The following is a 57,671-nucleotide window of genomic DNA, read 5'->3' on the forward strand; positions in this document are numbered from 1 at the left end:
GCATTGTCATAGACATCTATTCTGTATATCGCCATAGAGCCAACTCTGTTGTGATTTGCTGAAAAATTAGTATCTTTGCATTGTCATAGACATCTCGAATTAGTTATCTTGCAGATAATGAGATAGTTGCAAAGAAAATTAGAAAACAAAAAATGTCTATGAGAGAAGGGAGATTTTTGTTATAGTTGCAAAATTCTCCTTTTCTGTTTTTAGGCTCTTTTTATTGTAAGAAAGGATGCCGCCAGCTTAAATAAATATAAGCAGAGTTAAATTATTAAAACAATTCGAGTTGCTGACCAGGTGCATTGGGTTGTTGAGGCTTGGTACCAAAGAATATTTCGATATTACCAAATTGTTTGTCTGTAATGCACATGATGCCTACTTTTCCAAATTCTGGTAGAATTGCTTTTACACGTTTTCTGTGCACTTCTGCGTTTTCCATGCTTGCGCAATGTCGTACATAAATAGAAAATTGAAACATAGTGAAGCCATCCTGAATCAGGCGTTTACGAAACTTTGTATACGCCTTGATGTCTTTCTTCGTCTCTGTGGGTAGGTCGAATAATACTAAGAGCCACATAACTCTATATTCGCTAAATCTTCTTGATTTCATGTTATCTCAGGATAAGCTATTTTCCTAAGTTCACCACTAAAACATTTATAAAGAGAAGCTGTGGTTTGCGATGCCGCAACCATCAACGGACTGCGCTTGCCAGCTATAACAACGTCGAGAGTGGGGATAGAAAGCAACTCCGACTTGATATCTTTCGACAATTCGATGTCTTCGCCATATTGTTCTACAATATCATAAATGAGCTGATCAACGTACGGACGATATGGCTCCATGATATCATCTGCCAAGCAATATGCATTATATTTGTTGTGATGGTGAATTCCAAGGGTAGGTAGTAGTCCGCTTGCTACTAATGAACGAGCAATGACCGCTCTAAGTATGGCATAGCCATAGTTTAGTAGATTATTTGGTGTTACACCTTCTCTGTCTCGGATAAATCCAGGTATGTTACCAAACAGATTTTTCCAATAAAATACTGCAGCGCGAGCTTCCAGATTATCAGGATCACCACTTCGAACCTCGTTGGCCCATACTTGCATGCATTTAGTTTCTGCCTCTGTACACTGTGCGAGTATGGCTGCTTGGTTACGTATCTTGTATTGTATGGTTTGTTGCCATAGTTGTTTGCGTAGCATTCAACTGGTCTCTGAACCGCTCGTTCTGAGTGGTGTTACCAACTAATGGTAAAAGCAATCCAACTGGCATCGACTTGGAGTCGCAGGTGATGACTGCGCAATTATTCTCCAAAAGTGCTTCGAGAGCGCCAGATGTTATAGTTATCTGTGCATGGCTTAGTACCAGAACGCCAATATCTTCGATAGGGCGAGTAACCTCAGTGGACTTTTTGAAGTCGTCCGTGAGGTTGCTCGCTTTTTCTATTTCTGGTAATTTTATTACTAACTGATTATCTCTCAGTGAGAGATAGGCAGGATTGTTAAAACATAGGGTTTTCTTTATCATAGGCTAGTACTCTCCGATGTTAACAATGTTTCCAAGGTGATTGATTCTTACTTTTATAACACCTTCAAGCCCCTTAACACTTGTTATTCTTTTCCACGTAGTCTCTTTTAGTTCGTTGGATTCGTCTACATTTGTTTCCAGATGATGTCTGAAGACATAGAATGAACTCGAGAACTTCTGAACTCGATATAGATTGGGACTAATAAGAGGATAGTTCTTTGGATCCATAAGGTCGATTTCGGATGGTATGAAACCTGTTTTTTCATTTGGGAAAACGAAATATTCATTCTGTTTCATTGAAAATAAGAAATTCCATCCCTCTTCACTTTTATAGTACTTATCAACGATAGGGTGCCCCAATCGCGCATTAACTGTTGCCTCGAAGAACGATACAACATGTTCGTGCCAGTTTCCATCTTCGTCAACGAAAATGGCAACATGATGATTGCTGGCTGTATTTACATAATCGGTAGGTAGTGCGATTCCTTTGGCATCCTTTAACATATTGCCAAACAAGTCTTTTTTGATATGGAGTGGTACAGAGGTGTCAGATGAGACTTTAGCTCTAATCTTTACCCTCTTGATAGCAATACCTTTCTCTTTGTTCAGCCAAATAGGATTGTCGTCAAGATTAGAGAACGCTTTGGCGGCATCACCGCCAAATTCATCAAGTCGCTGTTGTAATATAGCACGCACCTTGAGGTCTATAACCTTATCTAACTTCAGGTCTTTGTCTACAGCTTTCTTGATAGTAAATACATCTACTATCTTGAAAAGCTTTACCTTTAAAGGTACGGCATAAGAATGTTCAGCATTAAGCCAGATAGGATTCTTTTCCAAACTGTTCTTTCCTGTAAACGCTTTCTTGGGGTCGTTATCAAACTCTGCTAAGCGTTTCAGTAAGGCTTCACGACATTTCTGATTAGAAACACGAAGGATGACGTCTTCGGTAAACTTGCCATCAACCTTTCTGTATTCGGCCTCATAGTTTTGAATCTTACCATATACAGTTTCATTATGTAAGGCACCTCGAGGTGTAAGTTGCACTTTGTTCTGATGCCCATCTTTAGTCTTGGCCTTATTAATATTCTTGGTAACAACCTTATTCTTGGCTTTGATAGATACCAGAATGCTTTCAAGTTGTTTTCTTGCTTCGGCACGGAATTCGTTCAGAGGCATTGGTGCATTAAACACAAGTTTGTGATCCTTTTCGTCGCGATGCAATTCCTTCTGTTCAATACCATAAATGCTGCTTGATTTATCGCTGCGGGCATTAATGTTGCTGAGATACTGAACAAAGCTTCGTTTAGTAAAAGCAATAGTTAGTGCGTCCATCGCGTGATGACGGTGGTCGTTACGCTTAGTCCAGTCCTTGATGCGTTTAACGATGTTTCCATTCTTATCGGTATATCGCTCAGTTAACCCTAAGGCATCGTATTTGTCCCAATTAAGTTCCTGCATGAGGTTTACTAATTGCCAGTCTTCGCGTAACCTGCTTGTTACGGCACCTGTGGTTGTTACTACAAATGGTACCAAGTCTTCAAGTATTTCGCGGGCTTTCTTTGCAATATATTGCGAGTCACGTAAATCGCGTGCCAAGAAATCTGATGGGATATCTTCTTCCTTCATCAACAGATTGTTGCGTTTGGTTCTCGAAATAACCTTTTGTTCAAACAGATCTTCTATTCTGCTTTCATAATCTGCTAAATATTTCTCGTCGTATTTGCCGGCTACATAGTCGTATGCAGTCATGTTGCCTTTCTCGATATTGATATCGCGAGCTTCAAGTGTCTTGTTTGAGAAAGAATCGTCAAAAAGTCTTGATTGAGGAATGATATGCTCTATATCGAAACGTTTACTGAATAGTTCTTCTCTTGGGATGTATGTATTGGAATACAGAGTCTTATACCCATTTATCTTCAACTCATTATAGAGTTTGTAACGTAGGATGTCGTTTCTCGTAACGTGTTGTATTCCAAATTCTTTTTCGAGCTCCTTACGTAGTTGCTCGCTCTCAGCAGTATTTTTCCTGATGGCAGCATCCAGCAGTTCTCGCTCTTCCTGGCTCTTCTTTAACTCACGGGCCATCTCAATGCGTATCTCATCTGGCTTGCCGTAGGTCTTTATGATTTCGTTGACGACATTAATCATCTGATTCAAAATCTTCTCGACAACAGGATTCCTGAGGCTGTTGCGCTTGATTTCATCCAAGCGATTCTTGTAATCCTTATTAGCCAACTCGTCTTTTGTAAGTGAGCGAACAGAATGGTTATAGCCAGCCATTTTGCATGCCTCGCTATATTCGTATCCCTTCATCATGTGGGGAAGAATCTTTCGGATAGCCTTAGCGCTTAAACTACCATAATCGAGGGCGAATGATGCATTTGATAGAATGGTTGCATACTCTTTCTCAAATCCACAAATATCTTGAATTTTCTGCAGTAAAGCCTCGTTGCCTGTAGCAGAGTTGTCGCCAGTATACGAATATAGCAGATGCCACAAGCGGTATGCAGGCTGTTGCTCGAGTGCCTTACCATCGAGTAGGGGATTGAATGTCAGGAAGTCTGTTTTGTAACCAAGACCTGTGAAGATTTCCTTTACTAAGGGCAGAACCTCTTCTGCAGGCATCTTTGAGAAGTCATATTCGCCGTTGCCAGATAAACTGATGATATCCTGATAAGCCTTAAAGAGTGTAGCCATCGTTCTGTTGCCTTCTACCTCTTTATAATTAAGGTCGAGATTCTTAGGATTGTCGAACAATATTTTGAGAACATCTTTCTTGCTCAATTTATCTTTGATAGATAGTTCATTATAGAGGATGTCTTTTTCCTCTTGCGTCAGAAATCGGTTCAGCGCACCTGTTTCGGCATCATTAAATAATGAAAGCTGAGTTTTATCTTTCTTTATCCTCTTTCTTTGTGTTCCAACAACAGATACCTGGAGATTATTCAGTATCTGCCAGATCTTGAAGTCCTGGAAAAGGAGAGATGATTTGGGGCATACCTTACATCCTGTAAGAATGACTTTCTTTTTGCCGTCAATAATTATTTCTCTTTCCGTATGTTCTAACTCACAATAGCTGACAAGATTCTTGCAGCTCTTCAGGTCGCGTTGATAGAATATAATAATGTCGCGTATCTCCTTCTTGAGTTCTTTGGTGAGCTCAGGGTGGTATTGAGCTTGTTTTTCCCAGATCGTTTCAAACTCATCCATATAATCCTGACGATAGAAAATGATATTGGTGAGACTGTTGTTGGGATTCTCATCTAATCTCTTCATCAGGTATTGGCCAATTGTCTGATGGCTGAAATATAGTTCCTTACTTCTGTCGCTAATCATTGCAAGTCGTTTGCTGGAGTTGTTGATAGCTCCATTAATGTCGGCTAAAGCATAGGCAACTTCCTCAATATCCAGCTGGTGTTTTAAGGCTTCTGTTCGCCATAGGAGTGACTGAGCATATCCTTCCTTTCCGCTATTCTTGGCTGTATATATCTGATGTACACCATAAAAGGCGCCGGATGTCTGAGTCTTGTTAAAACCATGAATTGAGTCTTTGAAGTCATTCGTCAGGATGTTTGGATAGTACTTTGCCTGTACCTCCCATATCTTGTCAAACTCAGCTTGTAAGTCGGAACGATAGAATGTAGGTCTGTTTCTTTTACCTTTATTATATAGGTCTAATAGAAGTTGTCCAGGTGTAAGGTTCTCTTCATAAAGGCGCTTTGCAATCTCCATGCCGTCGATCAATTCGCCTTCTTCGCCATCTTTCACCTTACGACTACTCTTATAACCACGCTTTTTGTTAATCATCAACAAAACACGGGCAAAATCCTCTAAGGATATTTCTTCGGTTGCTGCTTTTGCTCTGGCTCTGTATGTTTTAAAGGTGGTGTTATTGCCTTGTTCAAATAAAGGTGTATCTTCGGTAATAATATGATGTTCAAGAAGACATGCAATAAGATTCTTCCTGCGTAACTTATAGCGCTGGAGATTACGATGCATACTGCGCTTTAAACGTCTGTCTGCATTTGTGGTAATCGATTTTCCCTTTTCGAAGTTTGTCTTTTCGTCTACTGTCAGGGGATTAACTCTTACGCCTAAACGTATGATTTCCGATTTCTCGTTATCATTCTCTTTTTCATTGACAAGTGCCCATCCTATACTGGTGGTTCCCAAGTCAAGACCTAATATTTTCTTCATAATTCTTAGCGTTTTTAATTATTTCTGCCACAAAAGTACATATTTCTTTTGAAAAGTTTGGTACTTAATAAGAAAATCTTTATTTTTGCAGCACTAATTTTTAGCAAATCACAATAAGGATTATTCCGTTGTGAAAACATTAGGTCCCGATCCATCGTCCTTCAACGGTGGATTTTTTTTTGCATTAGCCAAAATATCTACATGTTTGAATAACTTCCAAAAAGAAGAGCCTGTCGTGATGACAGGCTTTTCTGTTTTTAAATGTCAATGTTTAAACGAGTTTAAAGAATTGGCAGCAATGTTTATCATGGTTTAAATTTAGTGCCATCCTGTCCACATATATACGACAAATTGACACTGGGCACGTATATTGCACTTTGGTAGGTGAGCGCTGGAGCTAAAAAGCAAAGGCACTCATAACATTGTTGAACTAAAAGTATAATTAGGAGGTATTGATTATGTTACCAGTAATGTTTAAAAACAGTTGGTTCCCAACAGTATTTGACGATTTCCTGAACACTGATTTTATGCCTCGTGCCAACAGTACAGCACCCGCAGTCAATGTCAAGGAGAGTGAGAAGGCCTACACCATGGAACTTGCAGCTCCAGGCATAAAGAAAGAATATTGCCGTGTAGCCATCAACGACGAGGGCAACCTCACCATCGCCATTGAGAATAAGGCCGAACACAAACATGAGGACAAACACCATCATTATCTGCGCCGCGAGTTCAGCTACTCGAACTACGAGCAGAACTACACGCTGCCAGATGATGTGGTAAAGGATAAGATTTCTGCTAAGGTTGAGGACGGCATCCTAACGATTACGATGCCAAAGACCGAACCTAAGGAGAAAGTTACGAAAGCTATCGAGGTTTCATAAAGTGATTACGTGGCATCTTAAACTATTGGGAGCAACATCCATCAGCGGTGTTGCTCCCTTTTAAGTTGTTGATCATTTTCTATATACCTAACATCCTCGTCCATCGAGGCTACAAGCAGCACCTTCGTCCTGGGGACGTGGCTCCAAACCGACATCCTTCGAGTAGAGCGTTACTGTGCCATCCTCCAGTACGTAGCAGGGAATACCTAAGTCACCCACGGCCTTCGCTTCATCAAAAGCCGGATGTGTATCACGAAGCTTGATAAACTGCTTCAGGTTTCTGACATGCTTACCGATGTCGATCACTTCAAAATTATGGTTTCCTTCTACTTGCTTCTCGACATAAGCACAGTCGGGACAAGTCTCCATTACATACATCTTAATCATAGCTTATCGTTTTTGAATGTTTGTTATTTGGGTACAAAATTACGAATTTCTTTCCAATTCCAAGAATTATTGGCTAAAATGTTTATATTTCATTTATTCTTTATACCTTTGCCGGCAGTATTATATTTTAATAACTAATAAAACCAATATCATTATGCAAACTAAAATTATTACTAATGAGTTCGAAAGAGCTCAACTTTGGGGTGCCCTGAATGGTGGCGACATGGCTGCCCCGGAATATCTTAAAGAACTAAAGGGTATGATAAGCGACATCAGAACCATAGCCAACGAATTAAATCAGATGACACTCTATCTCGAATTTTCGCAGATGACGTTTGTGCGCTTCTTTATGGAACTGATAGAGAAAGTAAACGTGAAACTCTCGGGGTATAATGCTGACTTGAAACAGGGGCGTAGGATGGAGATGTGCTGCTTGTTGTCGAAACTACGGAATGACGCCGAATTCTGGTTGCGTTGCGGTAATATTGTTAGTAAGGTAGAGAAGGATGAAATTCGGAATGAGTTGAATGATGCCATCCTAAACTTAAAATCTCAGCTTGAAGATACTAGGGCAATTATGAGGGAATTTGATCACAACACCTTCGAACAGTTTTTCTTTAATGAGAAAAAGAAATTCTGTGAATGTGGTGTGGTGGGCAGATTTAATGATTGGCTATACGAGCATAGCTCGCCTACATTAAAAGAACTGCGAGAACTGCAGGCCCTGGAGGTGGCAATGATGCTAAAAACTAATGTGCTGTACCTTGCACCTACGCCCTCGCAAGACGAGATTAATGCAGTGAGGGTTGATTACTTGAAGGGATTCCTGCCCTATAATTTTGAGATGAATGAGAAGTTTATCATTTCGTGTGCCAAATGGAGGCATTATTTCCATTGGGATGGCACGCTACTTATTATCAACTATGCCAAATATGGTAAATATATACAGGACCATTATTGCGACCTAAGTTTTAACCAGAAGAAGGCTATCTACGAACTTGATATGATGTTGCATCTGATTAATAAGGAGATGGAACAGCTCGGCCAGGAAGAGGACGATGAACCTGAGGATATTGTAAACAACGAGCTGGTAGAAAAACTAATGCCTATCTTTTATAATAATATGGAAGAGGTACTGCGATTCCTGAATGAGATTGACGGAATGAAGTCGAGTGGCGTTACCGAAGTGGTTAACAGATGGGTAAAAGAGAAACGCATATCGGATTATGGGAATAGCCGAAAAGGGGAACTATGGGAGATACTGAATCATGCGGGGCTATATACTAAAAGCCGACAAAATTGGAATAGGAGAGTGGTTTAACTCTCCTTTTTTCATGCTTATTAGCGTCGAAAGATTCAGGTTTGTGTTTTTATAAGTTTTTATTGGTTTCTAAAGGTTTCCGGTCTGTGAGAAACCTTTGTTTTCCGTTCTTTTTTGTTTTCATTATCTATAATTTTGCACTCGGAATTAAGGACGAGGCGACAAGGAAAATGTAAAAATGGAAAAATTTAAAAATTAAAGATTAAACATTAATTATGGAAGCAACAGTAAGAATTTTGAATCAGAGCGGATTGAACACCCGCGAGTACACCGACAAGAAAACGGGTGAGCAGAAGGTGATCAACACAGTTGTGCTGAAGTTGACCGATGGTACCGACACTTTCCTGGGTGAGATTACCGGCGAGAGAGCGGTGAACTGTCCTAAGTTCGACCCTCAGCGTCAGTACAAGGTGCAATGCTCGATGGTGGTTCGTGAGTGGAACTCGCAGCAGACGGGTGATGCCATGCAGGCAACAACAATCTATGTGGATAAAATCGGCTTGATGTAAAATGGAAGACGTAAAGAAACGTAAGTGCATCAGAAGTTTCAAATCGAACACCCGAGTGTTTGATGATGATTCGATTGAGGTAACACCACAGGAGAAGGGAGCACCGGCTCAGAAGGATGTGAAGAAGGTGGGGAAGTCGAAGCGCTATCAGACTTCGGGTAAGAACCCGCTGACTTGTATTGAACTGAAATGTCCTGAAGAAGTAGTTGATAAGGCTGCTTATTTCCGCAAGGAGTTAGCTAAGCTGACCAAGGACATCGAGATCGAGGAACCTACCTTGCCGAAAGGCGAGTATCTGGTAAACAACGACAACCTGAAGGTTTGTTTTGTTAAAGGTGAGCATCCACAGATAATGGCTTGGCTCACATTCGAGGTTGAAGGAGTATTGGATGTAAGGAAGCAGTTGTACCAACTAACAAGTGAAATTGCGAAATGTTTTGCTATCAACGAAGCTTTGGTTTACCAACCGAAATAGTAACAGCCGAACAGTTCAGGGCGCTCATCAGGGCGCCCCGAACGCAGGCTCTCGTAAAAGAGGCCCGCGAGGCGCTGGCTCGAGGCGATAAGAATACCTACGACAAGAAAAAGAAAGCTTTGCCGTTTGTGATATTCGTTGCCACGTACGACGAGTCGACAAAGATATTTGAAAGTAAACTCACTGGCGAGCAAACTGCTAAAATGGGCATGTGGAGAAAGCAGGAGAAATGCCGACTGAATGGCTTGTGCGTCATTGACTTTGACCATATCGAGGGCGATGTGCGCCAGGTTTGGGAGGAAGCTTATGCCAAGCTCAGCGACGAGGATAAGGCAAGGATCCTGTTTGTGTATGTTACACCATCGGGGCATGGATTGAAGGTTGTGTTTATGGCAGATGTAAACATAGGTAACCTGATAGACAACCAGATCGTGTTCTCTAAAAAGCTGGGACTGAACCCTGATGAGGCCTGCAAGGATGCCTCAAGGGGTGCGTTCCTGACTACAAATGATGATATTATTTTTATTAACGAAGAAAAACTGATTACGTATGAAAACGAAGAATTTGGTAAAAGATATAATGATGAGTATCATGCTGGTCATAGCCAGCCTACTATTAAGCCCACCCCTCAACCTGCTTTATCAGCTGGCGATGGAGACTACCTGCGGATTGCTGAGCTTCTGACGTACAATGGCATGCCGTTACTCTCGATAATCGCAGCATGGTGGAAAAAACGATTTACCAGCAGCGATGAGGTTTCGAGGCATGAGGCCAGCGTGGTGCTGGCTCGCGATTTGTATATTATGACCGACCGCGACAAGGCTAAGACATTGGCCCTGCTGATGGTGCAGCCTTGGGTACAGGATATGATAGCAGAGCGCGGCGAGGATGTGAAGCGTACCGTGGATAATGCTGCCGACTACGTAACGGCACAGGAGAACGATAATGCCAAGAAGGGCAAGGCCTGGCTGCCAAAAATCTCAAAGGAGATGAAGGCGGTCTTAGAGCCTTCGGAACCAACTGTAAATTCTCCCGACGGGAGTGATGATGTTTATGCGCAATTGCCGCTGGATAAGTGGGCTGAGGAATTGCAGGAGATGGCCGATGTTTACCCTTGTATGAAGGAGCTGTTTGTGAATGTGCATCCCTATAAACTGCCTGCGGTATTGTTCTCGTCGGCGGCACTTTTCGGAACGCTGATGACTCGAGCCTGGTACCACTTCTGGTTTGCACCCAAGATTGTGCGTCGCCTGAATTACTGCATTTTTATTATCGGCGATCCAGGTGCTGGAAAGCACATGATTGAGGAGTTTTACAAGCAGATAGCCGACCCGATGATTCAAGCCGACAGCTGCCTGATAGATGCCGTGAACCGCTATAAGGAGGGACGTACGGAACGCACCACCAGCACCAAAGCGCAAAAGGGCGAGGCATTGAAACGTCCTGCTGTAGGCATCCGCGTACACCCGGCACGTACGGCTACCGGTGAATTTATCCGCCACATGAATGCCGCCATCGAAACGATTGATGGCAAACCGCTGAACCTGCACATGTTCTCGTTCGACTCGGAACTTGACAACGTTACTAAAAATAACAAAGGTGGCGATTGGAAAGACCGTGAGATACTGGAACTGAAAGCCTTCCACAACGAGGAGGACGGACAGATGTACGCTAATCAGGAGAGTGTTACGGGTATGTTCAACGTGTATTGGAACTTTATCTATACCGGCACGCCTTATGCCCTGCATCGCAAGGTGAACCAGCGTAACTTTGGTTCAGGTATGAGTACCCGACTGGCTGTGATTCCTCTGCCCGATAAAGGCAAGGTGGAGCGTTACCAACAGGTGATTGAGGGTAGCGAAGAAACGTTGAAGAAGTGGGCCTACCGATTGGATAAGGTGGCTGGTGAGATTCCCATTGAACCGCTGAACGACGAAACTTATGAGTGGCAGACCGATAAGATGGAGATAGCCGAGTTTAACGGCGACAAGGCCGACCGCATGCTGCTAAAGCGTATCCCGTACTACGGCATCGGCATCTCGTTGCCCTTTATCCTGATGCGCCATTGGGACGAGTGGCAGGAGCACCACACGCTATCCATGGATGAGACAGATAAGCGTTTCTGTCGTGTGGTGATGGACATTCAGTATCAGTCTCAGAAATTCTTCTTTGGCGAGATGGCATTCAACTACTTCGCCGATCAGAACAAGGAGTTTGTACAGCGTCGCCGCACTACCCGTTATGAGGAATGTTTCCGCCAGTTGCCTGAGGAGTTTAATACGCAGCAGTTTAAGGACAGTTTTGGCACGAGTGATTCTGCCACATCGCGTGCTCTAAAGCGCTTGAAAGAGGATGGCGTAATCAAGAAAGTAAGTTATGGCGTGTATCGTAAAATTATAAAAGAACTACCGTAAAATGACAACACCAAGAGGAATTCGTAATAACAATCCACTGAACATCCGTAAGAGCAAGGATAAGTGGAAGGGCTTGCGAGCCCAGCAGCAGGACGCAGCGTTCTGTCAGTTCGAGAACATGGAGTGGGGGTGGCGTGCCGCCTTCTGGTTGCTTACGCGTACCTATTATCATACGTACCGTTTGTTTACCATCCGCACCATCATACAAAAATGGGCACCACCGCACGAGAACAATACAGCATCGTACATTGCCAATGTATCAAAGATGACCGGCATTGGAGCCGACGAACCCATCGGTATTCCCAGCGATCAACCAGCCCGATGGATGATGCTTGGTGCCGCCATGGCCATCCAGGAGAATGGCGCCAATAGCATCGACTATTTTGCCATGCTACGCGGCTGGGAACTCTGTAGGAACGACTGTAGATAGTGGCTTAAAGGTGTGTAATCGTGTAAAAACAGCACGAAAAATAACAATTTGTGGCAGAAATCGCAAAATTTCTGCCATTTTATTTGTTTATTTCGCAAAAATACTATACTTTTGCAGCCGTAAACAAATAAACGAGAGAATTATGTCAATGTTGAATGCGTGGTTTTACGGTTATTATTTTTACTTTGCAGGACACTGTGAAGCGGGAAGTTGCGTGTAAAGTTCAACTTATGACAATGGAAGATAAAAACAACAAGGTCCCGCTTCACAAACAAGTGATAGCGGGACTTGTTTTTTAGAATGTAAAAATGAGAAAATTAAAGAATTAAAAGAAGATAATGAAGAGAATTGCAATACAAGGATTAATCGGGTCGTTCCACGATATCGCGGCACACCTTTATTTCGAGGGAGAACAGATACAGCTGATTTGCTGCTCAACCTTCGAACAGGTGTTCCAGGAGATGCAGAAGGATCCTACCGCCATAGGTATGCTGGCTATCGAGAATACGATTGCTGGTAGTCTGCTGCACAACTACGAGTTGCTGCGTGATAGCGGTACTGCCATCGTAGGCGAGCATAAGTTGCACATCACCCACAGTATCTGCTGTTTGCCCGAGGACGATTGGGACACCATCACCGAGGTACATTCGCACCCCGTGGCCCTGATGCAGTGCCGCAACTTTCTTGCACAGCACCCACAGCTTAAGAATGTGGAGGCCGAGGATACTGCCGGTAGTGCCAAGATGATAGCCGAGGGCAAGAAGCGCGGATGGGCTGCCATCTGTCATGCCGAGGCTGCCAAGCTGTACGGACTGAAGGTGCTTGAGGATCATATCGAGGACAACAAGCATAACTTTACCCGTTTCCTGGTAGTGAGCAATCCCAACAAGGCCGATATGATGCGTCCGCTGACTGAGACCAACAAGAGCAGTATCGTGTTCTCGCTGCCTCACGAGCAGGGCTCGCTGGCACACGTACTGGCCATCCTTTCGTTCTATCACATCAATCTTACCAAAATCCAGAGTCTGCCCATTATCGGCAAGGAGTGGGAGTACCTGTTCTACGTAGATGTGATGTACGACGATCTTACACGATACCGTCAGGCGGTGGATGCCATCATCCCACTGACAAAAGCATTAAAAATATTAGGAGAATATAAAGACGGCAAACAAACGAATTGAGCATTATGATACAACCAGCAGATAGATTAAGTTTGGTACAGGAGTACTACTTTAGCAGGAAACTGAAGGAGGTGGCGCAGATGAACGCCGAAGGTAAGGATATTATCTCATTGGCTATCGGTAGTCCCGACATGCCACCATCGGAGCGAACCATCGAAAAGCTGTGCGAGGTGGCTAAGCTGCCCGATGCACACGGCTACCAGATAACAGTGGGTACTCCCGAACTGCGCGAGGCCATGGCTAACTTCTACAAGCGTTGGTACAACGTAGAGCTCGACTGGAAGACCGAGGTGCTGCCACTGATTGGTTCGAAAGAGGGTATTCTGCACGTAACCTTGGCCTTTGTAAACCCTGGCGACGAGGTGCTGGTGCCTAATCCCGGCTATCCCACCTACACATCGCTCAGCAAGATTCTGAGTGCCAAAATCGTAAACTACAATCTGCGTGAGGACAACGGCTGGCAGCCTGATTTCGACGAGCTGGAGAAGATGGATCTCTCGAAAGTGAAGCTGATGTGGACCAACTATCCCAATATGCCTACAGGCGGACGTGCCCGTATGGAAACCTACGAGCGACTGGTGAAATTTGCCCAGGATCACAATATTGTGGTGGTGAACGATAACCCTTACTCGTTTATCCTGAGCGAGGAGCACTTGAGCATTATGCAGGTGCCAGGCGCCAAGGACTGCTGTATTGAGTTCAACTCAATGTCGAAGAGTCATAACATGCCCGGTTGGCGTGTAGGTATGTGCTTGTCGAACCCACAGTTTATCCAGTGGATACTGAAGGTACAGAGTAACATTGAGAGTGGTACCTTCCGTGGCATTCAGTTGGCTGCTGCCGAGGCGTTGAACAACAACGACGAGGCTTGGCATCGCGAGTTCAACATCGATAACTACAAGCGTCGCCGCCAGTGGGCCGAGAAGATTATGGATGTGCTGGGTTGTACCTATGACAAGAATCAGGTGGGTATGTTCCTGTGGGGAAAGATTCCCGCTGACATCCAGAATGTAGAGGACCTGACAGAGCGTGTGCTGCACGAGGCCCGCGTGTTTATCACCCCAGGCTTTATCTTCGGTAGCAACGGCGAGCGCTACATCCGCATCTCGCTCTGTGCCAAAGAAGAAAAGATCAAGCAAGCATTAGAAAGAATCGAAAAAATACTATAAGATATGGAATTAGAATTATCACCATTGAATTTACCAAGTGACAACGAACGTCCCTTTGTGATTGCAGGCCCTTGTAGTGCTGAAACCGAGGAACAAGTGATGACAACCGCTAAGCAGCTGGCTATGAAGGGCTGCCATAACTTCCGCGCTGGTGTGTGGAAGCCCCGTACCAAGCCCGGTGGCTTTGAGGGTCATGGCGAGCCCGCTCTGGTATGGCTGGAGCAGGTGAAGAAGGAAACCAAGATGCTGGTTTCTACCGAGGTGGCTACTCCCGAGCACGTAGAGCTGTGCCTGAAGCACGGCGTAGATATCCTGTGGATTGGTGCCCGTACATCGGCTAACCCCTTTGCCATGCAGGCCATTGCCGACTCGCTGAAGGGTGTGGATATCCCCGTGTTTGTGAAGAACCCCGTGAACCCCGATCTGGAGTTGTGGATTGGTGCTTTGGAGCGTATCAATCAGGCTGGTATCAAGCGTCTTGGTGCTATCCATCGTGGCTTCTCAAGCTACGAACAAAAGATTTATCGTAATGCACCTATGTGGCAGATTCCCATCGAGTTACGTCGTCGTATTCCTGAGTTGCCTATCATCAGCGACCCCTCGCATATCGGTGGACGTCGTGAGCTGGTTGCCCCCCTGTGTCAGCAGGCTATGGACCTTGGTTTCGACGGTCTGATTGTGGAGAGCCACTGCGATCCTGACAAGGCCTGGAGCGATGCCAAGCAGCAGGTAACACCTGATGTACTCGACTACATCCTGAGCTTGTTGGTAATCCGCGACGAGAAGACCACTACCGAGGGTATCACCCAGCTGCGTAAGCAGATTGACGAGCTGGACAACCAGCTGATGGATCTGTTGGCTAAGCGCATGCGTGTGTGCCGTGAGATCGGTCAGTACAAGAAGGAGCACAACATGACAGTACTGCAGGCTAACCGCTACAACGAAATCCTGAACAAGCGTGGTGCCCAGGGCTCACTTTGTGGCATGGACCCAGAGTTCGTTGCACACGTGTTTGAGAATATCCACGAAGAGAGCGTTCGCCAGCAGATTGAGATTATTAACAAGTAATTTTTACATTGTTACATTTTCTAATTTTTACATTCTAAATGAAAATTCTAGTAATGGGCGCAGGAAAGATGGGATCGTTCTTCATCGACCTGCTGAGTTTCGACCACGAAGTGGCTGTGTTTGAGAGAGATGCCAAACGCATGCGATTTACATACAACTGTCAGCGTTTCACCACCTACGACGAGATTAAGGCCTTTGAGCCCGAACTGCTCATCAATGCGGTAACGCTGAAATATACCATCCCCGTGTTTAAAGAGGTGATACCTTACCTGCCTAAGGAGTGCATTATCAGCGATATCGCCAGCGTAAAGACCGATCTGAAGGACTTCTATGAGCAGACCGGTATGCGCTTTGTATCTACGCACCCTATGTTTGGTCCTACCTTCGCCAACCTGCAACAGTTGAGCGAGGAGAATGCCATCATTATCCAGGAGGGCGACTGCATGGGTCGTTGCTTCTTTAAGGAGCTGTATCGCAAGCTAGGTTTGAACATCTACGAGTACACCTTCGAGGAGCACGATAAAACGGTGGCTTACTCGCTGAGTATCCCATTCGTTTCTACGTTTGTGTTTGCCGCTGTGATGAAGCATCAGGATGCACCAGGTACCACCTTTAAGCGCCACATGCGTATTGCCAAGGGTGTGCTGAACGAGGACGACTACCTGCTGCAGGAAATCCTGTTCAACCCCTACACGCACGACCAGGTGGCACAGATTCGTACCGAGCTGAAGGAACTGCTGGAGATTATCGACCAGAAGGATGCCGCCGGTATGAAAGGCTATCTCACGAAGATTCGCAACAACGTGAAGAACGACATAGAGATTAAACGCTAACTAGATATTTACATGTACAAAACGCTAACTATTTTCACCATTCTGCTGAGCAGCCTGTGCCTACAGGGAAATGCTCAGACTCGCGATGGCTATGTGGACTTCCTTTACCAGTTTATGCCACAGCCTGATAAGACAGATTATAGTCGCGAGTTCTACCAGCAGAACGTTGCCCTGTCGCTCAAAGCTCGTGCTGAGATGCCATGGGGCAAAACCATTCCAGAGCGCGAGTTCCGCCACTTTGTGGTGCCCGTGCGAGTTAACAACGAGAATCTCGACAACAGTCGCGAGGTGTTCTACAAGGCCCTCAAGCCCCGTGTTGAGAAACTGAGTATGCAAGAGGCTATCCTCGAGGTGAACCACTGGTGCCACGAGCATGTGACGTACCGTCCGTCGGATGGCAGAACCAGCAGTCCGCTGGCAACGCTCCGTACGGCTTATGGACGTTGTGGCGAGCAGAGCACTTTTACGGTGGCAGCCCTGCGTGCCGTGGGTATTCCTGCCCGTCAGGTGTATACCCCGCGTTGGGCGCATACCGACGATAACCATGCGTGGGTAGAGGCCTGGGCCGATGGCAAGTGGTACTTCTTGGGTGCCTGCGAGCCTGAGCCCGTGCTGAACCTGGGCTGGTTTAACGAGAGTGCCTCGCGTGGTATGCTGATGCACACCAAGGCTTTTGGCAACTACGACGGACCCGAGGAGGTGATGAGTGTAACGCCTTGTTACACCGAGATTAACGTGATTGATAACTATGCGCCAACTGCCCAGATTAACGTGCAGGTGGTTAACGCCAAAGGTAAGCCCGTTTCAGGTGCCCGCGTAGAGTTTAAGCTGTATAACTATGCCGAGTTCTACACCGTGGCTAACAAGACTACCGACAAGCTGGGTCATGCCTCGCTGACAGCCGGTAAGGGCGATATGCTACTGTGGGTATCGAAAGGTGGCTTGGTGGCTACCCGTAAGGTATCGTTCGGTAAGGACAAGCAGGTGAAAATCGTGCTGAACAGCAAGGAATTGCCTGATTTGGTGGATCTCGATATCGTGCCACCACCCGTAAGTGCACAGCTGCCTTTGGTAACACCTGAGCAGCGTGCCGAGAACAACCGCCGTTCGGCTTACGAGGACAGTATCCGTCATGCCTACGAGGCTACCATGCCGGTAGAGGACTGGCGCGGTAACCACCGTACCATCCAGCAGTTCCTGGACGAGGCTCCCAACAAGCTGATGGCTGAGAAACTGCTCGGCGTATTGGCTAAGAAGGACCTGCGTGATATCGAACTGGCTGTGCTGAAGGATAACCAGGTGGCTGCCGTGGATACATCGGATATCTACTTGAAGTATGTGCTGTGCCCCCGTGTAGAGCTGGAGTGGCTTACACCTTACAAGGCTTTCTTCCGTAAGCACATGGCTGATATCAAGAATCCTTCCCAGCTGGAGGCCTGGTGCAACAAGAACATCCGCATCGACAACGATCACAACCCACAGGGTCTGCGTATGCAGCCTATGAGTGTGTATCGCGAAAAGCTGACCGACGATCTGGGTCGTAACATCTTCTTTGTATCGGTGGCTCGCAGCTTAGACATGCCAGCCCGTATCAACGAGGTGAACGGCAAGCCCCAGTATTATGCCGATGGACGTTGGGTCGATGTGTTTGCCAAGGCCCAGAATGCCAAGCAGGCTAACACCGCCAAGCTGAAGCTGGATTACAAGCTGTCGGCTCACAACGATAATCCAAAGTATTACATCCACTTTACGCTGAGCAAGGTGGTGGATGGACAGCTGCAGTTGCAGACCTTCCCTGAGGAGGCTACCCAACAGGACTTTGTGAATGGACAGGAGTTGGATAAGGGCGAGTATATCCTTACTACTGGTGTACGTATGGCCAGCGGTAAGGTGCTGGCTCGTATGCAGCGCTTTACTCTCAACGGCGATACTACCATCAGCTACGCCCTGCGCGAGAATCAGGAGGATGTGCAGGTGATTGGGTCGCTAAATGCCGAGGATATCTATCACGACAAAGCTACCGATAGCGATAAGAGTCTGCTTTCAACTACCGGTCGCGGGTATTATGTGTTGGCTATTGTGGCACCTAACCAGGAGCCTACCAACCACGCTATGCGCGATATCTCTGTTTACAAGCAGCAGTTTGAGGAGTGGGGTAGAAAGATGATTTTCCTGTTCCAGAACGACGACGAGGCACAGCGCTTTAACTTTGCCGAGTTCGACAAGCTGCCTAACACCGTGGTTTGGGGAACCGATGTAGAGGGTAAAATAAAACAGGAAGTGTGGCAGCAGATGAAACTGACTACGCCTTCACTCCCTGTGTTCCTGATTTGCGATTCGTTTAACCGCGTGGTATTTGTTCAGCAGGGCTACACCATCAACTTAGGTGAGCAGCTGATCAAGGTTATTCGCCAATTGTAGAAAGCACGTATTTCACGTCGTCGGCACTGGTAACACCACTGCCTGCCGAGAATGAACCGTGAATTTCCATACAGCCCGTCTGGTCGATGATCAGGCGGGCATTTTTTGTGGTAACGCCGCCGCCTGGCATGATGATGATACGACCGGCTGCCTGTTCTACGAGTTTACGCAACAGGGGAATACCCTGTTCGGCTGATGGCTCATGACCTGAGGTGAGGATGCGGGCACAACCGGCAGCGATAATCTGCTCGAGGGCCTCCTCGGGTTCACGACAGCGGTCGAAAGCACGGTGGAAAGTAAAAGGCTTCCCGTTCGAAGCCTCAACCATCAGCTTCAATGCCTCTACGTCGATATCGCCATCGGCAGTGAGGGCGCCGCACACGATACCATCGCAGTAAGGCAACGACAAACGGATATCCTCCAACATCGCCTCTAAATCAGTTTTGTTATACACAAAATCGCCTTCGCGTGAGCGGATGAGTACCTGAATCTTGAGTTCGGGATACTGCTGACGAATCCATTTCATCATACCTATGGTGGGGGTTACACCGCCTAATGCCAAAGCTGTACACAGTTCGATGCGCTCGGCACCGCCCTCTGCAGCTGCAATCACACTGGCCATATTGCCAGTACATACTTCTAATGTTCGTTTCATATAAAATTTAATGTTTAATCTACCAATTCGCTATGCGAGATGCGATATTTCTTGAGGGGTTTGGAGCCATCGATGATGATGTCGCCCTTAGGGTAATAACGCTTGTCGAGATGCAGCGTTACCTTGTCGAATACCGGTTTGGTAAGTGCATAGCTGGGTGTGCCAGGACAATCGGGATACAAGCCCATCATCGAGAAGATGAGCCATGTTGACATGGTGCCGCAATCATCGTTGCCTGGAATGCCGTTGGGCTTATCGCTAAAGAACTTGTTAATCAGGCTGGTAACAATCTTCTCGGTGCGCCATTCCTCGCCCTTGAAATAGGTAAACAGGTAAGGGTAGGCAATGTCGGGTTCGTTGGCTGGGTCGTACAATCCCTCATCGAACACGCGCTGCAGCTTCTGCACAAACTTCTTGTCGCCACCCATCAGGCGTGCCAGTCCCTTGATGTCGTGAGGCACGTAGAAGGTGTAGTTCCAGGCGCTGCCCTCGTGGAATCCGGGCGCATTCGAGAAGTCGGCACCATCCTTGGGATCGAAAGGTGTGAGGAACGTGCCATCCTGATTGATGGGACGCAGCGTACCCGACTCCTTGGAATAGTAATAACGGTAGCCCAGACTCTGTTGGCGGAATCGCTTGGCATCCTGTTTCTTACCCAGCGCCTCGGCTAAGTTTGCCAGCGAGGCATCGGCAATATAGTACTCCAAGGCGTGCGATACCGAGTTGTCGCCCGACATATCGGCGGCATATTCGCCCATAGGCACGTAACCGCGCTTGTAGTAGTTGTCAACATCGGGGCGCATCTTGTTATCCTTGCCAGGCAGGGTGGCCGACTTATAGAAAGCCTCGTAGGCGGTGTTGATATCGAAATCGCGCAGACCCTTCAACCAGGTGTCGGCAATAAAGGGGATGGCAGGATCGCCCTCCATCGTCCAGGTTTCGCGACTGTACAGTTCCCACTTTGGCATCCAGCCCCATTCCTTGTACATGCCAATCATAGAGCGTACCATATCTAACTGCTTGTCGGGGTAGAGTAGTGTCATCAGCTGACCCACGTTGCGGTAGGTGTCCCAGAGTGAGAAAACGGTGTAGCGGTTGGTACTAGTGGTGCCAATCTTAAAACTCTCCATTTCGGGGTACTGGCCGTTAACATCCTGCAGGATGTTGGGGTGAATCTGGGTGTGATACAGTGCGGTGTAGAACATGCGGCGCTGGGCCTCGGTGCCACCTTCGACGGTAACACGGTTCAGCGTTTCGGCCCACAGCTGACGGGCCTGCTTTCGGGTGTTGTCGAAAGCAAACTGGGGCTGTTCGGTGTTCAGGTTCTGGCGGGCATTCTCGATGGATACAAACGATACGCCCATCTGCACCTCAATCTGTTCGCCTTCGGCACAATCGTAGTTAAAATAGTAGCCCACATCATCGCCTGCCAACTCCTTGCCGTAGGTGGTGTAGAGCTTGTATTTGCCCTGGTCGGGATCCCAGTCCTTCTCGGGACCGTCCATCGGTGGCTGCTTTTTCCAGTAGCCTGCCGAGGCGGGCTTTTTGTTTACTCGCATCACAAAGTAGATAGGGAATACGGCCTGCGGATTGTAGCAGAAGGTGCCCACCAGGCGATAGCCCTCAATCTCGGTATCGCTGACACGGCGTACCATACCACCCACCTCGTTGGTAAGTCCGTTACCCAGGTTCAGCAGGATATGGCCTTCGCCTTGAGGAAATGTGAAGCGCTCAGCTGAACTGCGGGTGGTGGCACTTACCTCGCAACGGATGCCGTACTTTTTCAGACTTACGGCATAGTAGCCAGGGGTGGCCTGCTCGTTGCTGTATTCCGAGCCGTAGTGGCGGTAATCTACATCCAGCTTGCCGGTGGTAGGCATGGTGAGCAGCGTGCCCAGTTCGGGACAGCCCACACCACTCAGCGTTACATGGGCAAAGCCGGTGAAATACTTGTTGTTATACTCGTAAGGCGCCGACCACCAGCGCTTATCCTTATCGTATATGTTCAGGTCGCTACCCATCACGTTAAAGGGTACCACACTCATCATGCCATTTGGGCATACGGCACCTGGATTGCACACGCTGTAGTTGGTGGTTCCGATAAAGGGATCGACATAATCCACGGGCTGCTGCGCGCTGATAGACAGAGAGCCTAAAATGTAACAATTTAAAAATGTAAAAATGAGCTTTTTCATTTAATTCTGGGTAAATGTGGCTTTAAGAATAATGTTATCTGAGCTGGGACCTATCATTACGGTAAAGTCACCAGTCTCAACTACATGGTTCATCTCTTGATCTACAATCTCCAGGTCCTCGGCTTCGAGGGTGAACGATACCTGCTTGGTTTCGCCCTTGGGGATGAAGATACGACTGAACTTCTTGAGCTGCATCATAGGCTGGGCGGTAGAGGCAAACTCGTCGTGCAGATACAGCTGCACCACCTCGTCGCCATCCATATCACCGGTGTTGGTAACGGTAAAGGTTACCTTAAACTGGGTGTCGCCAGTCTCCTCTACATTCAGATTGTCGTATTTGAAGGTGGTGTACGACAGACCGTAGCCAAAGGCATACAGCGGACGGGCACTCATCTCTACATAATCGTGTGGCAGAGGTGGTTTCTTGTTGTAGTAAACAGGAATCTGACCTACGTTGGCGGGTACCGATACAGGCAGGCGTCCGGCAGGGTTGTAATCGCCAAACAGCACGTCGGCAATAGCGGTTCCACCTTCCTGTCCGGGATAGTAAGCCGTGAGCAGGGCATCGGCATGCTGGGCGGCCCAACTCTTATCCATGGGACGACCTTCGATATACACCACTACCAGTGGCTTACCAGTGGCCTTGAGGGCCTTGAGCAGCTGCATCTGGTGACCCAGTGGGGTGAGGGTGGCACGGTCGAATCCTTCGCCACAGTCCATATCGCTGATGGTCTTGCTGTCTGTCACAGCAGCACCGGTCTCCTTATAACTGGTCTTGAAGTCGCGGGCACTCGAACCGCCTACAGCTACCACAATCACATCGGCCTCCTTAGCAGCTGCTACTGCCTCGTCAATATTCGATGCGGTGGTGTCGCGTACAGCACAACCTTTGACGTAGGTTACCTGACTAGTAGGCAGTTTGCTGCGGATACCGGCTAGGATGGTTTTTACGTTGCCATCTTCCTGTGGTGCGGTATAGTCGCCCAGCATGTTATACACATTGTCAGCATTAGGTCCGCACACCAGCACTTTTTTGTTTTTGCTGAGTGGCAGCACGTGGTTCTGGTTCTTGAGCAAGGTGATAACCTCGCGAGCCACCTGCAGGGCAACAGCCTTGTTGTTATCGCTGCGAACCAGCTGCTTGGCCTGAGCCACATCTACGTAAGGATGCTCGAACAAACCCATCTCGAACTTCATCTTCAGGATGCGCTTAACGGCTACATCAATCTCAGCCTCAGTTACCATGCCTTTCTGTACGGCATCTTCCAATCTGCCGAAAGCCAAGGCACCAAGGTCGGCATCAACACCTGCCTGCAGCGCCATTACACCTGCCTCCTGCTTGGTCTGGGCCACACGGTGTGTGCCCTGGATACCGTCGATGCTATACAGGTCGCTCACTACAAATCCGTTGAATCCCCACTGGGTGCGCAACAGATCGGTTAGCAGTGCCTTGCTGCAGGTGCTGGGGATACCATCCAGCGAGTTATAGCTGGTCATCACCGACAGAGCGCCGGCATTGATGGCTTTCTTGAATGGGGGCAGGAAACTCTCCTGCAATTCGCGTGGACCGGCAATGGTGATACCGCCGTTCTGTCCGGCTTCGGTGGTGCCGTAGCCGATAAAATGCTTCAGTGTGGCAATGGTGCTATAGGGCTTCGACAAGTTGCCGCCACCCAATCCTTTTACCATCGCTGCACCTAACTCACCAGCCAGTACAGGGTCTTCACCCATCGTCTCCTCGACACGCGACCAACGGGGCTCGCGGGCCAGATCCAATACAGGTCCGTAGCTGATATGGCCACCCTGCAGTCGGATTTCCTGACCTATCACCTCGCCAGTTTTCTCTATCAGGGCAGGGTTCCATGTAGCAGCCATACCGAATCCGGTGGGGAATACGGTCGTGCCGATAGCCATGTGTCCGTGGGGGGCCTCCTCGGCTAAGAACAGGGGGATGCCCAGTCGGGTGTGCTCCATTACGTATTTCTGCAGGGCATTACCAGTCTTGGCAGCCAGTTCGGGGGTGAGCCCGTTCTCGAGCGACTTCTGTGTCCAGGGGTCGGCACGATAGGTTCCCCAGAGCATACCTATCTGTCCCTCGGCAATATCTTTCTTGAACAGCTCTGAGGGTTCTACATTCTTTCCTTTGATGGTGTAGTAGTTCCAGGCCAAGGTGCAGCGCAGCTGTCCCACTTTCTCCTGGAGTGTCATACGACTAACCAAGTCGTTTACACGCTGTTCTACCGAGAGTTTCGGGTTCTGGTAGGGCAGTACCTCCTTGACTTTCTTTTTGGCGGCTGACAGGCTCAGGGCCATGCAGCAAGCCATTGTTGATATCAGTATTCGTTTCATATCTTAAAGAATAATGAGTTTGTCGTAAGCAGCTTTTTCAGTCTCGTTCACCAGGCGCACGGCTTTCAGCTGTACATAACGGCAGTCGGCGGGTGCGAAATACACGTCCTGCATAATCGGATTGTTGCGGATGTTAGAGAATTCGCCGGCGGCAATACGCTTCATGGTGTCGGGGGTATTGCCAGCCCATATCTCGTAATGCGAAATCATACCTGTGGTGGTGGGCTTGTAATGCAGCGAACGGATCTGACGCGTGCGACCCAGGTCGAGGGTGATGCTGTTGGTATCCTGCTGCTGGATGGTGTAATCAAAGCCTTTCAGATTCTGTTCCTGCTGCTGGTAGCTCTCCAAAGCCTTGGGGGCATAGTAGGCACCGATGCCGTTGATGCAGAGCGGACCACGAGCCTCATCGAAGCATACACGCAGCTTCTTGGCGGTAATGGTCTGGAAGCGCAGCAGGCGTTTGAAACCGATAGTGGTAGTGGCCTCCTTGATGCTGATGGGTTGCCATTTGCCGCCATTAAAGTACTCTAAGTGGAACTTGCTAACACGTTGGCCCAGAGGAATATACTCCTGTAGCATGATGCGGTTGATACGTTGTGTGCCCTTGAGTGCAATCTCGAGTGTAGCGGTGGTAACACCGTCCTCGGTAGCCCAGTAGGTATCGTAGTTGCCATCGGTTAGGTTGGCTGTTCCGTACAGTTTCTTATCACGAACATTCGAAGCTTTGATGCTGACTTTACGGAGTAGATTGTTACTCAGTTCGGCAGCTACCTGCTGATGGTAATTCACGGCATTAGCCGAGTCGATGGGATGGATGAGTCCTTCCTTATCCACGGGGAAATTGAGCAGGAATGTACCGTTATGACCCACGCTGCGGTAGTACAGGTCGGTGAGTTGTGGGATGCTTTTCACACGTGCGTCCTCGCTCTCGTGATAGAACCAGCCCGGACGGATACTAGTGTTGCACTCCGAGGGTACCCAGGTATCGCCATCGGCATGTCCGCTGGTCAACTCGTAGTACTTATCGTAACCAGGATAAACCTCGTTGATTCGCAGGAACGACCAGTTGGTGGCATCGGCATAGCCCTCCTCGTTGCCAACCCAACGGCAACCGGGGCCGCCATCGCTAAAGATGATGGCCTGTGGCTGATGCTTGTACACCAGTTTGTGGGCACGGGGAAAATCGTAATAGGTACGGCGATCAATCTTGCGCTGCTCCTTGGCACCGCCATACCAGCCATCACCACCGTTGGCACCATCAAACCACACCTCGAAAAGCTCGCCATACTGGGTGAGCAACTCCTCGAGCTGGGCATAGAAATACTCCACGTAGAGTGGGGTACTGTAGAATGCCTGATGGCGATCCCATGGCGAGAGGTACAGACCCAGTTTCAGACCGTACTTTTTACAAGCGGCTGCCAGCTCGCCTACAATATCACCCTTACCATCCTTGTAAGGCGTATTGCGAACGCTGTAGTCGGTGTACTTGGTGGGCCACAAACAAAAACCGTCGTGGTGCTTGGCTGTGAGTATCACGCCTTTCATACCGGCAGCCTTGATGGTGCGGGCCCATTGCTCGGTATCAAGCTTGGTGGGGTTGAAATCACTCAATGGCGCATCGCCATAACCCCACTCACGATCGCCAAAGGTGTTGGGTCCGAAGTGGATAAAAGCATAAGTCTCTAACTTCTGCCAGGCCACCTGATGGGCTGTGGGCAGGGGCGCAACTGGTGCGGGGGCCTGCTTCTGGGCAAAGGTAGGGAGTAGTAGAAAGTTAAAACTGAATAGTAAAAGTAATTGTTTCATATTTGTGTTATTATTGTTGGTTTTTCGAAAACGAATAGGGAGCATCTTCGGATGCGATACCACGCTGTTTGTTGGGCTTGGTGTCCATATTAAAATGGATGATAGCGCCCTGCATCAGCTGGTTGTGATTCAGGTAGTTATGCTGGTAGTCGGCACCATTCAGCGTCATCTGCTGGATATAGCAGCCTTCGCCCTCGGCACCGATAGATAGTGTGTTGCCGTTCTCCAGGTGTACGGTGGCCTGCTTGAAGTACGGTGTGCCAATCACATACTGATTGCTGCCGGGACAAACGGGATAGAAGCCCAGAGCCGAGAACACATACCAGGCCGAAGTCTGTCCGTTGTCCTCATCGCCGCAATAGCCATCGGGGTTGGCATTGTACATGCGGTTCATCGTCTGGTTAATCCAGTACTGAGTTTTCCAAGGCTCGCCGCTGTAGCCATACAGGTAAATCATGTGCTGTATGGGTTGGTTGCCGTGGGCATAGTTACCCATATTCATAATCTGCATCTCACGGATTTCGTGGATAGTAAAACCGTAATAGCTGTCGTCGAAAACGGGAGGCAGGGCAAATACCGAGTCGAGCATCTGATTGAACGCTGCCTTACCACCCATCAGGTTGATGAGTCCCTGAGGGTCGTGGAATACCGACCAGGTGTAATGCCATGAATTACCCTCGGTAAAGGCGTCGCCCCATTTCAAGGGGTTGAAGGGCTTCATAAACTCGCCGTTCTTCAGGCGACCTCGCATCAGCTTGGTCTCGGCATCAAACAGGTTCTTATAGTTCATGGCGCGCTTGGCAAACACGTCAATCTCCTTTTTCTTTTTTCCTAAGGCTTTGCCTAACTGGTAGATACACCAGTCGTCGTAGGCATACTCCAAGGTGCGGGCGGCATTCTCATTAATCTTTACATCGTAGGGCACATAACCCAGTTTGTTGTAGTACTCGTAGCCCAATCGGCCTGTGCTGCTCACCTCGGGGTGTACAGCCTGGGTGCCGTGCACCACAGCTTCCCAAAGCTTGTTGATATCATAGCCACGCAGCCCCTTCAGGTAGGCATCGGCTACAATCGAGGCAGAGTTGTTGCCTACCATACAGCCGCGGTGTCCGGGACTGGCCCACTCGGGTAGGAAACCGCTTTCCAGATAGGCATTCACCAGTCCATCCTGCATCTTCGTGTTCATCGAGGGATAAACCAGATTAAGCAACGGGAACAGGCAGCGGAAGGTATCCCAGAAACCTGTATCGGTAAACATATAACCCTTACGGACCTCGCCGTTGTAAGGACTGTAGTGGATGGGCTCGCCCTGGGCGTTCACCTCGTAGAAACTACGTGGGAAGAGCACGGAGCGGTACAAGCAGCTATAGAACGTACGCAGGTGGTCGATATTGTTATCCTCGATCTCGATACGTCCCAACACCTCGTTCCAGCGTTGACAGCCGGCAGCTTTTACTTGTTCCAATGAACGCTTGCCAATCTCATTCAGGTTTTGCTCAGCCTGCGCCAGACTGATGAATGATGATGCCACACGGGCACATACCTTCTCGCCTCTACGGGTTTTGAACGATACGATGGCACCGGCGTGATTGGCTGTCATCTCCAACTGATTGGTAAAAACGCTATCCTGCACCGTTACGCTGCTGGCAAATGGCTTATCGAACACTATCACAAACCAGTTTTTGAAGTTCTCGGGTACACCACCACTGTTTTTTGTGGTGTAACCTATCACTTTATTCTCGGATGGGATGATTTTTACGTACGAACCTTTATCAAAAGCATCAATCACCACGTTGGCCTCATCGGTCTCGGGAAAGGTGAATTGCAGCACAGCTGCTCTGTCGGTAGGAGTCACCTCGGCGGTGACATCGTAATCGGCCAGATACACGCTGTAATAATAGGGTGTGGCTACCTCGGCCTTATGCGAGAACCAGCTGGCACGCTTGTTTTCGTTGAACAGCTTCGGACCTACCGTTGGCATCAGCGAGAACTGTCCGTAGTCGTTAATCCACGGACTGGGCTGGTGGGTTTGCTTCAAGCCGCGAATCTTGTTGGCGGTGTAGGTGTACTGCCATCCATCGCCATTTTTGCCGGTCTGTGCCACCCAGAAGTTCATGCCCCAAGGCATGGCAACGGCAGGGTAGGTGTTACCTGTTGAGAGGTTGTAGTTCGACTCAGTACCTACCAAGGTACTCACGTAATCAACCGGCTGCAACTTTGCAAAAACCGACTGGCACGCTAAAAGCAACAAGGCTACGAAGACCTTTTGGATGCAACGTATCTTCATAAGTTCAGAGTTTGGTTCAGACTGCATTATTCGATTTCAAAAGCAACCGACTGCTGCGTCAGCTGCTTGGGCAGATAAACGGTAACCTGGTTGCCCTGCAGCTTGTATTTCACACGTTTGCCGTTGCTTACCAATCGGATGGCTTTCTTGGGCAGATTCTGGCTCCAGGTGATGCTAGTGGGCAGCTTCTCGCCATCGTTTAAACGGTAGATGGCGTAATAGCGACTGCCGTCCTTGGCCTTGGTGAACCATACGTTACCCTCGTTATAATAGGGGGTGATGGTGGTGTTGTAGATGGCTTTGCCGTTCTGTTTGAGCCAGGCACCGATAGCATTCAGGCGTTTTACACTCTCGGGCTCAATCAGTCCTTCCGGAGTAGGACCAACGCCTAACACCAGGTTACCACCCTTGGCTACAATCTCGATGAGAGTACCAATCACCTTCTCGGGACTCTTGAAACGTGGACGTGGCACCCAGCCCCAGTCGTCGCTCAGGGGGATACAGCTCTCCCAAGGGAAATCCAACTGTGTTTCGGGGATGGTGCGCTCGGGTGTCTGGTAGTTCTCGTAAGGACCATGGATGGTACGGTCAACGATGATGATGCCAGGCTGATTCTTACGGGCGATACGTGCCACCTCTGGCATGTCCAGATCCTGACCGCGGTTCTCCTTAGCTACCCAGCCGCCATCGAGCCACAGGATATCTACCTTACCGTAACGCGACAGAATTTCGTTCATCTGATTGTGGGTGAACTTCTTGAACTGCTGCCAGCGCCAGGGGTGCTGGTCAACGGGATAGTTCACGTTGCGACCTTTCTTGGCATACACATCCCACCAGTAGTACTGCGAGTGCCAGTCGGGCTTCGAAAAGTAGGTACCGATGGTGAACTGCTTCTGGCGGAAGGCATCCAGCACATGCTTCAGTACATCGCGACGTGGATCGTCCTTAAAGGCGTGCTTGGCAATGGTAAAATCGGTTTCATGTGAATCCCACATACAGAAACCATCGTGGTGCTTGGTGGTGAAAATCATATATTTCATACCCGCGTTGCTGCAGGCCTCGGCCCACTGGGTAGGATCAAACTTGGTGGGTTTCAACTCATCGGCCAGTCCGAAGTACCAGTCCATATACTGCTGATAGGTGCGTGTAGAGTCGCGGGTAATCCAGTTCTCGTCGCAGATAGCCCATGATTCTACCATGCCAGGTACGGCATATAATCCCCAATGGAACAGCACGCCGAACTTCAGGTCCTGCCAAGCTTTAAGATTCTTAACTACCAGCTGGTCGGTTGGCCACTCGTAGGTTTCGGAACGCTGATGAATCTCGTTATCCTGTGCACCTACCGACAGGCACACTGCCAGCCCTAAGGCCAGACATAATCTTCTTGTTTTTAGCATAAATAGAAATTGTATATTAGTTATGGTTGCAAAGATAGCAAAAAAATGACGAAAGTGTAGTATGGTATTTGATTTTTTTGTATTTTTGTGCGCAAAAATAAGAAACTACGACAATATGAAGTATTTAACAGCAATTTTTTCGTGTATCGGTATGTGCGCTGTGGCTGCACCTCAACCAACTGATTACACGCGTGGCATCGGACAGTATCCGGGTGCCAAGAGTGAGTATTACGCACCCACACTGAGCTGGGTGGAGAATGGCCAGACATTAACAAATGTAGCACGCCACCGTGCGGCCTGGGCTTCGTCGGCTATCGACTACAACCTGACGGCACATCTGGTAACAGATGGCATCTGCGACACAGCCGAACCCATCATGCTCAAGGTATCAACACAAGATGGTGTGCTGCCCCGTAAGGAGGCAGAGTGGGCTATCGATGGCGGTGCCTATTCGAAGAACATCCTGATGGGCGAGAAAACCTGGCTGCAGTACGACTACAGCGGTGCCATGAAGGTAAAGACTGCCGGGGTACGTGTGGTAGGTATGATGGCCTATAATGACCAGCTGGCTACCGAGGGCTACAGCATTCGTTGTGAGGCTTCGGAAAACGGTAAGGACTGGCAGGTGGTAGGCGAACTGAAGGGCGACAAACTGCCTGGTAAGCCCTTGTATTATAAGTTACATTCCGACCCCAATAAGCAGACCGAGGAGAGTCTGTTGCCAGCCCGTCAGTTGGATGAACTGATTAAATTCAAAACACCTGTAAACACCCAGCATCTGCGTGTGGTCATGGATATGATTGGCGCTGCCCACTGGGATGTGTACGAGTTGCAGTTCCAGAATGCCATCGGCGAGTATGTAGAGCTGTTGCCATCGCAGCAGTTCAGTAGCCTGTGGATGAGCGATGGTGGCGGCGAGCAGTGGATATACATCGACTTAGGAAAGAGTCTGCCTATCGAGCAGATTAATCTCGACTGGCTCTATGCCCCCAAGAAAGGCATCATTCAAATATCCGACGACGCCAAAACCTGGAAAAAGGTGGCATCTCTCAATGGTCAATCTTCAATGGTCCGCTCCAGCTCTGCTGGCTTGCAAGGCAAGAATGTTCAATGTACTGCCCGCTACGTGCGCTTGCTGCTCCAGGAGCCCGGTGAGGCTGGCTGCTATGCCCTGCGCGAGCTGGAGGTGCTGTCGAAGCAGAAGCAGGTTTACACCCCACATGCTGTGGCTGGTATGAAGAACGGACGCTACGAGTTGAGTGGCGGCATGTGGCAGTTGCAGCGTGCATCCGAGGTGGATGCCCGTGGCGAGCAGATTGCTTCGGCCGACTATGATAGCCGTAGCTGGATTGCCGCTACCGTTCCTGGCACCGTATTGGCATCGTTTATGAATATCGGCGCTGTGCCCGATCCAAACTATGCCGACGATATAAATCAGATTTCTGAATCTTATTTCCGCTCTAACTTCTGGTACCGTCAGGAGTTCAACGTAGAGCGTATCGATGGCGAGCAGCAGTGGCTCAACTTCGATGGTATCAACTGGAAGGCTAACGTATATCTGAACGGACAGCGTCTGGGACGTATCGAGGGTGCTTTTATGCGTGGCAAATTCAATGTAACCGGTCTGCTGCGCCCTGGTAAGAACTACCTGGCAGTAGAGGTGGAGTGCAATAAGTACTTTGGTGCCGTGAAGGAGAAGGACCGCAATACCACTCAGTTGAATGGTGGACTGCTTGGTGCCGATAATCCAACCTTCCACGCTACGATTGGTTGGGACTGGATTACTAGCGTACGTGGACGCGAGGTAGGTATCTGGAACGAGGTTTATCTCACCTCTACAGGTAATGTTACCGTGAGCGATCCATACGTAAAAACCAAGTTGGCTGCTGATGGCAAAACCGCCAGTGTTAAGCCTGCTGTGTTTGTACGCAACAACGATAACAAGCCAGTTACTGGTACCCTGAAGGGCTGGATTGGTGACGTGAAGTTTGAGAAGAAGATGACGCTGCCTGCCAACACTGAGCAGGAGGTAAGCTTCTGTCCTCATTGCAACAAGCAGTTGACCAGCAGCGACTTTAAGCTGTGGTGGCCTAATGGTTACGGCGAGCCTAATCTGTACGAGGCTGGCTTTACCTTCACCCCTGATAACGGCGTGGCATCTACCATCAACTATCAGGCTGGTATCCGCGAGATGAAATATGAGGGACTGAAGGATTCGCTCATCATGTATATCAATGGACGCCGCTTTATTCCACTGGGTGGTAACTGGGGCTTCGACGAGCATAATCTGCTGTACCGCTCACGTGAGTACGATATTGCTGTAGGGTATCACAAGGAGATGAACTGCACCATGATTCGTAACTGGGTAGGACAGATTGGCGACGAGGCTTTCTACGAGGCTTGCGATAAGCATGGTATCATGGTATGGCAGGACTTCTGGTTGGCTAACCCTGCCGACGGACCTGATCCCCACGACGATGTGCTGTTCCTGAGCAATGCCCAGGATTATCTGCGCCGTATCCGCAGTCATGCCAGCATTGGTATCTGGGTGGGCCGTAACGAGGGATTCCCTCCAGAGGCTATCGATCGCAAGTTGCGTGAGTATGTACACACCCTGTCGCCAGGTCTGGAATTTATTTCTAGTTCGGCTGATGATGGTGTGAGTGGTCACGGGCCATACTGGGCACTACCTATGAAGGAGTACTTCTCTCGTCAGAGTGGTAAGATTCACACCGAGCGTGGTATGCCAAACGTGATGAATATCGAGAGTCTGAAGCGTACGTTGAGTCCCGATTCACTCTGGCCACAGAGCGTACAGTGGGGTATGCACGATTACACCCTGTTAGGTGCCCAGCGTGCCCGCGAGTTTAACGGACTGGTTGAAGAGGGGCTTGGCAAGGCTAACAGCGCCGAGGAGTTTACCCGTTGGGCTCAGCTCATTAACTATAACGGTTATCGTGGTATGTATGAGAGTACCAGCAAGAGTCGTGCAGGACTGTTGATCTGGATGAGTCATGCTTGCTGGCCATCGATGGTATGGCAGACTTACGATTACTATTTCGATCCCACAGCGGCTTACTTTGGTGTAAAGAAGGCCTGCGAGCCATTACATATCCAGTATAACGCCCTGACAGATAGCGTTGAGGTAGTGAACCACTCTGCAGGAAATGTGGCAGGTATCACCGCTACAGTATCGGTATTCGATCTGAATGGTAAGAAGGTGCGCCAGCAGAAGGTTCGTTTGAATAGCACCGAGGATACCACCAAGGCCATCCTGAAGTTGGCTAAATTGCAGGCTCAGGCGCCATCGGATGTATGGTTCCTGCGTTTGACACTCGCCGATAAGCGTGGCTTGATTTCGGAGAACGAGTATATCATGGGTCGCGAGGAGAACAATTACCGTGCCCTGAACACCCTGCCAAAAACAGCATTGCAGCAGAACGTAAAGGTTATTGGTACCAAGGCTGTTGTAACACTGAAGAATGTTGGTAAGGCTGTTGCTCCGTTCCTGCGTATCAATCTGAAGGGTGCTGATGGCGAGCAGATTCTGCCAGTTATCTATAGCGATAACTATTTTACCTTGATGCCTGGCGAACAGAAGGTGGTTACCATCGAATGGAAAGCCGAGGATGGTAGAGGACAGAGTCCTGTGATTGAGGTAACTCCGATTAACTAAAAAAGAATCTCCTCCAAAACTGGAGGAGATTTCTTTTTTTTAGAGTTTCTTTTGTAAGTGGTAAGTACCACTTGGATATGTCTTTGAGGTTGTTTCGCCAGGTAGGGTAACGATGGCGGTGGCACCTTCGGGAACGGTGAAGTTCCACAACCATAGGTCGCCCTCGTATTTCCATTCACTCTTAATCAAACCGGCAGCCGACTGGTATTCGGCCTTCATAAAGCCTAAACGCTTATCGGGGATAGGCTTCATGATAATCTGCTTAAAGCCTGGCGCCTGTGTGTTGGTAGCGATTCCGGCTGCTGTCTCCCAGATCCACTCGCATACGGCACCGTAGGCATAGTGGTTAAAACTGTTCATGCCGTTAGGTCCTAAGCCGTTATCGCGACGGTAGCTGTTCCAACGTTCCCAGATGGTGGTGGCACCGTTGTCAATAGAGTAAATCCAACTGGGGTTCTTACGCTGGAAGAGCAGCTCGTAGGCGATATCTACCATGCCGTTCTCGGTGAGTGTGGCCATCAGGATGCTGGTGCCTAGGAAACCGGTCTGCAAGCAGTTGCCATGCTCCACAAAGTTTTGGCGCAGGCGCTGAATCGTACGCTCCTTAGCTGCATCATCTACCAGGTGGTTCTTCAGAGCAAACAGGGCAGGGGTTTGCATGGTGTTCAGCACGGCTGTCTTAAAGGTACCATCCTGATTCAGGAATTGCTGTTTCAGATAATTCTGGGCAGTCTCTGCCATCTGCTGGTATTTCGAGGCATCGCGACCTGTGGCCAGCGCCATATCACGCATCATCTCGGCATCAATCTGCCAGTAGCAAGCACTCAGGTAATTCCAGTAGGCTATGGCATCAGGACGTGGCTTCCAATTCTCGTCGAAAGCCAGGTTGATACAAGTCTCCAAAGCCTCGCAGCTCAGCCAGTCGGCCCATTGGTAGTTACCATTCTCTTTCACGAGTGCCTCGTGGTTGTATTTCACCTCATTGATGTGGTTCATGAAGCGTTCCATCGCCTCCCAGTTCTCATTCACGATGGCTTTGTCGCCAAACTGCTTCCATACCGTCCAAGGCACAATCACACCGGCATCGGCCCAACCCAAACGCATCATCTCATTACCATACTGGGCAGTAGGCGATACGCCTGGGAATCCACCTGTAGCACTCTGTGAGTCGCGTACGTCGCGCGTCCATTTATGGAAGAATCCGTCGGTATTAGCAAAGAACGAGCCGGCCTCGGTAAATACCTGAGTATCAGCCATCCAACCTAATCTCTCATCGCGCTGCGGACAGTCGGTAGGCACCGATAGATAGTTAGAACGCTGCCCCCAAACGGTGTTCGAAATCAGCTTGTTAATTAGGTCGTTACCTGTGGTGATTTTTCCCGTTTCCAAACCCTTGGCGATACTTGTTACAGGCAACGATTCCACGCGCTGTATCTCCACCTTATCTGTAGCGGTTACCGAGATATAACGGTAGCCAAAGAAGGTGCAGTGGGGATAGTAGCTTACAAAGCTTGGGTTGTTGGCAAAGGTGTAATCGATTCGGATACCAGTGTTCTGGATACGCAGGTTGCGACGATGCACGCTACCTTCAGGGCCATCCATGCCACGGCGCTCGGCACCGTTGCCATCGTTCAGGATTTCTGCTGGTAGACAAGTCAGGGTAGTACCTTCGTTGGCTTTAAAGCTGAAGAATGGTACACCTGATGTGTTCTGACCGAAATCTACAATCAACGTTTCGCCTGGGTTCAGGGTGATGATTTCGCCCAGGGCATAGTTACGTTTGATGATAACCTTACCATATTCGATATCCTTCTTGTCGGCGGCTTGCTTCTCGCCGGTTACACCTTGCCAGATATAGGCGCTGGCGGGGCGTAATGCCAAGTCGCGTCGTAGATAAACCTCTGCACCCTCTGATGGAACTATCTCGCCAGTAAACTCGGTATTTATTTCAGGAGTTGAGAGTTTTTCTGGGGTAGCAAATCCTGGCAGTTTGCGGGCATCAAAAGCCTCGCCATCAAAGATACCGGCATGCTTTACCTGACCTGCAATACCTGCTTTCCAATCCTTGCAGTTGGTACCGTAGTACTGTTTGGTACCATCGGCAAATGTCAGCTCCAGCACACCACGGAAGGCGCATTTCTTACCAATCATACCTTCGTGATCACCAGGGGTGATAATCTTGTCGGCCCACCAGCCCGGAGTTACCTGAGCCGAGAGCATATTCTCGTTACCTGTCTGCTTCTGGAAAGCATCGGTGATATCATAGGTAAACGAACGCTTGGTCTTGGCGTAATGCGTAAATCCTGGCTTCAGGATTTCCTCGCCTACAGGCTGTCCGTTCAGGTAAAGCTCAAACACACCTAATCCCGTTGTCATCCATTTGGCTTGTGTAACGGGCTTTTCGTTTTTGATGGTAGATACAAACCAACTGGCACCATCGGCAGCACGAATCACCTTATCGGCACGTCCTGTTACTACGGGGGCGTTCACTACTGAAATCCATTCGGCATTCTGCCAGGCTGATGCGTTGAGAGCTGTGGTTTTATGGCCTACCGTGGTGGGCTGCTCCAACAACATTTTACTCAGCAGCGAACTGAATTCACCAGTTCGGTCGTTCGAGTATTCCCAGTACATACCACCACGCAGGTTGTTTTCAAGGATATACTGACAGATGGCGCCTAAGGAACGGGTTGTTTCGTAGGCCCAAACAAACTCGCCTTTTTCGTTGGCAATATAATCGGCCTGGGCCACATCACTCCACTGACGACTATAGCCTACAGGCAGAATACCCGTACGCAGATATTCGTCAACACCGGCATCCTGTCTTCTACCTTTTTGGTAGAAGGGCATACCCATTACCAGTTTCTCTTTGGGTACACCAGCCTTCAGGTGTGCCTCGACAGCTTCAGAGCCAGTGCAGTAGCCTGAGATAGGCGAGGGGTAGAGGGCAGCATGATGTGCCTTGTTGGGATCGCTCATATCGTACGACATCACATTTACCAAGTCGAGATAAGGCAGACATTTCTTAAAGTCGATATACTTTGCGGTGCAGATGGTGGCAATGGTAAGCAGTTTCTGCTTACCTAACACGCGGCGCAATTCCTTCATCAGCAGCGTAAAGTTATCGATATCGTCGGGTGATGACGAGATACCAGCCTCGCTGGATGACGGGTATTCCCAGTCGATATCGATACCATCCAGTCCGAACTCATCTACAATGCGTTTGCAGTCCTTGGCAAAGGCAGCGCGGTTCTGTTTGGTGGCAGCCATTTCGCTGAATCGTCCTGCTGTCCATCCACCAATCGACAGCAGCACCTTCAGTTCCGGATTCTGCTGTTTCAAACCAGCAATCACTCGTAGGCGTTCTGGCTTTTGGATATCTACACCATTAAATGTTTTGTTGACTGTTCCGAACGCATAGTTGATGTGTGTCATCAACGTAGGATCGGGAATCTCTGTTGTACCTGCGGTAACATAAGCTACCACTACACGATTTGTTACTAGCTTTCCGGCATAACCATACCAGAATGTGCATAATCCGAAAATTAGCAATAGAAGTCTTTTCATTTCAGTTTTGAGTTATATCGGGGCAAAGTTAAGTATAATTGTTGTAATTTCCAAGTAATATAGATAGAAACTATAAAAAAAATCAGCCGAAGCTCATATTGCTTCGGCTGATAATCATTAATCTTTTTATCTAACTCTTACTCATAAGGAAGATCGATTACAGTGTACCAGGTTCCGGCACTCTTGGCCCAGAAGAGGTTGTTATACCATTCCTGATTCTTGTTTGACAGACGGTTGATAGCCTCGGTCATATATTCGAGGTTGTTCTGTGTCTCATTAGATGGATAAACGATACGATCCATTGGGCGAGGAATGGTGAAGTTGGGGTCGTTAGAGAAATCGCGGAACTCCAACTTCGGGAAACCGGTACGACGTACCTCGGCATAGCTCTGCTCTTGCTGCAACATTGAGAAGTGGAGCCAGCGCTGGTTGCAGATTGCCTCAAGCTTATCGGTTGCATTTGTCCAAAGTGCATCGATGTATGCTGTAGCATCAGGCTGAGGAACAGCTGTACGGAACTTCGACTTAGCGTTCTCTGCATAGTAGAAATCTACAGAAGCCTGAACACCCTGCTTGAAGTATGTTTCTGCACTACCGGTGATGTAGCCACGCTGAGCAGCTTCTGCCAGTGTCAGCAACATTTCTGCCTTAGTCATGATTGGGTGCATAAAGTAAGCATTGTTGATGAAGGTTGCTGAGTCAACAACGGTAAACCAGCGATATGTTTCTTCCTTCTTCCAACCCTCATAGTACTGATCCGAGAATGTCTGATGATAATCCAGAATATGAACGGTACCTGCATTTGAAGCGTCGAACATCACTGCTGCACGTGGATCGGCACCTTCTACATGGATATCAGTATCGTGATTCATCTTTGAACCCTCTGGCAGATTAAGCATCTCTGCCATCTTGAATGAAAGACGAGAATACTGACAGGCCCATTCGTTCCAGCCACCGCCCCAGTTCATACCATTACCATCATTATAGCTGAAAGCTACAATTGAAGGATCAGCAAAACCGGTTGCGCAGTCCTGTGCATCAGAAGCAACTGTGTTGGCAATTTCTTTAAGAACTGCCTGACCTGTTGATGCAAGTTCTCCCTGAGTTGAAACACGGAGAGCCATACGAGCACGAAGACCAATAGCGTAAGATGCCCACTTGCTTACATCACCACCAAAGAGGATGTCCTGGCTTGCAAATGAAGAAGGAGCTGTAGCACCCTTAATACGGCTGTAAAGAGTTGCCAGACCATCGAAAGCTTGAGATTCACCCTTAACGTCGGTCAATGTTGCACCATTCAGCATCATCTCGTACAATGTCTTGGCATCGTCATAAGATGCTTTACTGTCTGCGATATTTGCAGAAATCTGAATGTTACAAGCATTTACAAATGGAATATCACCCCATAGGTCAACAGCCTTCTCAAGCTGATCGTACATCCATACAGTTGCACAGTCCATATAGAGCTGATTGGCAGTCTGCTCAGCAGCTGACAGGTTGTTAAATGTATAGCGCATCAGCTTATACTGTGCCAGATCTTCATAGAAATTTGTCCAACGATCGTTGCCATAGCTTACGTATGAACCAGTTCCCTCATAATCTACGTCAGCAGAGAAGTGGCTTGATACCTGAGAATAGGCACCAATCTGTGGAAGCTCGAATGTGCAGAGACCCCAATAGGTCTGCATACCGTATGTACGGCCTGTCCATACGACTCCAGTAAACAATTTGTCGCAAGACACGGTTGTTGTCTTTGAAGGGTCGTTGTATTTCTCAGTGTATGCCTCATCAGAGCAAGCTGTGAAGGCCATAGCACCAACAATGCCCAATGCGAATAATGATATCTTTTTCATTGTCATATTCTTCTTTTGTTAGTAATGTGATTAGAACTTAGCACGCAGTGAGAAACCGAAACTACGGCTTGCTGCAGAAGAGTTACCTGCAACGGCCTGTCCAATCCAGTTTGTACCATCACCAGACTCTGCATCCATTTCCTTCAAATTCTTGAAGATATAGAATGGGTTACGTGCGAATACAGATACTGTCAGGCTCTGGCATCCAAATGACTTAAGGATCTCCTTTGGAAGCATATAACCGATTGACAGCTCACGAAGCTTCAGGTAAGAGTTGTCCTGAATAGCATCCTCGTATGAGTTGTGTGTACTAGCACCCCAACCGTATGAGTTCTTGTAGTAGATACCTGCAGGAATAATCTTTGTGTTAGGTGTACCATCGGCCTTAACACCCTCAACAATCATACCATCATTGAACTGGGTGTATCCTGCAGGAGCTGTACCAGCAATAATTGTACCTGAAGAGCTGATTTTGTTGTCCTCGTAGTAGTAGGGCAGACCACCGTGACCTTCACGACCAGGAAGAGTAGATTTCAGGATACCAGTCTCCATAGCATACTGCCAGTACTGGTTGAGTACATCACCACCAATACGGAAGTCGAATGTAGCATCCATGAACAGCTGCTTCCAACGGAGGTTAGCTGAGAAACCACCTACACCCTTAGGCATGGCGTTACCAACCTTTGAAAGTTCTGTGTCGCGGATAGGCAGACCATCGTCGCCGATAATCTTGCGTCCCTGGTCATCGCGCTTGTATTTGTATACATACCAATCACCCATAGGCTGGCCCTCATAAGAGTACAAGTAAGCAGAGTTATCGAATGCGCGGTGCTGAATATTGTCAAGACCATCCATCAGCTTGGTAACCTTATTGGTGTTGAAGGCAATGTTAGCACGCAGGTCTAACTGCCAATCCTTAGTCTGGATAGGTGTACCATAAACTGCGATTTCAAGACCGTGGTTCTTCAACTCACCAATGTTCAGCATGATAGAGTTACCACCTGCAGTTCTTGGCAGTGAAATAGGAAGAATCTGATCCTTTACAGTGTTGCTGTAGTAAGAGATTTCGAAACCGGCACGGTTCTTCAAGAACTTAGCTTCGAGACCGAGTTCAAACTCATACTTCTTCTCTGGCTTCAGAGACAGGTTTCCTAATGAAGTACCAATGGTGTTGTAGAGGTAAGAACCGATCTGTGACTGGTTGTACAGTACGTTTGCTCTATAAACTTCAGGAGCGTTACCTACGATACCATAAGATGCACGAATCTTACCATAGTCCCACCAACCTGGTCTCTTGTCCTTCAACAGCTCAGTTACAATAGCACTGGCGTTTACTGAAGGATAGGTGAAGCTGTTATAGTCAGGAGCCAATGTAGAAATCTTCTCGTTACGGAGTGTTCCTTCTACATATGCCCAATTGTCGTAACCGTAGCTCAGGGTTCCGAACCAAGCGGTACGCAATGAACTAATATCTGTCTGGCTAGCATTTGGAGTCAAGTTAGAAGCTGCCAGGTTGAACCAGTTTGTAACAGAAAGACCACCATTAGTAGAAACTGTTGATGCAAATGTCTTCTCCTGACGACCAGACCAACCAACGTTTGCTGTAATGTTATGCTTCTCGGCGAAGGTCTTATCAAACATCAGCATCACATCACCATAGTAAGTCTCATACTTACGATTCATCAGTGAATAACTACCAAGATCACTGTTATTTGTTGTGTAACCAATAGCACGCTTGGCATTGTTGCGGTTCTCAATATCCTCTGCTGTCATATCGGTTGCGATACGGCCACGGAGTGTCAAACCAGGAATAATCTCCCAAGAAGGTGTCACACCGGCAATGAAGCGGTTGTGATTTTCTTCCTGCATCTGACCCAGAATTTTCCAAAGATATTCTGACATCAAAGCAGCAGTACCAGGACCATATATCAGATTCTCATCTGGAGTCTCTGATTGTCCGTCACCAGTGCTATAGATAAATCCCTTTGATGTAACGGTCTTGTCAATCATCAGAGCAACGTCGTCGAACGAACCAATCATACCACCATAGTTCAGAGTGATACGGCTGATACGATATGCACGGTTCTTAATGTTCTGACGGAGATACTGAGCAGAGAAGTCGAGTTTTACATTCTTCAGGATGTTCAGAGTTCCGTTCAATGAGAAGTTGTGCTTGCCGTTGCTTGAGTTGCGCTGCATGGCATCAACGTGATTGAAGGTGTAGCCGAAACGAACATTACCCCATTCACCAGCCTTTGTTACAGCAACATTGTACTGCTGGCTCATACCTGTGCGGAACAAGGTTGTCCAAGGGTTGCTACCCAAACCGTTGTAAGCGCGCTGCTTGCCATCCCAATAATAAACCTGGCTACCATCGTATTTTGGTCCCCAGTAGTTATTGGTTGCCTCTACAGTTTTATACTTCTGTCCATTATACTCCTGCTCAACAAAACCGCCTGTTGCAATCTGGTAGTCGTTTACGTTACCACGATAGCCCCATGAGCCAGGACCGAATTCGTTCTGGAGGTCAGGCATGTATGCAGCCTTTTCCCAGTTCAGGTTTGTACCAAACTCAACACCTACGCCCTGCTGACCCTGACCGGTCTTAGTAGTAATAACTACAACACCGTTAGCGGCCTCAGAACCATAAAGTGCAGAAGCGGCAGCACCTTTCAGAATTGATACGCTCTCAATGTCTTCGGGGTTGATATCAACCAAACCGTTTGACTCAATACGCTCGTTTTGCCAGTAGTCAACCTGTGTATTGGCATCACCATTACGGATGGGCACACCATCCAGAATAATCAGAGGCTGTGTGGTTCCTGTAATAGATGACATACCACGTACGTTAATAGATACTGAAGATGTACCACCACCAGGAGCGGTCTGAATACGTACACCAGCAGCCTTTCCGTACATAGCTGAAGCAAAGGTAGGAGAACCCACCTTAGTCAGTTCCTCAGCACCTACAGTACTTACTGAGTAACCAAGTTTCTTGGCATCTTTCTTGATACCCATGGCTGTTACAACCACTTCGTTAAGGGTAGTAGCCTCTTCCTCAAGTACGATACTGAGGAATTTTCCTGCCTCTGCCTTTACTTGTTTTGAAGCAAAGCCAATGTAGCTAATGTTCAAAGTAGCTCCATTGCGGCAATTAATGGTGAAATCACCATCATAGTTAGTAACCGTTCCGGTCTGGGTTCCCTCTGCCTTAACGGTGGCACCAATAACAGGTTCACCCTTTTGGTCAGTGACATTTCCCTTAACCGTAACATTCTGTGCATTGACAACTGCTGCAAAAAGCAGACAGATAGCCATCATACACACTCTCAGATGAGAGCTAAGAAAACTTTTTTCCTTTTTCATGTTGTTGGTTTTAATTAATTGAATAGTAATTATAGTTGTAAAAACGGTGCAAATCTAAACATAATTATACAAACTAACAAGACTTTTAGGTTAATTTAGGTTAAATTCATATAATAATCTTGCATTTTGTTCTGTTATCGTACACTATTTTATAATTTTGTAAACGAATTGCTAATATACCTATTAAATTATGAAATGCTTTAATAAATTTATTCTGGCGTTGACCATGACTGCAGTGTCTGGTCAGGTTATGGCGGCAGATGCTTGCCAACACAAAAATGAGTTTACTAATTATGTTAATCCCTGGATTGGTACCGGTGGTCACGGTCACGTATTCCTAGGAGCAAATGTACCCTTTGGCGTGGTACAGCTCGGACCAACAGAGCACACCCACGGATGGGACTGGTGTTCGGGTTATCATATCAGCGATTCGGTACTGGTAGGTTTTGGTCATACCCACCTGAGTGGTACGGGTATCGGCGATCTGGGTGATATCGGCTTCCTGCCAGTGGCTCATTGCTGTGCTACCGAGACTAAGTTCTCGCATGCCAACGAGTCGGTACGTCCTGGCTACTATGCCATCCGTTTGCAGGAACCTAATGTGTTTGTTGAGCTCACTGCAACTAAACGCGTTGGTTTCCACCGTTATACATTCGGTGCCGACAATCATAAAGGTATGCTGCGTATCGATTTGCGACAGGGTACCGGTTGGGACAACTGGCGTAAGAGTGGTTTCACGGTTGAGAGTCCTACCATGGTTACTGGCTTCCGTCAGTCATCAGGCTGGGCCCGTAATCAGCATGTGTTCTTTGCTGCCGAGTTCTCAACGCCTGTGAAAGTGAAGAAGCAGGTAGGCGACTCTATCATGGTGCTTACCTTCGAGGATATCTCAAAGCCAGTGATGGTAAAATGTGCCATCTCGGCAGTAAGTGTCGAGGATGCCAAGGCTAACCTCAAGGCTGAACTGCCCGGTTGGGACTTCAAGGCTACCGTTGCAGCTGCCAATCAGGCCTGGAACGACGAGCTGGGTAAGATTGATGTAGATACCGACGATGAGACCGTACGTACCATTTTCTATACAGCTCTTTATCACACCATGACTGCACCATCGGTATTCAGCGATGTTACTGGCAACTACCGAGGTGCCGATGGTAAGGTGCACCATGGCGACTTTACCAACTATACCACTTTCTCGCTCTGGGATACCTATCGTGCAGCTCATCCTTTGATGACACTGATTCATCCTGAGAAACAGAAGGATATGGCTGCCACCTTCCTGCACATCTTCGAGCAGCAGGGCAAGCTGCCTGTATGGCACCTGATGGGTAACGAGACCGACTGTATGGTGGGTAACCCTGGTGCTGCTGTGCTGGCCGATATGGTGCTGAAAGGTTTTGTTGCCGATAAGGAGGCTGCCTTTAATGCCATGAAGACATCGGCTATGCTCGATGAGCGTAGCATGGATCTGCTCAAAAAGTATGGCTATCTGCCTTACGATAAGGATTCTACTTTCCAGACTGTGGCTAAGGGCTTGGAGTATGCCCTGGCTGACGACTGTATCGCTAAGGTTGCTAAGCTGTTGGGTAAGAAGGCTGATTACAAGTACTTCTACAACCGCAGCCGTGGTTACAAGCATTATTTCGATCGCAAGACGTTGTTTATGCGTGGTCGCGGTAGCGATGGCAGTTTCCACGAGCCATTCAATCCGTTTAAAAGTGTGCATACCGCCGACGACTATACCGAGGGTAACGCCTGGCAGTACACCTGGCTGGTACCTCACGATGTACACGGACTGGTTAGTCTGTTCCCCAGTGAGAAGCGTTTTGTCGAGAAGTTAGATTCTCTTTTCATCGTCAGTGGCGATATGGGTGCCGAGGCTTCGCCCGATATCTCTGGTTTGATTGGACAGTATGCTCATGGCAACGAGCCTAGTCACCACATATTATATATGTATAACTACGTAGGTCAGCCTTGGAAGGCAGCCAAGTTGCTGCGTCAGACTATGAGCGAACTCTACTTCAACGATTTCGACGGACTGTCGGGTAACGAGGATGTAGGTCAGATGTCGGCTTGGTATGTCATGTCGGCATTAGGTCTGTATCAGGTAGAGCCTGCAGGTGGCAAATACATCATTGGCAGTCCACTCTTCAACGAGGCTAAGGTTAACGTAGGTGGCGGTAAGACCTTCACTGTCAAGGCTAACAACAACAGCAAGGAGAATATCTACGTGCAGAGTGCCAAGTTGAACGGCAAGCCTTATGCTAAGTCGTATCTGATGTTCCAGGATATCGTGAAGGGTGGTGTACTCGAACTCGAGATGGGCAACCAGCCTTCTGCTTGGGGTACTCAGACCAAGAACCGTCCTTAAGGCTTATGCGTAAAAGTTTGATAGTGTGGTGCTGCATGCTGTCTCTATCGGCGGCGGCGCAGGAAAACGCTGAGGTAAGTATCAGTAACCGATACACCTCTGTAGTTTCCGACAATACTAAGGTGTATCCTTCCAAACGTCCACCGGTTGCCGAGCGCCTCTTTACGTCGGATGCCGTAGAGGCTAAGATCCGCGAGGTGCAGAAACTGCTTAGTGGTAATCCGCGTTTGGCATGGATGTTTGCCAACTGCTTTCCAAACACCTTGGAATCTACCGTACATTACCGTGTGGTAGATGGCGAGGATGATACCTTTGTATATACTGGCGATATCCCTGCCATGTGGCTGCGCGATTCTGGGGCTCAGGTATGGCCTTATGTGCAGTTGTGTGCTAAGGATAAGAAACTCAGAAAGATGCTGCGTGGTGTGATCCTGCGACAGCTGAAGTGTATTAATATAGATAGGTATGCGAATGCCTTCAACGATGGTCCTACAGGTGCCGGTTGGCAGAAGGATGTGACCAAGATGACCAAGGAGGTTTTTGAGCGCAAGTACGAGATCGACTCACTGTGCTATCCTGTTCGCCTGGCTTATTGGTATTGGCTGGTAACAGGCGATGCCACTATCTTTGGCGACATCTGGTTGCAGGCAGTTGATAACATCGTAAAAACCTTCCGCGAGCAGCAGCGTAAGGATGGACATGGTCCATACCAATTCTTCCGTATGACCGATCGTACTTACGATACCGTAGGTTGGAATGGCTATGGCGCCCCTGTAAAGCCTGTTGGTCTGATAGCTTCGGTGTTCCGTCCTTCCGACGATCGCACCTCATTGCCTTTCCTGGTGCCTTCTAACTTCATGGCAGTGTCATCACTTAAAAAGATGGCCGAGATTTTGACCAAGGTTAACGCCCAGACTGAGAAAGCCGCCGAGTGCCAGGTATTAGCACAAGAAGTAGAAACCGCCCTGAAGAAGTATGCGGTGGTTAATCATCCTAAGTATGGAAAGATTTATGCCTACGAGGTGGATGGTTTTGGCAATCAGTTGCTGATGGACGATGCCAACGTACCCAGCTTGTTGGGTATGGGGTATTTAGGCGATGTGCCGATGGACGATCCTATCTATCAGAACACCCGCCGTTTTGTATGGAGCGAGGATAACCCCTGGTTCTTCCGTGGTAAGGCAGGCGAGGGTATAGGCGGTCCGCATATCGGCTACGATATGGTATGGCCTATGTCTATTATGATGAAGTGCTTTACCGCAACCGATGACGACGAGATCCGCTGGTGCATGCGAACCTTGTTAGCTACCGATGCAGGTACAGGTTTTATACACGAGAGTTTTAATAAGGATGATGCCAACAATTACACCCGTCCGTGGTTTGCTTGGCAGAACACGCTCTTTGGTGAGTTGGTATTAAAGTTCATTGCCGATGGCAAAACGGATTTATTGAATAATCTATAAAAAAGAATCCCGCTTCAAACAAACTGAAGCGGGATTTCTTTTTATTTAAAGTAGATGTCGGCTGGTTGCATCTTTTGGCCTTTGGTATCAAATACCCAGAGGCGTAGCATACCACCGTTGCTATCAAAATAGCGAACCTCTATCTTGTGCAGACCGGCTTTCAGTGCCTGCTGACTTACTTCCTCATGAGGACTCTGTGGACGGTCGTTATCAACCACCATGTTGCCATCAATCTTCAGCCAGCTACCGTCGTCGCTCATCAGCGAGAAGGTATAAACACCATCTTCGGGCACACGCAGGTAACCGGTCATAATCAGTCCGATGTTACCCTTTACACCCTCGGGAATCACTACGTCGTTAGCTGCATAGTTGCCGTTGAATGGGGCCTTGTGGATTTCGCGACATTTCTCACCGCGATAGTTGTACCAGGCAGCGTTCAAGCCCTGTGTCAGCTGGCTGGCATCTGCCTTTACAGGCTCCAGTAATCCCTGCTTCAGGAAGTCGGCCTTGATCATCTCACCAGCCTGTCCGTTAGGCGCAAAGGTGCGCAAGGTGAAGTGAGTGGTCTCGTCGATCTTTACAGGACCGTTATACAACTGCGAGTTCTTGTTTGGGAAACTGCCGTCGGTAGTATAGCGTACGGTTGCCAATGGGTCGGCACAAGTTACAGCCATGGTACCCTCGTTGGTGAATGCATTCACGCGATAGATGCCATCCAGACTTGGTGTGCGGAAAGGCACGTTGAGCTTGTGGAGCATGGCAAACTGCTTGGGCAGACGACTATAGAACTGGTCGTAGTCCTTCAGTTCGGGCTTGGTCCATGCCAATTCTGAGAGTGCCAGGATGCGTGGGAAATACTGAAACAACAGGCGCTCGCGGGTGGGGATATACTCGCACCACATGTTACCCTGCACGCCAATCACGTGCTGCTTCTGCTTGGCGTTCATGCCTTTCAGCATCTCCTTGTCGTATTCGTAGATGCTACGCATGCTGGTCTTCTCCTCGGCCTGTGACAGATACATGGGCGAACCGGGACAGAAGATCACGTCGTTGCCCTGTGCTGTTACCTGACTTGGTGCATCGGGCACCCAGGTGCGCCACCAGGTTACGGTAGCAGTCTTCGAGAGTCCACCCTCCAGGATTTCGTCCCAGCCCATCATCTTCTTACCGTTCTTGTTGATGAAAGCCTCCATCTGATGGATAAACCACGACTGCAGTTCCTCCTCGTTCTTCAGATGGTTTTCTTTGATGCGCTTCTGACAGTCGGGACATTCCTTCCAGGTATCCTTACGTACCTCGTCGCCACCTACATGTACATACTCATAAGGGAACAACTTGAAAATCTCGCTCCAGATATCCTTGCAGAAATCCAGCACCTTCTGCTTACCGGGACAGAGTGGGGTAGTAAAGTACTGGCCCCAGCCGATGGTGGGGAAGCACGACAGTCCCTCGTAGTTCTCGATGGCACTCAGGAAATGACCTGGCATGTCAATCTCGGGCACAATCTCGATACCACGCTGCTTGGCATAAGCCACCACGTCGCGAATCTGATCCTGTGTGTAATAGCCACCATACAGGGTGTCGCCATGCTCCACACGGGTATTCTTCTTTGGTATCAGCAGGTTGGGATTGTCATCGCGGGCAGCCAGCTGCATGCAGGCGGTGTCCTGGTTGTTGTAGATACGCCAGGCACCCTTCTCGGTCAGCAGTGGGTACTTCTCAATCTCGATACGCCAGCCCTGATCGTCGGTCAGATGCCAGTGGAATCGGTTCAACTTGTACAGCGCCATCAGGTCGATAATCTCCTTCACCTCATCGACAGTAAAGAAGTGGCGCGATACATCCAGATGGAATCCGCGCCAGTTAAAGCGTGGAGCATCGGTAACCGCAACTGCAGGGATAGCTGCTTTGCCGTCGTTCTGCAGCAGCAACTGGTTCAAGGTGGCAATGGCCGACAGGGTTCCGCTGTAGTTAGCAGCGTTGATGTCGATACCGTTGGCCTTTACACTCAGCTGATAGCCATCCTTGGCTATACCTTTTTGGGTAGTCAGTCGGATGTCGCCCTGCTTGCCGGCAACCAGTGTGGCGTTTACCTTTGCATAGCGCTGCAGACATACCTGCAGGTACTCAGCAGCAGGCTTCAGTGCTGCCGATGAGTAGGCAATGGTAGTGCCTGGTGCTAGGTTAAACTCGCCTGTGCCAACAGTTACTTTCTGTGGTGCAGGTACCAAGTTAACCTGAGCCTGGATGCCCAGACTCAGGATACTAAATAGCAGTAAAATGATTTTCTTCATAAAAGTGTTGGTAGATGTTTTGAATTTGTTAGAATTGCCAGCGACTGGGCAGCTGACGCTCAGGCCACAGATGCTTGGCATATTTGTAGTTGTAGAACTCGAACAGCTTGGTGAATCGTGTCAAGCGCTCCTTAAAGGCGTCGTAGTTCTTCAGTTCGGGCTGTGTCCACTGTACCTCCGACAGGGCCGACATACGTGGCAGGGCCTGATATTCAACCAGTCCCTCGGTCAGCAGATACTCAGCCCAGAGGTTTGCCTGTGCACCCAGGATGTGCTTCTTGGCTTCGGCCGAGAACGACTCGGGAGCAGGCTCCAGCGAATATACTTTCTCTACAGGGATGAATCCACCGCAACGCGAAGGTTCGAAACGTGCATCTTCCGACTGCAGATAGTCGAAATAGCAGTGCGATGTTGGTGTCATCACCACATCGTGTCCGGCCTCGGCAGCCTTGGCACCAGGCTCGCTACCGCGCCACGACATAATCATGGCATCCTGTGGACAGCCATCCAGAATCTCATCCCAACCCAGGGCACGGCGCTGATGGGCTGTCAGGAAGTCGAATACCTTCTGTGTGAAGTGTGCCTGCAACTGTTCCTTTTTCAAACCGAGAGCCTGACACTTGGGGCAAGCCTCCCATTTCACGGTTGGGGTCTCGTCGCCACCGATATGGATTACTTCCGAAGGGAAGATGTCCATAATCTCAGCCAGCACTCCCTCAACGAAGTCGTACACTTTGGGATTACCCACGCACAGCACATCGGTGTAAACGCCCCAGTAGTGCCCCACCTCGTACGGACCGCCTGTGCAACCCAGTTCGGGATAGCAAGCCAGTGCAGCCAGCATGTGTCCGGGCATGTCAATCTCGGGGATGATAGTGATGTGGCGCTCCTGAGCATATTTTACAATGTCGCGAGCCTCCTGCTGGGTGTAGAAACCACCGTGGGGAATGCCATCGTCCAAATCGGAGTTGGTGCCGAGAATCGTACCCGAACGCTGCGAACCGATTGTGGTAAGCTTAGGATACTTCTTAATCTCGATACGCCAGCCCTGGTCGTCGGTCAGATGCCAGTGGAAGATGTTCATGTTGTGCATGGCCAACAGGTCGATGAACTTCTTTACGAAATCCACGCTCCAGAAGTGGCGCGAGCAGTCGAGGTGCATGCCGCGATAGCCAAAGCGTGGTGCATCGGTAATCGTTGCGGCAGGTAGACTTCCTCCTTTATGCTTACCGCACTTGCAGGCGATAGGCAGTGATTTGCGCAGGGTCTGGATACCATAGAACACACCAGCAGCAGTACCACCCTGGATGGTAACACCCTTCTGGTTGATGTTCATTACATAACCCTCCTTGGCAGTCACCTTAGGCGATACGGCCAGTTCGATGTAGCGCACTTTCTTGGCACGCTTGTTCACGATGCTCAGGTCGATCTTGGTTAGTTCTGTGATGTACTGCTTCAGGAATTCTGCCTCGTTCTGCAATTCGGCAGGAGCCAGTATCTGCACGTTACCGTCAAGTTCGAAGGCAGCGCCTTTCGCCATCTGGATGGATTGTGGCAATGGAACCACGTTGTAGTTGGCAGGTCCGTCAGCTGTAGCTGTGGTCGAACCTAAAGAGATGAGTGCTGTAAACACCATTCCTTTAAAATACTTGTTAATAGTCTTCATATTGTTATTCAGTTTGGATCGTTGTCTAGAATTTGTATTCCACGAAAGCCTCCATGGCCTCGTAGCAAGCCAGTCCAAGGTTGTCGTAGCGCTTGGCTGTTTCGCGGTTGCGATCCTCGGCACGCTGCCAGAACAGGCGCTCGTCGTTACCCAGGAATGGGGCACTCTCCATCTGGCTTTGGTGGCGCAGGATGGCATTTCGCTTCTCGCGCAGCTCCTCAGGACTCATAGGTACGCACATCTCGATATCGGCTACATCCCATTCAGCCCAGGCACCACGGTACATCCATACGCGGCAGTCCTTCAGCCACTCGGCGCCAGCCTTCTTGCTTTCGTCGATGGCAGCCAGCACAGCATCGGTACACTTACGGTGTGTGCCGTGTGGGTCGGCCAGGTCGGCAGCCACGTAAATCTGGTGTGGCTGAATCTCGTTAATCAGCTCGATGATGGGTGTAACGTCGGCCTCGGTCATAGGCAGTTTTTCAATCTTACCGCTCTCGTAGAAAGGCAGGTCGAGGAAGTGGATATGCTTACTGTCGATACCGCTGTACTCGCAAGCCAAACGGGCCTCGCCACGACGAATCAGACCCTTCAGACGCAGAATCTGCTCGTTGTCCAGATCACCTGGCTTCTTACCTTTGATAAAGGCCTTTACTGCCTGGTATGAGTGCTTAATCACTTCGTCGCTACCATTGGCAAAAATGGTATTAAAACCATTGATGAAGTGCATGAAACGGCGTACCTCTTCGTCGCCTACAGCAATATTACCAGATGTTTCGTAAGCCACGTGTACATCGTGATGCTGCTGCATCAGTCGGCGAATGGTTCCACCCATCGAAATTACATCGTCGTCGGGGTGGGGCGAGAATACAATCACACGCTTGGGGTAGGGTTTTGCGCGCTCGGGACGGGTGCTATCATCTACATTGGGTTTGCCGCCTGGCCATCCAGTGATGGTATGCTGCAACTCGTTAAATACTTCGATGTTAACTAGACCGGCCTGTCCGTCAAACTGCTCAACCAGGTGGCCCAGTCCATTCTCAACATAGTCCTTGGTAGAAAGCTTAAGCAGTGGCTTTTCTACCTTTTCACACAGCTCAATTACCTGACGTCTAAGCTCGTGGTTAGGCATCTTAATACTGTTAGTTAGATTTAAATTCATCATTGTTATATTAATGTAGTAAAGTAAAATTTTTCCGCGAAATTACACATTTTGCGCGAAATAAACGCATATTTTATGAAGATTAACAATAATATTGTGTAATTTTGCACCCGATGAAACAACCAGCTATACAGAAACCCGAAGATATCTGCGAGGTACTGCTGCACGCATGCTGCGCGCCTTGCTCGTCGGCCATCGTCGAATGGATGATGGCTAATGGTATTCGACCTGTGATTTATTATTTTAATCCAAATATCTGGCCCCGAGAGGAATACGAGATTCGTAAACAGGAGAGTAAGCGTCATGCTGAGAGCTTAGGACTGCGATGGATTGATGGCGATTATAACCACGATGAGTGGTTGGGTGGCGTATGCGGACTGGAGGCTGAGCCCGAACGCGGGCGCCGTTGCGAACGCTGTTTTACATTGCGCCTGATTGCCGCTGCCAAGCAGGCCAAGGCGTTAGGTATTAAGTATTTTACCACCACGCTGGCATCGAGCCGTTGGAAGAATCTGGACCAGATAAACCAAGCCGGCCTGGCAGCAGAGCAAATGGTCAATGCTCAATGTTCCGCTCCAGCTCTGCTGGCTTGCAAGGCAAGAATGTTCAATGAAGTAAAATTCTGGGCGCAGAACTGGCGTAAGGGTGGTTTGTACGAACGTCGCAACCAACTGCTGAAGGAGTATCAGTTCTATAATCAGCAGTATTGCGGCTGCGAGTTCAGCATGCGGCCAAAATCAACAGAAATAAAAGAAAATGTAAAAAACGACGAGTAAAATTTGGGTGTGTCGTTTTTTTATTGTAACTTTGCGCCCTAAAAATAGATTAGTAATATGTTTGAGAATTTAAGTGATAGACTAGAACGCTCGTTTAAGATACTGAAGGGTGAGGGTAAAATCACCGAGATTAACGTAGCCGAAACGCTGAAAGATGTACGTCGTGCCTTGTTGGATGCCGACGTAAACTATAAGGTAGCCAAGAGCTTTACCGATACCGTTAAGCAGAAAGCTTTAGGTATGAACGTGCTCACAGCCGTTAAGCCTAGTCAGCTGATGGTGAAGATTGTTCACGATGAGCTGGCCGAGCTGATGGGTGGTAAGGCAGCCGAGCTGAAGATAGAGGGTCGTGCCGGTGCACCTGCCATCATTCTGATGTCGGGTCTGCAGGGTTCGGGTAAGACCACCTTCAGTGGTAAGCTGGCCAAGATGCTGAAGGAGCGCAACCACAAGAAGCCTTTGCTGGTAGCCTGCGATGTGTACCGTCCTGCTGCTATCGAGCAGCTCAAGGTGGTGGGCGAGACTGTAGGTGTTCCCGTATATTCCGAGCCTGATAATAAAAATGTGGTAGAGATTGCCAACCACGCTATCCAGGAGGCCAAGTCGAAGGCCAACGACGTGGTAATCATCGATACCGCCGGTCGTCTGGCTGTCGACGAGGAGATGATGCAGGAGATCGAGACCCTGAAGAAGGCCGTTAATCCTAACGAGACGCTGTTCGTAGTTGATTCAATGACCGGTCAGGATGCCGTTAACACCGCCAAGGAATTCAACGATCGTCTGGATTTCGATGGTGTGATCCTTACCAAGCTCGATGGTGACACCCGTGGTGGTGCTGCCCTTTCAATCCGCACCGTAGTTACCAAGCCTATTAAGTTTGTAGGTACGGGCGAAAAGATGGAGGCTATCGATGTGTTCTATCCCGAGCGTATGGCCGACCGTATCCTCGGTATGGGTGATATCGTTTCTCTGGTTGAGCGTGCCCAGCAGCAGTTCGACGAGGAGGAAGCCAAGAAACTTGAAAAGAAAATCCGCAAGAATAAGTTCGACTTCGACGACTTCATGGGTCAGATACAGCAGATCAAGAAGATGGGTAACATCAAGGATTTGGCTGCTATGATTCCTGGCGTTGGCAAGCAGATTAAGGATCTGGATATCGACGATAATGCCTTTAAGGGTATCGAGGCTATCATCAACTCGATGACACCAAAGGAGCGCGCCAATCCCGATATCATCAATCCAAGCCGTCGCCGTCGCATCGCAGCCGGTTCGGGTACCAAATTGGACGATGTGAACCGACTGATGAAACAGTTCGAGCAGACTCGTAAGATGATGAAGATGGTTACCGGCCTCAATTCATCGAAAATGGCTCAGATGGCTGCAGCTATGAAGATGCGAGGTGGTATGCCCAAGTTCTAAATACAACACATATGCAACTGATTGATGGAAAAGCAACAGCGGCGGCTATCAAGGCCGAAATCGCTGAGGAGGTAAAAGAGATTGTTGCCCAAGGAGGCAAACAACCCCATCTGGCTGCCGTCTTGGTGGGTCACGATGGGGGATCGGAGACTTATGTAAAAAATAAGGTGCTGGCCTGCGAGGCTTGTGGCTTTAAGAGTACGCTCATCCGTTTCGAGGATAATATCTCGGAGGATGAGCTTTTATGTTGCGTTGATAAGCTCAACAAGGACAACGATGTAGATGGCTTCATCGTGCAGTTGCCCTTGCCAAAGCATATCGATGAGCAGAAGATTATCGAGGCAATCGACTACCGTAAGGATGTCGACGGTTTCCACCCCATTAACGTGGGTCGTATGGCTATCGGATTGCCTTGCTTCATCTCGGCCACACCTCTTGGAATCATCACCCTGCTTAAGCGCTATGGTATCGAAACCAGTGGTAAGAAGTGTGTCATCCTGGGTCGTTCAAACATCGTAGGTAAGCCTATGGCTCAGCTGATGATGCAGAAGCAGTATGGCGACGCTACCGTTACCGTATGCCACTCGCGTTCTAAAACCCTGAAGGAGGAGTGCCGTGCCGCCGATATCATTATCGCCGCCATCGGTCAGCCCGACTTCGTTACCGCCGATATGGTGAAGGAGGGTGCTGTGATTGTGGATGTAGGTACCACCCGCGTGCCCGATGTCACCCGTAAGAGCGGATTCCGTCTGAATGGCGACGTGAAGTTCGACGAGGTTGCACCTAAGTGCTCGTATATTACACCTGTTCCTGGTGGCGTAGGTCCCATGACCATCTGTTCGCTCATGAAGAACACCTTAGCCGCAGGCAAAAAAGAGTACTATAAGTAATGACAGCCGAAGAGTATTACCAGCAAGGCAATGAGGCCCGCAAGCGCGGTCAGTGGCACGAGGCTATCAACAGCTATATCCAGGCTATTGAGCTTGATCCTGAGAGTCCCGCTGTGGAAGCCAAGCGTATGCTCGACGACATCATGGCTTTCTATTGTAAAGATATGTATAATCCATAAACAAATACTGAATATGGCAAAAATGAAAGGCGCTATTGAGGTGAATACCGAGAGGTGTAAGGGATGCAGCCTCTGCATCGTTGCTTGCCCTCAGAAGGTTATCGCCCTTGCCAACAAAGTTAATCTGCACGGCTACCCCTACGTGGAGGCTGTCAACGAAGAGGCCTGCGTGGGCTGTGCTTCGTGTGGCATCGTCTGCCCCGATGGTTGTATCACCGTGTATCGTAAAAAAGTGGAGGAGTAAAAGATGGAAAAGGAAGTTGTATTGATGAAAGGCAACGAGGCTATTGCCCACGCTGCTATTCGTTGCGGATGCGACGGCTATTTCGGCTATCCTATTACTCCGCAGAGTGAAGTGATCGAGACATTGGCTGAGCTGAAGCCTTGGGAGACTACCGGTATGCAGGTAGTTCAGGCCGAGAGCGAGCTGGCCAGTATCTACATGGTTTATGGTGCTGCCGGTGCCGGTAAGCGTGCCATGACCTCATCTTCGTCTCCTGGTATCGCACTGATGCAGGAGGGAATCACTTACATGGCTGGTGCCGAGGTGCCGGGTGTGTTTGTCAATGTTCAGCGTGGAGGTCCCGGTCTGGGTACCATCCAGCCATCGCAGGGCGACTATTTCCAGGCTACCCGTGGTGGTGGTAACGGCGACTACAAGGTTATCGTTCTGGCTCCATCGTCAGTTCAGGAGATGGCCGATTTCGTAGATCTCGCTTTCGAGTTGGCATTTAAGTATCGTAACCCAGCCATGATTCTGAGCGATGGTGTTATCGGTCAGATGATGGAGAAGGTGGTTCTGCCCCCATTCAAGCCCCGTCGTACCGACGAGGAGGTGATTAAGGAGTGTCCTTGGGCTTCAACTGGTAAGCCAAAGAACCGCGAGCGTGTGGTCATCACATCACTCGAGCTTAAGCCTGAGATCATGGAGCAGCGCAACCTGGCTCTGCAGGAGAAGTATCGCAAGATTCAGGAGAACGAGGTACGCTTTGAGCAGCAGCAGATGGACGATGCCGAGTATGCTATCGTAGCATTCGGTAGTGCCGCCCGTATTGCTGAGAAGAGCGTAGAGATTGCCCGTGAGCAGGGTATCAAGGTAGGTCTGTTCCGTCCTATCACACTGTTCCCATTCCCCGAGAAGCAGATTGCCGAGCTTTCAAAGAAGGTAAAGGGTATCCTGGTAGCCGAGATCAATGCTGGTCAGATGGTACAGGATGTTCGTCTGGCTGCCAACGGCGCAGTTCCCGTAGAGCAGTTCGGTCGCCTGGGAGGTATCGTTCCTGATCCCGAGGAAATCGTAGAGGCTTTGAAGAAATTGATAAAATAAACACAAGGCAATATCATTATGGATAGAAATCAAATAGTTCAACCAGAGAACATCGTCTGCAAGAAGCCGACGCTGATGAACGACAACAATATGCACTATTGCCCAGGCTGTAGCCACGGCGTGGTACATAAGCTCATTGCCGAAGTCATCGAAGAGATGGGTATGGAAGACAAGACCGTAGGTGTATCGCCTGTAGGTTGTGCTGTCTTCGCCTACAATTATATTGATATCGACTGGCAGGAGGCTGCCCATGGTCGTGCACCCGCACTGGCCACTGGTATCAAGCGCACCTGGCCCGATCGCCTGGTATTTACCTATCAGGGCGATGGCGACCTGGCTTGTATCGGTACCTGCGAAACCATCCACGCACTGAACCGTGGCGAGAACATCGTGATTATCTTCGTTAACAATGCCATTTATGGTATGACGGGTGGTCAGATGGCTCCAACCACACTGATTGGTCAGAAAACCTCTACCTGTCCTTATGGTCGTGATCCTGAGATTCACGGTTATCCTTTGAAGATGGCCGATATCGCTGCTCAGCTCGAGGGTACCTGCTATGTTACCCGTCAGAGTGTAGAGAGCGTGGCCTCTATCAACAAGGCAAAGAAGGCTCTGCGTAAGGCATTCGAGGCTTCGATGGCTGGTAAGGGTTCATCGCTGGTAGAGTTTGTTTCAACCTGTAACAGCGGTTGGAAGCTTTCGCCCGCTAAGGCTAACGAATGGATGAAGGAGAATATGTTCCCCTTCTATCCCAAAGGTGACTTAAAAGATACGACAAATAAATAATGAATTATCGTGCAAACCGAATGCAGAGAGTTTACTCTTTGCTGAGGTACAGCCGATGATGCATAAAACGTAGTTTTATGAAAAAGGAAATAATCATATCTGGTTTCGGAGGTCAGGGCGTGCTCTCAATGGGTAAGATTCTGGCCTATAGTGGACTGATGGAGGATAAGGAGGTAACATGGATGCCTGCTTACGGTCCTGAGCAGCGTGGTGGTACAGCCAACGTTACTGTGATTGTTAGCGACGAGCGCATCTCTTCGCCTATCCTCAGTAAGTACGACATCGCTGTGGTACTCAATCAGCCCTCACTCGAGAAGTTTGAGCCCAAAATCAAGCCCGGTGGCATTCTGATTTACGATGGCTTTGGTATCATCAACAAGCCAACCCGTAAGGATATCACCGTTTACGAGATCAATGCGATGGACAAGGCTGCCGAGATGAAAAACGGTAAGGTGTTCAACATGATCGTTTTGGGTGGACTCTTAAAGGTAGCCCCTGTGGTAAGCGACAAGGGTGTAGAGAAGGCTCTCTACAAAACTCTGCCTGAGCGCCACCACGGACTGATTCCTCTGAATATGGAAGCCCTGAAAGAGGGTGCTAAGATTATCCAGGAAATCAAATAAATGGAGTTAAGACAATTAACAAGCGCCGTCTGCCAGATTGCTAGGCAGGCGGGCGCTTACATTAGGAACGAACGAAGCAAGTTCTCGTTAGAGAGCGTGGAGCGCAAGCATGCACACGACTACGTGTCGTATGTCGACAAGGGCTCCGAGCAACTGATTGTAACCGCACTGCGCCAGTTACTACCCGAGGCAGGTTTTATTACCGAGGAAGGTTTGGCTGGTCACGATCAGGAGCAGCTTTTATGGGTGGTAGATCCGCTTGATGGTACCACCAATTTTATTCATCAATATGCACCTTACGCCGTTAGCATTGCACTTTTGCAAGGCCACGAGGTATTGTTAGGTGTGGTTTACGAGGTTTGTCACGACGAGTGTTTTTACGCTTGGCAGGGTGGGGGTGCCTATATGGACGGCCAACTGCTGCACGTAAGTACACAGAAAATAAATGATGCTTTGCTCTGCTTGCAACTGCCTTATAACAGCGATGCTTATAAGCCCGTTATCAAGCGCTTAATCGATGAGCTTTACGGTCATGTAGGTAGCATCCGCATGTGCGGTTCGGCTGCCATGGCATTGTGCTATGTGGCTGCAGGCCGATACGACGGTTATGCCGAGCAGTACATCGGTCAGTGGGATTTCATGGCTGGTGCATTGATTGTAAAAGAGGCAGGCGGCACCGTAACCAATTACGAAGGCGAGACCGACTTTACCCAAGGCAACAGTGTGGTAGCTACCAAT

Annotated in this window: 37 protein-coding genes and 3 pseudogenes (1 of these 40 running past the window's edge); 24 read left to right on the forward strand and 16 right to left on the reverse strand. The window is 48.7% G+C overall.

The features are described from left to right. Nucleotides 1–274: 274 nt before the first annotated feature. From cas2 to cas9, 3 genes and pseudogenes are all read right to left on the reverse strand, one after another. Entirely contained in the window at nt 275–613 is a 339-nt protein-coding gene (gene cas2 / locus BLU97_RS04635; protein ID WP_074760481.1) for a CRISPR-associated endonuclease Cas2, read from the reverse strand. Beyond that, a pseudogene (gene cas1, locus BLU97_RS04640) lies at nt 610–1,534 on the reverse strand (type II CRISPR-associated endonuclease Cas1). The gene cas2 and the pseudogene cas1 overlap by 4 nt, the downstream one beginning before the upstream one ends. A gap of 3 nt (nt 1,535–1,537) precedes the next feature. After that, nucleotides 1,538–5,734: a type II CRISPR RNA-guided endonuclease Cas9 gene (gene cas9, locus BLU97_RS04645; RefSeq protein ID WP_074760482.1), complete on the reverse strand. Its 4,197-nt coding sequence runs from the start codon at nt 5,732–5,734 to the stop codon at nt 1,538–1,540. Between the two features lie 130 nt (nt 5,735–5,864). On the opposite strand from cas9, the gene BLU97_RS15755 reads away from it, so the two are divergent. Together BLU97_RS15755 and BLU97_RS04650 are read left to right on the forward strand one after the other, a co-directional pair. Next, the gene (locus BLU97_RS15755; protein WP_139208814.1) at nt 5,865–6,050 is read left to right on the forward strand and encodes a hypothetical protein; all 186 of its coding nucleotides are present in this window, start codon (nt 5,865–5,867) and stop codon (nt 6,048–6,050) included. A gap of 154 nt (nt 6,051–6,204) precedes the next feature. Further along, nucleotides 6,205–6,615 (forward strand): Hsp20/alpha crystallin family protein, encoded by a 411-nt coding sequence (locus BLU97_RS04650; RefSeq protein WP_230580845.1) that lies wholly within the window; start codon nt 6,205–6,207, stop codon nt 6,613–6,615. Nucleotides 6,616–6,702: 87 nt separating this feature from the next. On the opposite strand, the gene BLU97_RS04655 is transcribed toward BLU97_RS04650, so the two are convergent. Beyond that, entirely contained in the window at nt 6,703–7,002 is a 300-nt protein-coding gene (locus BLU97_RS04655; RefSeq protein WP_074760483.1) for a glutaredoxin, read from the reverse strand. Between the two features lie 154 nt (nt 7,003–7,156). Between BLU97_RS04655 and BLU97_RS04660 the strand changes: the two genes are divergently transcribed. The 10 genes from BLU97_RS04660 to BLU97_RS04705 all read left to right on the forward strand — a co-directional run bounded on the left by BLU97_RS04660 (nt 7,157) and on the right by BLU97_RS04705 (nt 18,823). Continuing rightward, complete coding sequence (locus BLU97_RS04660) at nt 7,157–8,323, forward strand: hypothetical protein (protein ID WP_139208818.1); 1,167 nt, start codon at nt 7,157–7,159, stop codon at nt 8,321–8,323. A gap of 215 nt (nt 8,324–8,538) precedes the next feature. Further along, nucleotides 8,539–8,832 carry a hypothetical protein gene (locus BLU97_RS04665; RefSeq protein ID WP_139208820.1) on the forward strand — a complete coding sequence of 98 codons (294 nt, stop codon included), beginning with the start codon at nt 8,539–8,541 and terminating at the stop codon, nt 8,830–8,832. A gap of 1 nt (nt 8,833) precedes the next feature. Further along, a complete protein-coding gene (locus BLU97_RS04670) occupies nt 8,834–9,307 on the forward strand; it encodes a hypothetical protein (RefSeq protein WP_074760485.1) in 474 nt (157 codons plus the stop codon). Continuing rightward, nucleotides 9,265–11,721 (forward strand): BT4734/BF3469 family protein, encoded by a 2,457-nt coding sequence (locus tag BLU97_RS04675; RefSeq protein ID WP_074760486.1) that lies wholly within the window; start codon nt 9,265–9,267, stop codon nt 11,719–11,721. The genes BLU97_RS04670 and BLU97_RS04675 overlap by 43 nt, the downstream gene beginning before the upstream one ends. A 1-nt stretch (nt 11,722) precedes the next feature. Then, a complete protein-coding gene (locus BLU97_RS04680) occupies nt 11,723–12,151 on the forward strand; it encodes a hypothetical protein (RefSeq protein ID WP_074760487.1) in 429 nt (142 codons plus the stop codon). Between the two features lie 338 nt (nt 12,152–12,489). Next, a complete protein-coding gene (locus BLU97_RS04685) occupies nt 12,490–13,332 on the forward strand; it encodes a prephenate dehydratase (RefSeq protein ID WP_074760488.1) in 843 nt (280 codons plus the stop codon). Between the two features lie 5 nt (nt 13,333–13,337). Next, nucleotides 13,338–14,501 carry a pyridoxal phosphate-dependent aminotransferase gene (locus BLU97_RS04690; protein WP_175456306.1) on the forward strand — a complete coding sequence of 388 codons (1,164 nt, stop codon included), beginning with the start codon at nt 13,338–13,340 and terminating at the stop codon, nt 14,499–14,501. Between the two features lie 3 nt (nt 14,502–14,504). Then, nucleotides 14,505–15,569: a bifunctional 3-deoxy-7-phosphoheptulonate synthase/chorismate mutase type II gene (locus BLU97_RS04695; RefSeq protein ID WP_013064980.1), complete on the forward strand. Its 1,065-nt coding sequence runs from the start codon at nt 14,505–14,507 to the stop codon at nt 15,567–15,569. Nucleotides 15,570–15,607: 38 nt separating this feature from the next. Continuing rightward, on the forward strand, nt 15,608–16,402 hold the full coding sequence (locus BLU97_RS04700; protein WP_013063524.1) for a prephenate dehydrogenase: 795 nt from the start codon (nt 15,608–15,610) through the stop codon (nt 16,400–16,402). A 12-nt stretch (nt 16,403–16,414) separates the two neighbouring features. Then, nucleotides 16,415–18,823 carry a transglutaminase-like domain-containing protein gene (locus tag BLU97_RS04705; RefSeq protein WP_074760489.1) on the forward strand — a complete coding sequence of 803 codons (2,409 nt, stop codon included), beginning with the start codon at nt 16,415–16,417 and terminating at the stop codon, nt 18,821–18,823. Here BLU97_RS04705 and BLU97_RS04710 read toward each other — a convergent pair. The 6 genes from BLU97_RS04710 to BLU97_RS04735 are packed head-to-tail and all read right to left on the reverse strand — an operon-like array spanning nt 18,807 to nt 29,515. Next, complete coding sequence (locus tag BLU97_RS04710; protein WP_074760490.1) at nt 18,807–19,478, reverse strand: copper homeostasis protein CutC; 672 nt, start codon at nt 19,476–19,478, stop codon at nt 18,807–18,809. The genes BLU97_RS04705 and BLU97_RS04710 overlap by 17 nt on opposite strands. Nucleotides 19,479–19,492: 14 nt before the next feature. Beyond that, nucleotides 19,493–21,673 carry a GH92 family glycosyl hydrolase gene (locus tag BLU97_RS04715; protein ID WP_074760491.1) on the reverse strand — a complete coding sequence of 727 codons (2,181 nt, stop codon included), beginning with the start codon at nt 21,671–21,673 and terminating at the stop codon, nt 19,493–19,495. Then, entirely contained in the window at nt 21,674–24,022 is a 2,349-nt protein-coding gene (locus BLU97_RS04720; RefSeq protein ID WP_074760492.1) for a glycoside hydrolase family 3 N-terminal domain-containing protein, read from the reverse strand. A 3-nt stretch (nt 24,023–24,025) separates the two neighbouring features. After that, a complete protein-coding gene (locus BLU97_RS04725) occupies nt 24,026–25,831 on the reverse strand; it encodes an alpha-L-fucosidase (RefSeq protein WP_074760493.1) in 1,806 nt (601 codons plus the stop codon). A 10-nt stretch (nt 25,832–25,841) separates the two neighbouring features. Next, nucleotides 25,842–28,118 carry a GH92 family glycosyl hydrolase gene (locus BLU97_RS04730; RefSeq protein ID WP_139208822.1) on the reverse strand — a complete coding sequence of 759 codons (2,277 nt, stop codon included), beginning with the start codon at nt 28,116–28,118 and terminating at the stop codon, nt 25,842–25,844. Nucleotides 28,119–28,144: 26 nt separating this feature from the next. After that, nucleotides 28,145–29,515, reverse strand: a complete 1,371-nt coding sequence (locus BLU97_RS04735) for an alpha-L-fucosidase (RefSeq protein WP_074760494.1) — start codon at nt 29,513–29,515, stop codon at nt 28,145–28,147. Nucleotides 29,516–29,630: 115 nt separating this feature from the next. Between BLU97_RS04735 and BLU97_RS04740 the strand changes: the two genes are divergently transcribed. Continuing rightward, a complete protein-coding gene (locus BLU97_RS04740) occupies nt 29,631–33,191 on the forward strand; it encodes a glycosyl hydrolase 2 galactose-binding domain-containing protein (RefSeq protein WP_254771661.1) in 3,561 nt (1,186 codons plus the stop codon). 39 nt (nt 33,192–33,230) lie between these two features. Here the strand turns inward: BLU97_RS04740 and BLU97_RS04745 are convergent, their stop codons facing one another. The 3 genes from BLU97_RS04745 to BLU97_RS04760 all read right to left on the reverse strand — a co-directional run bounded on the left by BLU97_RS04745 (nt 33,231) and on the right by BLU97_RS04760 (nt 41,977). Then, entirely contained in the window at nt 33,231–36,758 is a 3,528-nt protein-coding gene (locus BLU97_RS04745) for a family 78 glycoside hydrolase catalytic domain (protein ID WP_254771662.1), read from the reverse strand. Between the two features lie 137 nt (nt 36,759–36,895). Further along, nucleotides 36,896–38,611 (reverse strand): SusD/RagB family nutrient-binding outer membrane lipoprotein, encoded by a 1,716-nt coding sequence (locus tag BLU97_RS04755; RefSeq protein ID WP_175456307.1) that lies wholly within the window; start codon nt 38,609–38,611, stop codon nt 36,896–36,898. 30 nt (nt 38,612–38,641) lie between these two features. Continuing rightward, the gene (locus BLU97_RS04760; protein WP_074760497.1) at nt 38,642–41,977 is read right to left on the reverse strand and encodes a SusC/RagA family TonB-linked outer membrane protein; all 3,336 of its coding nucleotides are present in this window, start codon (nt 41,975–41,977) and stop codon (nt 38,642–38,644) included. 190 nt (nt 41,978–42,167) lie between these two features. Here BLU97_RS04760 and BLU97_RS04765 point away from each other — a divergent pair, with 190 nt between their 5' ends. Next, nucleotides 42,168–44,345, forward strand: coding sequence for a GH92 family glycosyl hydrolase (locus tag BLU97_RS04765; RefSeq protein ID WP_074760498.1), 2,178 nt, complete (start codon nt 42,168–42,170; stop codon nt 44,343–44,345). A 5-nt stretch (nt 44,346–44,350) separates the two neighbouring features. Further along, complete coding sequence (locus BLU97_RS04770) at nt 44,351–45,808, forward strand: glycoside hydrolase family 125 protein (protein ID WP_074760499.1); 1,458 nt, start codon at nt 44,351–44,353, stop codon at nt 45,806–45,808. Nucleotides 45,809–45,849: 41 nt separating this feature from the next. On the opposite strand, the gene BLU97_RS04775 is transcribed toward BLU97_RS04770, so the two are convergent. From BLU97_RS04775 to BLU97_RS04785, 3 genes and pseudogenes are all read right to left on the reverse strand, one after another. Continuing rightward, nucleotides 45,850–48,102 (reverse strand): family 20 glycosylhydrolase, encoded by a 2,253-nt coding sequence (locus BLU97_RS04775; RefSeq protein ID WP_074760500.1) that lies wholly within the window; start codon nt 48,100–48,102, stop codon nt 45,850–45,852. Between the two features lie 28 nt (nt 48,103–48,130). Continuing rightward, nucleotides 48,131–49,738, reverse strand: coding sequence for a beta-N-acetylhexosaminidase (locus BLU97_RS04780; protein WP_074760933.1), 1,608 nt, complete (start codon nt 49,736–49,738; stop codon nt 48,131–48,133). 55 nt (nt 49,739–49,793) lie between these two features. Next, nucleotides 49,794–50,918: pseudogene (locus BLU97_RS04785) on the reverse strand (PIG-L family deacetylase); the annotation flags it as partial. Between the two features lie 125 nt (nt 50,919–51,043). Between BLU97_RS04785 and BLU97_RS04790 the strand changes: the two are divergent. The 9 genes and pseudogenes from BLU97_RS04790 to BLU97_RS16175 form a co-directional block, all read left to right on the forward strand. Beyond that, entirely contained in the window at nt 51,044–51,706 is a 663-nt protein-coding gene (locus BLU97_RS04790; RefSeq protein ID WP_074760501.1) for an epoxyqueuosine reductase QueH, read from the forward strand. 57 nt (nt 51,707–51,763) lie between these two features. Then, complete coding sequence (ffh, locus tag BLU97_RS04795; RefSeq protein ID WP_013065532.1) at nt 51,764–53,125, forward strand: signal recognition particle protein; 1,362 nt, start codon at nt 51,764–51,766, stop codon at nt 53,123–53,125. 11 nt (nt 53,126–53,136) lie between these two features. Further along, on the forward strand, nt 53,137–54,015 hold the full coding sequence (gene folD / locus BLU97_RS04800) for a bifunctional methylenetetrahydrofolate dehydrogenase/methenyltetrahydrofolate cyclohydrolase FolD (RefSeq protein WP_074760502.1): 879 nt from the start codon (nt 53,137–53,139) through the stop codon (nt 54,013–54,015). Further along, the gene (locus BLU97_RS04805) at nt 54,015–54,194 is read left to right on the forward strand and encodes a tetratricopeptide repeat protein (RefSeq protein WP_033151136.1); all 180 of its coding nucleotides are present in this window, start codon (nt 54,015–54,017) and stop codon (nt 54,192–54,194) included. The genes folD and BLU97_RS04805 overlap by 1 nt, the downstream gene beginning before the upstream one ends. 13 nt (nt 54,195–54,207) lie before the next feature. Continuing rightward, complete coding sequence (locus BLU97_RS04810) at nt 54,208–54,438, forward strand: ferredoxin family protein (protein WP_028907131.1); 231 nt, start codon at nt 54,208–54,210, stop codon at nt 54,436–54,438. Between the two features lie 3 nt (nt 54,439–54,441). Further along, the gene (locus tag BLU97_RS04815) at nt 54,442–55,521 is read left to right on the forward strand and encodes a 3-methyl-2-oxobutanoate dehydrogenase subunit VorB (protein WP_074760503.1); all 1,080 of its coding nucleotides are present in this window, start codon (nt 54,442–54,444) and stop codon (nt 55,519–55,521) included. Nucleotides 55,522–55,539: 18 nt separating this feature from the next. Continuing rightward, complete coding sequence (locus BLU97_RS04820) at nt 55,540–56,310, forward strand: thiamine pyrophosphate-dependent enzyme (protein ID WP_028907129.1); 771 nt, start codon at nt 55,540–55,542, stop codon at nt 56,308–56,310. A 77-nt stretch (nt 56,311–56,387) separates the two neighbouring features. Then, complete coding sequence (locus tag BLU97_RS04825; protein WP_013063811.1) at nt 56,388–56,933, forward strand: 2-oxoacid:acceptor oxidoreductase family protein; 546 nt, start codon at nt 56,388–56,390, stop codon at nt 56,931–56,933. Further along, nucleotides 56,934–57,671 (forward strand): annotated as a pseudogene (locus BLU97_RS16175) (inositol monophosphatase family protein); its annotated part runs 48 nt beyond the window's last position; the annotation flags it as partial.

The sequence above is a fragment of the Xylanibacter ruminicola genome (assembly GCF_900107775.1).
In the GTDB taxonomy this organism is placed as follows: domain Bacteria; phylum Bacteroidota; class Bacteroidia; order Bacteroidales; family Bacteroidaceae; genus Prevotella; species Prevotella ruminicola_C.

Excerpts from the sequence above, each read along its gene's own strand:
- cas2 (WP_074760481.1), bottom strand. The coding sequence starts at position 613 with ATGAAATCAAGAAGATTTAGCGAATATAGAGTTATGTGGCTCTTAGTA.
- cas9 (WP_074760482.1), bottom strand. The coding sequence starts at position 5,734 with ATGAAGAAAATATTAGGTCTTGACTTGGGAACCACCAGTATAGGATGG.
- BLU97_RS04650 (WP_230580845.1), top strand. The coding sequence starts at position 6,205 with ATGTTTAAAAACAGTTGGTTCCCAACAGTATTTGACGATTTCCTGAAC.
- BLU97_RS04655 (WP_074760483.1), bottom strand. The coding sequence starts at position 7,002 with ATGATTAAGATGTATGTAATGGAGACTTGTCCCGACTGTGCTTATGTC.
- BLU97_RS04660 (WP_139208818.1), top strand. The coding sequence starts at position 7,157 with ATGCAAACTAAAATTATTACTAATGAGTTCGAAAGAGCTCAACTTTGG.
- BLU97_RS04665 (WP_139208820.1), top strand. The coding sequence starts at position 8,539 with ATGGAAGCAACAGTAAGAATTTTGAATCAGAGCGGATTGAACACCCGC.
- BLU97_RS04670 (WP_074760485.1), top strand. The coding sequence starts at position 8,834 with ATGGAAGACGTAAAGAAACGTAAGTGCATCAGAAGTTTCAAATCGAAC.
- BLU97_RS04675 (WP_074760486.1), top strand. The coding sequence starts at position 9,265 with ATGTTTTGCTATCAACGAAGCTTTGGTTTACCAACCGAAATAGTAACA.
- BLU97_RS04680 (WP_074760487.1), top strand. The coding sequence starts at position 11,723 with ATGACAACACCAAGAGGAATTCGTAATAACAATCCACTGAACATCCGT.
- BLU97_RS04685 (WP_074760488.1), top strand. The coding sequence starts at position 12,490 with ATGAAGAGAATTGCAATACAAGGATTAATCGGGTCGTTCCACGATATC.
- BLU97_RS04690 (WP_175456306.1), top strand. The coding sequence starts at position 13,338 with ATGATACAACCAGCAGATAGATTAAGTTTGGTACAGGAGTACTACTTT.
- BLU97_RS04695 (WP_013064980.1), top strand. The coding sequence starts at position 14,505 with ATGGAATTAGAATTATCACCATTGAATTTACCAAGTGACAACGAACGT.
- BLU97_RS04700 (WP_013063524.1), top strand. The coding sequence starts at position 15,608 with ATGAAAATTCTAGTAATGGGCGCAGGAAAGATGGGATCGTTCTTCATC.
- BLU97_RS04705 (WP_074760489.1), top strand. The coding sequence starts at position 16,415 with ATGTACAAAACGCTAACTATTTTCACCATTCTGCTGAGCAGCCTGTGC.
- BLU97_RS04710 (WP_074760490.1), bottom strand. The coding sequence starts at position 19,478 with ATGAAACGAACATTAGAAGTATGTACTGGCAATATGGCCAGTGTGATT.
- BLU97_RS04715 (WP_074760491.1), bottom strand. The coding sequence starts at position 21,673 with ATGAAAAAGCTCATTTTTACATTTTTAAATTGTTACATTTTAGGCTCT.
- BLU97_RS04720 (WP_074760492.1), bottom strand. The coding sequence starts at position 24,022 with ATGAAACGAATACTGATATCAACAATGGCTTGCTGCATGGCCCTGAGC.
- BLU97_RS04725 (WP_074760493.1), bottom strand. The coding sequence starts at position 25,831 with ATGAAACAATTACTTTTACTATTCAGTTTTAACTTTCTACTACTCCCT.
- BLU97_RS04730 (WP_139208822.1), bottom strand. The coding sequence starts at position 28,118 with ATGAAGATACGTTGCATCCAAAAGGTCTTCGTAGCCTTGTTGCTTTTA.
- BLU97_RS04735 (WP_074760494.1), bottom strand. The coding sequence starts at position 29,515 with ATGCTAAAAACAAGAAGATTATGTCTGGCCTTAGGGCTGGCAGTGTGC.
- BLU97_RS04740 (WP_254771661.1), top strand. The coding sequence starts at position 29,631 with ATGAAGTATTTAACAGCAATTTTTTCGTGTATCGGTATGTGCGCTGTG.
- BLU97_RS04745 (WP_254771662.1), bottom strand. The coding sequence starts at position 36,758 with ATGAAAAGACTTCTATTGCTAATTTTCGGATTATGCACATTCTGGTAT.
- BLU97_RS04755 (WP_175456307.1), bottom strand. The coding sequence starts at position 38,611 with ATGAAAAAGATATCATTATTCGCATTGGGCATTGTTGGTGCTATGGCC.
- BLU97_RS04760 (WP_074760497.1), bottom strand. The coding sequence starts at position 41,977 with ATGAAAAAGGAAAAAAGTTTTCTTAGCTCTCATCTGAGAGTGTGTATG.
- BLU97_RS04765 (WP_074760498.1), top strand. The coding sequence starts at position 42,168 with ATGAAATGCTTTAATAAATTTATTCTGGCGTTGACCATGACTGCAGTG.
- BLU97_RS04770 (WP_074760499.1), top strand. The coding sequence starts at position 44,351 with ATGCGTAAAAGTTTGATAGTGTGGTGCTGCATGCTGTCTCTATCGGCG.
- BLU97_RS04775 (WP_074760500.1), bottom strand. The coding sequence starts at position 48,102 with ATGAAGAAAATCATTTTACTGCTATTTAGTATCCTGAGTCTGGGCATC.
- BLU97_RS04780 (WP_074760933.1), bottom strand. The coding sequence starts at position 49,738 with ATGGTGTTTACAGCACTCATCTCTTTAGGTTCGACCACAGCTACAGCT.
- BLU97_RS04790 (WP_074760501.1), top strand. The coding sequence starts at position 51,044 with ATGAAACAACCAGCTATACAGAAACCCGAAGATATCTGCGAGGTACTG.
- ffh (WP_013065532.1), top strand. The coding sequence starts at position 51,764 with ATGTTTGAGAATTTAAGTGATAGACTAGAACGCTCGTTTAAGATACTG.
- folD (WP_074760502.1), top strand. The coding sequence starts at position 53,137 with ATGCAACTGATTGATGGAAAAGCAACAGCGGCGGCTATCAAGGCCGAA.
- BLU97_RS04805 (WP_033151136.1), top strand. The coding sequence starts at position 54,015 with ATGACAGCCGAAGAGTATTACCAGCAAGGCAATGAGGCCCGCAAGCGC.
- BLU97_RS04810 (WP_028907131.1), top strand. The coding sequence starts at position 54,208 with ATGGCAAAAATGAAAGGCGCTATTGAGGTGAATACCGAGAGGTGTAAG.
- BLU97_RS04815 (WP_074760503.1), top strand. The coding sequence starts at position 54,442 with ATGGAAAAGGAAGTTGTATTGATGAAAGGCAACGAGGCTATTGCCCAC.
- BLU97_RS04820 (WP_028907129.1), top strand. The coding sequence starts at position 55,540 with ATGGATAGAAATCAAATAGTTCAACCAGAGAACATCGTCTGCAAGAAG.
- BLU97_RS04825 (WP_013063811.1), top strand. The coding sequence starts at position 56,388 with ATGAAAAAGGAAATAATCATATCTGGTTTCGGAGGTCAGGGCGTGCTC.